At 57.5% G+C, this 57,671-nt stretch carries 50 protein-coding genes (2 of these 50 cut by a window edge); 21 read left to right on the top strand and 29 right to left on the bottom strand.

Annotated elements, in window-relative coordinates; all coding sequences use genetic code 11:
• Positions 1-1,108, top strand: partial view of a hypothetical protein gene (locus ACVDG4_RS17115; protein ID WP_447236000.1) — the 3' portion only. 17 nt of this gene lie to the left of the window's left edge; only the last 1,108 of its 1,125 coding nucleotides appear in the window; its start codon lies beyond the left edge, outside the window; the stop codon is at positions 1,106-1,108.
• Positions 1,109-1,134: 26 nt separating this feature from the next.
• Here the strand turns inward: ACVDG4_RS17115 and ACVDG4_RS17110 are convergent, their stop codons facing one another.
• The 7 genes from ACVDG4_RS17110 to ACVDG4_RS17080 all read right to left on the bottom strand — a co-directional run bounded on the left by ACVDG4_RS17110 (position 1,135) and on the right by ACVDG4_RS17080 (position 9,261).
• Complete coding sequence (locus ACVDG4_RS17110; protein ID WP_447235999.1) at positions 1,135-1,977, bottom strand: fumarylacetoacetate hydrolase family protein; 843 nt, start codon at positions 1,975-1,977, stop codon at positions 1,135-1,137.
• Between the two features lie 163 nt (positions 1,978-2,140).
• Positions 2,141-2,773, bottom strand: a complete 633-nt coding sequence (locus ACVDG4_RS17105; RefSeq protein ID WP_306147967.1) for a glutathione S-transferase family protein — start codon at positions 2,771-2,773, stop codon at positions 2,141-2,143.
• Positions 2,774-2,928: 155 nt separating this feature from the next.
• Positions 2,929-4,158, bottom strand: coding sequence for a M24 family metallopeptidase (locus tag ACVDG4_RS17100; RefSeq protein ID WP_447235998.1), 1,230 nt, complete (start codon positions 4,156-4,158; stop codon positions 2,929-2,931).
• 255 nt (positions 4,159-4,413) lie between these two features.
• Positions 4,414-5,268 carry an ABC transporter permease gene (locus ACVDG4_RS17095; protein ID WP_209172030.1) on the bottom strand — a complete coding sequence of 285 codons (855 nt, stop codon included), beginning with the start codon at positions 5,266-5,268 and terminating at the stop codon, positions 4,414-4,416.
• A 5-nt stretch (positions 5,269-5,273) separates the two neighbouring features.
• The gene (locus ACVDG4_RS17090) at positions 5,274-6,911 is read right to left on the bottom strand and encodes an ABC transporter permease (RefSeq protein WP_447235997.1); all 1,638 of its coding nucleotides are present in this window, start codon (positions 6,909-6,911) and stop codon (positions 5,274-5,276) included.
• A gap of 72 nt (positions 6,912-6,983) precedes the next feature.
• Complete coding sequence (locus ACVDG4_RS17085; RefSeq protein ID WP_133949395.1) at positions 6,984-8,084, bottom strand: extracellular solute-binding protein; 1,101 nt, start codon at positions 8,082-8,084, stop codon at positions 6,984-6,986.
• An 82-nt stretch (positions 8,085-8,166) separates the two neighbouring features.
• The gene (locus tag ACVDG4_RS17080; RefSeq protein WP_447235996.1) at positions 8,167-9,261 is read right to left on the bottom strand and encodes an ABC transporter ATP-binding protein; all 1,095 of its coding nucleotides are present in this window, start codon (positions 9,259-9,261) and stop codon (positions 8,167-8,169) included.
• 527 nt (positions 9,262-9,788) lie between these two features.
• Here ACVDG4_RS17080 and ACVDG4_RS17075 point away from each other — a divergent pair.
• From ACVDG4_RS17075 to ACVDG4_RS17065, 3 genes are all read left to right on the top strand, one after another.
• Positions 9,789-10,667, top strand: coding sequence for a substrate-binding domain-containing protein (locus tag ACVDG4_RS17075; protein WP_447235995.1), 879 nt, complete (start codon positions 9,789-9,791; stop codon positions 10,665-10,667).
• 19 nt (positions 10,668-10,686) lie between these two features.
• Positions 10,687-11,154, top strand: coding sequence for a tRNA (N6-threonylcarbamoyladenosine(37)-N6)-methyltransferase TrmO (gene tsaA, locus ACVDG4_RS17070; protein WP_447235994.1), 468 nt, complete (start codon positions 10,687-10,689; stop codon positions 11,152-11,154).
• Positions 11,155-11,242: 88 nt separating this feature from the next.
• On the top strand, positions 11,243-13,354 hold the full coding sequence (locus tag ACVDG4_RS17065) for a 3-hydroxyacyl-CoA dehydrogenase NAD-binding domain-containing protein (RefSeq protein ID WP_447235993.1): 2,112 nt from the start codon (positions 11,243-11,245) through the stop codon (positions 13,352-13,354).
• Between the two features lie 199 nt (positions 13,355-13,553).
• On the opposite strand, the gene ACVDG4_RS17060 is transcribed toward ACVDG4_RS17065, so the two are convergent.
• From ACVDG4_RS17060 to ACVDG4_RS17020, 9 genes are all read right to left on the bottom strand, one after another.
• Positions 13,554-14,342 carry an SDR family NAD(P)-dependent oxidoreductase gene (locus ACVDG4_RS17060; RefSeq protein WP_447235992.1) on the bottom strand — a complete coding sequence of 263 codons (789 nt, stop codon included), beginning with the start codon at positions 14,340-14,342 and terminating at the stop codon, positions 13,554-13,556.
• Positions 14,335-15,360 (bottom strand): phosphotransferase family protein, encoded by a 1,026-nt coding sequence (locus ACVDG4_RS17055; RefSeq protein WP_447235991.1) that lies wholly within the window; start codon positions 15,358-15,360, stop codon positions 14,335-14,337. The genes ACVDG4_RS17060 and ACVDG4_RS17055 overlap by 8 nt, the downstream gene beginning before the upstream one ends.
• Positions 15,361-15,370: 10 nt before the next feature.
• Positions 15,371-16,603, bottom strand: a complete 1,233-nt coding sequence (locus ACVDG4_RS17050) for an acyl-CoA dehydrogenase family protein (RefSeq protein WP_447235990.1) — start codon at positions 16,601-16,603, stop codon at positions 15,371-15,373.
• A gap of 10 nt (positions 16,604-16,613) precedes the next feature.
• Positions 16,614-17,600: an NAD(P)H-dependent flavin oxidoreductase gene (locus ACVDG4_RS17045; protein WP_447235989.1), complete on the bottom strand. Its 987-nt coding sequence runs from the start codon at positions 17,598-17,600 to the stop codon at positions 16,614-16,616.
• Positions 17,601-17,637: 37 nt separating this feature from the next.
• Positions 17,638-18,126 (bottom strand): MaoC family dehydratase, encoded by a 489-nt coding sequence (locus ACVDG4_RS17040; protein WP_306147955.1) that lies wholly within the window; start codon positions 18,124-18,126, stop codon positions 17,638-17,640.
• Entirely contained in the window at positions 18,123-18,944 is an 822-nt protein-coding gene (locus ACVDG4_RS17035; protein ID WP_447235988.1) for an SDR family oxidoreductase, read from the bottom strand. Before ACVDG4_RS17035 ends, ACVDG4_RS17040 begins: the two co-directional genes overlap by 4 nt.
• The gene (locus tag ACVDG4_RS17030; protein ID WP_447235987.1) at positions 18,941-20,566 is read right to left on the bottom strand and encodes a long-chain fatty acid--CoA ligase; all 1,626 of its coding nucleotides are present in this window, start codon (positions 20,564-20,566) and stop codon (positions 18,941-18,943) included. The genes ACVDG4_RS17035 and ACVDG4_RS17030 overlap by 4 nt, the downstream gene beginning before the upstream one ends.
• A gap of 306 nt (positions 20,567-20,872) precedes the next feature.
• On the bottom strand, positions 20,873-21,781 hold the full coding sequence (gene yegS, locus ACVDG4_RS17025; RefSeq protein ID WP_447235986.1) for a lipid kinase YegS: 909 nt from the start codon (positions 21,779-21,781) through the stop codon (positions 20,873-20,875).
• 28 nt (positions 21,782-21,809) lie between these two features.
• Complete coding sequence (locus tag ACVDG4_RS17020; RefSeq protein ID WP_447235985.1) at positions 21,810-22,733, bottom strand: LysR substrate-binding domain-containing protein; 924 nt, start codon at positions 22,731-22,733, stop codon at positions 21,810-21,812.
• Between the two features lie 167 nt (positions 22,734-22,900).
• On the opposite strand from ACVDG4_RS17020, the gene ACVDG4_RS17015 reads away from it, so the two are divergent.
• Both ACVDG4_RS17015 and ACVDG4_RS17010 read left to right on the top strand, forming a co-directional pair.
• Positions 22,901-24,118, top strand: coding sequence for an acyl-CoA dehydrogenase (locus tag ACVDG4_RS17015; RefSeq protein WP_133949421.1), 1,218 nt, complete (start codon positions 22,901-22,903; stop codon positions 24,116-24,118).
• A gap of 53 nt (positions 24,119-24,171) precedes the next feature.
• Positions 24,172-25,353 (top strand): NAD(P)/FAD-dependent oxidoreductase, encoded by a 1,182-nt coding sequence (locus tag ACVDG4_RS17010; protein WP_447235984.1) that lies wholly within the window; start codon positions 24,172-24,174, stop codon positions 25,351-25,353.
• A 27-nt stretch (positions 25,354-25,380) separates the two neighbouring features.
• Here the strand turns inward: ACVDG4_RS17010 and ACVDG4_RS17005 are convergent, their stop codons facing one another.
• Positions 25,381-26,322 carry an N-formylglutamate amidohydrolase gene (locus tag ACVDG4_RS17005; protein WP_447235983.1) on the bottom strand — a complete coding sequence of 314 codons (942 nt, stop codon included), beginning with the start codon at positions 26,320-26,322 and terminating at the stop codon, positions 25,381-25,383.
• A gap of 371 nt (positions 26,323-26,693) precedes the next feature.
• Here ACVDG4_RS17005 and ACVDG4_RS17000 point away from each other — a divergent pair, with 371 nt between their 5' ends.
• A complete protein-coding gene (locus ACVDG4_RS17000) occupies positions 26,694-27,872 on the top strand; it encodes a pyridoxal-phosphate-dependent aminotransferase family protein (RefSeq protein ID WP_447235982.1) in 1,179 nt (392 codons plus the stop codon).
• Between the two features lie 49 nt (positions 27,873-27,921).
• Here the strand turns inward: ACVDG4_RS17000 and pap are convergent, their stop codons facing one another.
• Positions 27,922-29,388: a polyphosphate:AMP phosphotransferase gene (pap, locus tag ACVDG4_RS16995; RefSeq protein WP_209171994.1), complete on the bottom strand. Its 1,467-nt coding sequence runs from the start codon at positions 29,386-29,388 to the stop codon at positions 27,922-27,924.
• A 216-nt stretch (positions 29,389-29,604) separates the two neighbouring features.
• On the opposite strand from pap, the gene ACVDG4_RS16990 reads away from it, so the two are divergent.
• Positions 29,605-31,638 carry a bifunctional DedA family/phosphatase PAP2 family protein gene (locus ACVDG4_RS16990; protein WP_447235981.1) on the top strand — a complete coding sequence of 678 codons (2,034 nt, stop codon included), beginning with the start codon at positions 29,605-29,607 and terminating at the stop codon, positions 31,636-31,638.
• Between the two features lies 1 nt (position 31,639).
• Here the strand turns inward: ACVDG4_RS16990 and ACVDG4_RS16985 are convergent, their stop codons facing one another.
• On the bottom strand, positions 31,640-32,689 hold the full coding sequence (locus ACVDG4_RS16985) for a DUF1176 domain-containing protein (protein ID WP_447235980.1): 1,050 nt from the start codon (positions 32,687-32,689) through the stop codon (positions 31,640-31,642).
• A gap of 159 nt (positions 32,690-32,848) precedes the next feature.
• On the opposite strand from ACVDG4_RS16985, the gene ACVDG4_RS16980 reads away from it, so the two are divergent.
• The 5 genes from ACVDG4_RS16980 to ACVDG4_RS16960 all read left to right on the top strand — a co-directional run bounded on the left by ACVDG4_RS16980 (position 32,849) and on the right by ACVDG4_RS16960 (position 38,257).
• Positions 32,849-33,277, top strand: coding sequence for a YeeE/YedE family protein (locus tag ACVDG4_RS16980; protein WP_447235979.1), 429 nt, complete (start codon positions 32,849-32,851; stop codon positions 33,275-33,277).
• Between the two features lie 2 nt (positions 33,278-33,279).
• Complete coding sequence (locus ACVDG4_RS16975) at positions 33,280-33,720, top strand: DUF6691 family protein (RefSeq protein ID WP_447235978.1); 441 nt, start codon at positions 33,280-33,282, stop codon at positions 33,718-33,720.
• Positions 33,721-33,758: 38 nt separating this feature from the next.
• A complete protein-coding gene (locus tag ACVDG4_RS16970; protein ID WP_447235977.1) occupies positions 33,759-34,652 on the top strand; it encodes an MBL fold metallo-hydrolase in 894 nt (297 codons plus the stop codon).
• Positions 34,653-34,677: 25 nt separating this feature from the next.
• Entirely contained in the window at positions 34,678-36,354 is a 1,677-nt protein-coding gene (locus ACVDG4_RS16965) for a bifunctional protein tyrosine phosphatase family protein/NAD(P)/FAD-dependent oxidoreductase (RefSeq protein ID WP_447235976.1), read from the top strand.
• A 118-nt stretch (positions 36,355-36,472) separates the two neighbouring features.
• Positions 36,473-38,257: a SulP family inorganic anion transporter gene (locus ACVDG4_RS16960; RefSeq protein WP_447235975.1), complete on the top strand. Its 1,785-nt coding sequence runs from the start codon at positions 36,473-36,475 to the stop codon at positions 38,255-38,257.
• Positions 38,258-38,282: 25 nt separating this feature from the next.
• Here ACVDG4_RS16960 and ACVDG4_RS16955 read toward each other — a convergent pair whose 3' ends face one another.
• Entirely contained in the window at positions 38,283-38,771 is a 489-nt protein-coding gene (locus tag ACVDG4_RS16955; RefSeq protein WP_166672709.1) for a hypothetical protein, read from the bottom strand.
• Between the two features lie 141 nt (positions 38,772-38,912).
• On the opposite strand from ACVDG4_RS16955, the gene ACVDG4_RS16950 reads away from it, so the two are divergent.
• The 3 genes from ACVDG4_RS16950 to ACVDG4_RS16940 all read left to right on the top strand — a co-directional run bounded on the left by ACVDG4_RS16950 (position 38,913) and on the right by ACVDG4_RS16940 (position 41,191).
• Entirely contained in the window at positions 38,913-39,422 is a 510-nt protein-coding gene (locus tag ACVDG4_RS16950) for an MmcB family DNA repair protein (RefSeq protein ID WP_428529287.1), read from the top strand.
• A 66-nt stretch (positions 39,423-39,488) separates the two neighbouring features.
• The gene (locus ACVDG4_RS16945) at positions 39,489-41,048 is read left to right on the top strand and encodes an FAD-binding domain-containing protein (RefSeq protein ID WP_447235974.1); all 1,560 of its coding nucleotides are present in this window, start codon (positions 39,489-39,491) and stop codon (positions 41,046-41,048) included.
• Entirely contained in the window at positions 41,045-41,191 is a 147-nt protein-coding gene (locus ACVDG4_RS16940; RefSeq protein ID WP_447235973.1) for a DUF2256 domain-containing protein, read from the top strand. The genes ACVDG4_RS16945 and ACVDG4_RS16940 overlap by 4 nt, the downstream gene beginning before the upstream one ends.
• A 93-nt stretch (positions 41,192-41,284) precedes the next feature.
• Here the strand turns inward: ACVDG4_RS16940 and xylA are convergent, their stop codons facing one another.
• The 5 genes from xylA to xylF form a co-directional block, all read right to left on the bottom strand.
• Positions 41,285-42,604: a xylose isomerase gene (gene xylA / locus ACVDG4_RS16935; RefSeq protein ID WP_447235972.1), complete on the bottom strand. Its 1,320-nt coding sequence runs from the start codon at positions 42,602-42,604 to the stop codon at positions 41,285-41,287.
• A gap of 12 nt (positions 42,605-42,616) precedes the next feature.
• A complete protein-coding gene (gene xylB / locus ACVDG4_RS16930) occupies positions 42,617-44,068 on the bottom strand; it encodes a xylulokinase (RefSeq protein WP_447235971.1) in 1,452 nt (483 codons plus the stop codon).
• Between the two features lie 143 nt (positions 44,069-44,211).
• Positions 44,212-44,979 carry an ATP-binding cassette domain-containing protein gene (locus tag ACVDG4_RS16925; RefSeq protein ID WP_008197073.1) on the bottom strand — a complete coding sequence of 256 codons (768 nt, stop codon included), beginning with the start codon at positions 44,977-44,979 and terminating at the stop codon, positions 44,212-44,214.
• Positions 44,980-45,002: 23 nt separating this feature from the next.
• Positions 45,003-46,292, bottom strand: coding sequence for a sugar ABC transporter permease (locus ACVDG4_RS16920; protein ID WP_447235970.1), 1,290 nt, complete (start codon positions 46,290-46,292; stop codon positions 45,003-45,005).
• A 128-nt stretch (positions 46,293-46,420) separates the two neighbouring features.
• Positions 46,421-47,452 carry a D-xylose ABC transporter substrate-binding protein gene (xylF, locus tag ACVDG4_RS16915; protein ID WP_055673696.1) on the bottom strand — a complete coding sequence of 344 codons (1,032 nt, stop codon included), beginning with the start codon at positions 47,450-47,452 and terminating at the stop codon, positions 46,421-46,423.
• Between the two features lie 268 nt (positions 47,453-47,720).
• Here xylF and ACVDG4_RS16910 point away from each other — a divergent pair, with 268 nt between their 5' ends.
• From ACVDG4_RS16910 to ACVDG4_RS16900, 3 genes are read left to right on the top strand one after another with little or no spacing between them, the layout of a single operon-like run.
• Complete coding sequence (locus ACVDG4_RS16910) at positions 47,721-48,962, top strand: ROK family protein (RefSeq protein ID WP_447235969.1); 1,242 nt, start codon at positions 47,721-47,723, stop codon at positions 48,960-48,962.
• The gene (locus tag ACVDG4_RS16905) at positions 48,959-50,383 is read left to right on the top strand and encodes a di-heme oxidoredictase family protein (RefSeq protein WP_447235968.1); all 1,425 of its coding nucleotides are present in this window, start codon (positions 48,959-48,961) and stop codon (positions 50,381-50,383) included. Before ACVDG4_RS16910 ends, ACVDG4_RS16905 begins: the two co-directional genes overlap by 4 nt.
• Positions 50,380-52,041 (top strand): CRTAC1 family protein, encoded by a 1,662-nt coding sequence (locus ACVDG4_RS16900; protein WP_447235967.1) that lies wholly within the window; start codon positions 50,380-50,382, stop codon positions 52,039-52,041. The genes ACVDG4_RS16905 and ACVDG4_RS16900 overlap by 4 nt, the downstream gene beginning before the upstream one ends.
• 7 nt (positions 52,042-52,048) lie before the next feature.
• On the opposite strand, the gene ACVDG4_RS16895 is transcribed toward ACVDG4_RS16900, so the two are convergent.
• Positions 52,049-52,594 (bottom strand): GNAT family N-acetyltransferase, encoded by a 546-nt coding sequence (locus tag ACVDG4_RS16895; protein WP_447235966.1) that lies wholly within the window; start codon positions 52,592-52,594, stop codon positions 52,049-52,051.
• A 302-nt stretch (positions 52,595-52,896) separates the two neighbouring features.
• Here ACVDG4_RS16895 and ACVDG4_RS16890 point away from each other — a divergent pair, with 302 nt between their 5' ends.
• Both ACVDG4_RS16890 and preA read left to right on the top strand, forming a co-directional pair.
• Positions 52,897-54,243 carry an NAD(P)-dependent oxidoreductase gene (locus ACVDG4_RS16890; RefSeq protein WP_447235965.1) on the top strand — a complete coding sequence of 449 codons (1,347 nt, stop codon included), beginning with the start codon at positions 52,897-52,899 and terminating at the stop codon, positions 54,241-54,243.
• 19 nt (positions 54,244-54,262) lie between these two features.
• On the top strand, positions 54,263-55,576 hold the full coding sequence (gene preA, locus ACVDG4_RS16885) for an NAD-dependent dihydropyrimidine dehydrogenase subunit PreA (protein ID WP_447235964.1): 1,314 nt from the start codon (positions 54,263-54,265) through the stop codon (positions 55,574-55,576).
• A 162-nt stretch (positions 55,577-55,738) separates the two neighbouring features.
• On the opposite strand, the gene ACVDG4_RS16880 is transcribed toward preA, so the two are convergent.
• The 3 genes in view from ACVDG4_RS16880 to ACVDG4_RS16870 are tightly spaced (each overlapping or abutting the next) and all read right to left on the bottom strand, a layout consistent with a single transcriptional unit that may run on beyond the window.
• Positions 55,739-56,614, bottom strand: coding sequence for a dimethyl sulfoxide reductase anchor subunit family protein (locus tag ACVDG4_RS16880; protein WP_447235963.1), 876 nt, complete (start codon positions 56,612-56,614; stop codon positions 55,739-55,741).
• The gene (locus tag ACVDG4_RS16875; RefSeq protein WP_447235962.1) at positions 56,614-57,360 is read right to left on the bottom strand and encodes a 4Fe-4S dicluster domain-containing protein; all 747 of its coding nucleotides are present in this window, start codon (positions 57,358-57,360) and stop codon (positions 56,614-56,616) included. The genes ACVDG4_RS16880 and ACVDG4_RS16875 overlap by 1 nt, the downstream gene beginning before the upstream one ends.
• Positions 57,357-57,671, bottom strand: partial view of a molybdopterin oxidoreductase family protein gene (locus tag ACVDG4_RS16870; protein ID WP_447236326.1) — the end only. 2,490 nt of this gene lie beyond the right edge of the window; only the last 315 of its 2,805 coding nucleotides appear in the window; the start codon falls outside the window, past its right edge; the stop codon is at positions 57,357-57,359. Before ACVDG4_RS16870 ends, ACVDG4_RS16875 begins: the two co-directional genes overlap by 4 nt.

Below are 57,671 nucleotides of genomic sequence, written 5' to 3'. Positions count from 1 at the left end.
GGTCCTAGCTATCGCCTTCGGTCTATTTGTGATTGCAATTGCTGCCGTTGCGATCATGTTCCTCCCCAGAGGACAAGAGCTCACGACAACCGGCTTTCCATCCCTGCCTAAAGACGGTGAGACACCAGCCGTGCAAAAGATCTTCATTTCCGGTCACAGCCTGACCGATCGTCCTATACCGGAAATGCTGGCAGCAATTGCCGAGAGTTCCGGACAACCGGTCACTTGGAACATGCAGCATATCGGCGGATCCTCGATCAAACAGCGCAGCCATGGATCGGACCACCAGTCGCCATGGTCCGGATACAGTGATGGTACGGATAAGGACGGTGCCCCTATCAATGTCCGGGACGAGCTTTCACCCAGTTCTGCAAATGAAACTGAGCCCTATGATGTACTCCTGATCACCGAACAGCACCGTCTGCTCGATTCTCTTTTGTGGCAGGAAACCCCTAGGTTTCTCCGCGCCTACCAGGATGTGTTTCATGCTCACAATCCGAACGGGCAAACCTATTTCTACGCGCCCTGGCTTGATGTTGCGAACCTTGAAGACCCATCTTCATGGATCGCTTATGAACGCGCTGCTTGGCCAATCTGGCAGTGCGCAATTGCAACCGTAAACGTAGGGCTCGCAAAGGACGGCCGGGAAGACAGGATCATGCTGGTCCCGGCTTCGCTGGCATTGGCCGACCTGGTGGACCAGCTGGTCTCAACACCAGGTGGACTAGCGGGTTTCAAGGACATGTCTGCGCAGGAAATCCTTGCCGCATTGTTCAGTGACCGTGTCCACCTGACACCTTTGGGCAACTCCTTCATGGCAGCGGTTGTTTACGGCACACTTTCGGGAAATCCCATACCGCAGACAGAATTTGCAAACCTGCCCCGCGACCAGGCAGCAACCCTTCAGGACGTTGCCAATCGGTTCATGACGGCATATCGCGCACAGATGCCAACCTTCGGCGAGAACTGCACGGAAAAGGTGCCGGCCTCCTTCAAGATCGCCTATCCGGCTTATACCGAAGAAATGTCGAGACAAGGTGGAACCGGCTTTTTAAGTGCCCGGCTCCAGCGTCTTAAAGAAACTCTGAGCTACTTCCGGAAGCTATAGACCGAGCCTGTGCAAACCAGGAAACGTCAGTCCGCAACGACTTCCTGCCGTTGGGAGCCGAGGCCCTGGATGCCGAGTTCCACAACGTCACCGGCTTTCAGATAGCGCGGCGGTTTCATGCCCATGCCGACACCCGGAGGGGTCCCTGTGGAAATGATGTCGCCCGGATGCAGCGTCATGAACCGGCTGAGGTAGGAGACAAGATACGCCACGGAATAGACCATCGTCCGGGTCGACCCGTTCTGAAGCTTTTCGCCATTCACGGTCAGCCACATGTTCAAATCTTGCGGGTCAGCGACATCGTCCCGTGTCACCAGCCACGGCCCGACCGGGCCAAAACTGTCGCAGGACTTGCCTTTAGTCCACTGGCCTGACCGCTCAATCTGATAGCTGCGTTCCGAGATATCATTGGCCACCGTATACCCGGCCACATGGTCCATGGCGTCCGCGTCATTGACATATTTCGCGGTTTTGCCGATCACCACGGCAAGTTCTGCTTCCCAGTCGGTCTTTTCGCTGCCTCGCGGCAATAAAGTGGGATCGTTCGGACCACAGATCGCACTGGTTGCCTTCATGAAGATGATCGGTTCCGGCGGCACATCCATACCGGCTTCTTCCGCGTGATCTGCATAATTCAAACCGATACAGATGAACTTGCCTGTTCCGGCAACACAAGGGCCAAGTCGCGTTCCAGGCGTGACTTCCGGCAGCTTTACTACATCAATGCCGCGAAGGGCCGAAAGACCGGCATCGGACAAAACCGCACCCTGGATATCCGGAACAATGCCCGTGAGATCGCGGATCTTGCCGTCCTTGTCCAGAAGGCCCGGTTTTTCGGCGCCTGGGGCCCCATGCCGCAACAACTTCATTCCTATAACTCCCGTCGCCCAACAGCCTATTTGGTTTGCCCAAGTGATTGCACGTTCAAGCGCAGCCGAAAAGTGCAGCAGTGCCAAAAAGGACCTGCATCCGGCACACAAAAAAGGCTCCAGGTTTCCCTGAAGCCTCGTTGAGTTTAAGCGCATTAGGAACTCAAGCGCCAGGAACCTTCATGGCGGAAAAGTCGATCATGATGTTCTCCTGATAGGCCTTCCGCTCGCAAAGCCGATCATAATAGGCTTTTAGTTGCGGCAGATCCGCACGATCGAAATCCAGCTCGTAGTACCGGTACAAAAGGCCGCCAACCTGGTAGTCGACGAGATTGAGTGCATCACCGCCGAAAAACGGACCTTTGATGTTTGCCTCGAAGATAGCCATCGCCTGCTTCAGAGCCGCTTCTGCCTGAGCAACCGCAGCCCCGTTGCGGTCTTCCGCAGTCACCCGGACCATCTGGATAAAGATCGTTGGGATCAACGGCACATAGATGTGCTGACGGGACATGTCGGCCCATTTTTCGATCTGCGCGGCCGCCATCGGGTCGCTCGGATGTCCGCCAAAGCGTCTCATCAGATAACGCAGGATGGTGACGGCTTCCGAAATCGCCTGACCATCTTCTTCCAGAACCGGCACAAGACCCAACGGGTTCATCCCCAAGAACTCTGGGGTGTCCGTGCCGCCAAACGGGCCCCCGACATCAAGGCGTTCATACTCGACACCCAGCTCGTCCAGGCACCAGATCACGGGCTGCACATTGGCCGAGGTCTTGCGGCCATGGATCTTGATCATTTTCAACTGTCTCCCAAACTGGATGTCGCTTTTTGTTGCGGCTGGATAATGCCCGGTCATGCGCATTGAGCCAATGGCTTCAAAATTCGAATTGCAGCACAATTCGTCCTGCATGGCCGCCGCTGGAACCCACGTTGTCCCAGCGGCTACCGCAACTATCGTTTCGGGATGATGTTATGCTCCGGACCAAACGGGAAGCCGGTGATGTTCTCCGCACCATCTTCCGTCACGATCAGGATGTCATGCTCACGATATCCACCCGCACCCGGCTCTCCTTCCGGGATCATGATCATTGGCTCCATGGAGACAACCATTCCGGGTTCCAGGACGGTATCGACGTCTTCCCGCAACTCAACCGAAGCCTCACGGCCATAGTAGTGGCTCAAGACCCCGAATGAGTGGCCATATCCGAAACTGCGATACTTCAAAAGATCGTGGCTGCGGTAGATGTCATTCAGCTCCGCCGCGATGTCACGGCAGCGCGCACCCGGCTTGATGAGCTTCAGGCCTTCACGGTGGACGTGACAGTTCACTTCCCAAAGCTTCAAATGGTCATCGGAAGCATGCTCGCAGAATAGCGTGCGCTCCAACGCCGTGTAGTAGCCAAAAATCATCGGGAAACAGTTCAGGCTCAAGATGTTGCCGGCTTCCACCACCTTGTTGGTCACCGGGTTATGTGCGCCGTCCGTGTTGATACCGGACTGGAACCAGGTCCACGTATCCATCAGCTCGACAAACGGGAAGGATTTTGCGATTTCGCGGATCATGGCATTGGTGGATGCGATCGCGATCTCGTGCTCAGTAACACCCGCTTGAACGGCATCGACGAGCGCCGCGCCGCCAACGTCACAGATACGGGCGCCTTCACGGATCAAGACGTGCTCTTCCGCGCTTTTGATGGTTCGCTGGGTCATTGCATCCGCTGCAATGTCGACCAGCTCGACCCCCGGCAAGGCTGCCTCAAGTTGCTTCAATAGATCCAGAGAGACGTGATCGAACTCGATGCCGACCCGCTTCATAGAGGCATTGGGCAAGCCGAGCAACGACTGTATGGCGTAGAAATAGTTGTCCCGGCGCCAGTCTGTGTAAATTACGGTGTCACCATGGGTCCGGCGCCATGGCTGGCCGCCGTCGATCCCGGCTGCAATCGTGGTTGCCCTGTCCTGAGTAACCAGGAACCCGTATTTCCGGCCGAAGTAGCAATACAGGAAGCCCGAGTAATAGCAGATGTTGTGATACGAGGTGAACAGACAGGCGTCGATCCCCCGGTCTGCCATCAAGGTCCTGAGCTGAGCCTGCCGGCGGTCCATCTCCTGCGGCGAAAATGGCGAGAACGCCTTTTCGCCATTGTTCATTTCATAAATCCGGATCATGTCGTCGCTCATCGCGTCCTCCTGTGTGTCTTCACCAATGAAGGCCTTGAAAAAAGAAAACGGGCCGGCTTCTGAAAAGAAGCCGCCCCGCCAGGCCCAAACCCAAATTGTCTTGCTGCCGGAACGGTTTTCCGTCCACCCGGTGACTGGCGTTCCGCCACCGGTCTTTTAGAAACAGCTCGGTTACTTCCTACTGCGCAAGCGTGCGCATGTCCTGTTCAAAACCGTCACGTCCTGCGCAAATCCGGACAGATGGCGCTAGGTCTCTTAGCCCGGCGTTAGGCCTCTCAAGCGTTCCGACCGGCGCCGCAACAGTTCCAGAACTGTCAGAAGCGCAATTGAAATCGCCACCATGAGCGAAGCGACCGCCAAAATCGTTGGTGAGATCTGTTCGCGCAAACCGGTGAACATTTGCCAGGGCAAAGTCTGCTGGCTGGCAGATCCGAGGAACAAGACCACCACCACTTCATCAAAGGACGTGATGAACGCAAACAAGGCTCCAGACACAACACCTGGAATGATAAGCGGCATCTGGACCTTAAAGAAGGTCGTAACCGGATCTGCCCCCATGCTTGCGGCTGCGCGGACGAGGCTTTTGTCAAACCCGACCAGCGTTGCCGTCACCGTGATGATCACAAACGGGGTGCCAAGAGCCGCGTGTGCCAGCACGACCCCCCAGTAGGTGCCTTGCAGACCGATCCGAGAATAGAAGAAGTACATGCCTGCAGCGGAGATGATCAACGGCACGATCATCGGCGAGATAAGCACCGCCATAATTGCCGACTTATACGGCACATGACTTTGAGACAGACCGATCGCTGCAAGCGTTCCCAGGAACGTTGCAAGGATTGTTGCGGCCGGGGCAATCATTACTGAATTGCGCAGGGCCTGCTGCCAGTCCGGGTTGGTGAAGAAGTCGTGGTAGTGCTTCAACGAATACCCGGCCGGATCAAGAGCCAGCATCTCTGGCGTGAACGTGAAGAAGTCCTGTGCATTGAAGCTCAACGGCACGATCACCATGATCGGAAAGATCAGGAAGAAGAAGATCAATCCGCAGATGACCCGGAAGCTGTAATGCCAGGTCCTTTGAAGCGGGGAGGCATATGGAGGTAAAGCGCTCATGTTCGTCACCCCAGCTTCACGTTGTCGATGCCTACGATACGATCATAGACCATAAAGAGGAGCAGCACCGCGACGAGCAACAAAGTGCCGAGTGCTGCGGCAAGACCCCAGTTCAACGAACTGGAAATGTGGAACGCAATCCGGTTGGAGATGAAGATACCGGATGTGCCGCCAACCAATTCTGGCGTGATGTAGTAACCGATCGATAGAATGAACACGAGAATCGCGCCAGCTCCGATGCCTGGGATTGATTGCGGAAAATAGACGCGCCAGAAGGCAGTCCAGTCATTCGCCCCAAGGCTCTTGGCCGCGCGCACATAGGATGGCGAAATTGTCTTCATCACCGAATAAAGCGGCAGAATCATAAAGGGCAGCAGGATGTGCGTCATGGCGATGATCGTGCCCGTCTGGTTGTTGATCATCACCAGCCTGTTCGCGTCCGCTATTATCCCTATCCAGACAAGGAAGTCATTGATCACTCCTTGCTGTTGCAGAAGCACTTTCCAAGCGGACGTCCGAACGAGAAGCGATGTCCAGAACGGCAACAACACCAAAATCAGAAGCAGGTTGGAGTACCTGAGTGGCAAGGCTGCCAGCAAGAACGCGATCGGATACCCCAATAGCAGGCACGACACCGTAATCATGATCGAAAGCAGCAACGTGCGATAGAACAGATAAAGGTAGATCCGTTCATCTTCCGGCTTCAACTCGACACCGGTTGGTGTCAACTGCGCATCAGCCGCAGACAGGAAATAGCCGGATGTAAATTTGGGGGCAAATGTCTTGATGACCGCCCAGTTTTCAGCACTTCCCCAGTCATCATCCGCGTCGATGAACAACTCTTTGATGCTGACTGTTTCAAAGTTTGGGGCGGCAGCTGCCGCTTGGCCAACGAGTGTCGCCGTTTCTCCGGAAAACGCAGATGCGGCGTCCGGGTTTGCGATCAGGTCCTGATATAGTGCCTTATAGACAGGGACCCAGGGATCTTCCTCCATAGGACTGTCGCTGTCTTCCGTCTGGATGAAGCGGGCGAATGCGCCGTAAAGATCTGCCGTTACCGGCAAGGCATTGCGGGCCGCATCCGACACCACAAAAGCCGGTTCCGGGCCAGATGGATTTGCTGCCCAGGTTTCTTGCGCTGAGATCCACTCAGGCGTTCCAAACATGGTCGCCCAGGTCACTGGCTCTTTCCAGGCTGCATTCAGGTCGATCAGCTGATCGGCGTAAACTTCTCCGAAATCGTCAACGCGCCGTCCAGTCCGCCTGAACATGGACGAAAGACCCGTCTGTTCATAGTTGAGGCGGGTTCCAAGCTGCGTATGACGCTTGTTTTCAACGGCAATAATCAGATCGTACAGGAGCGCCTTGTAGACGTCTTCGCCGGGTGCTTGTCCCGATGCCTCATCCCACTCCTCCAGCGCGACCACTGTCCGCGGCAGTGTCTCGGAAACGATCTCGTTTTCGACAGACCGGAACAACATATCGATGATCGGCGCGACGAAGGTGATCAGGACAAAGATCAAGAGGGGCGCGATCAATAGAAATGACCGCAGCTTTTCCCGCCGAAGCGCGCGCGCAAGCGCGGCTTTTAACGGTTTTCCGTCTTGCGTCGTCAACACCTGGTCAGAGGTGGTATCGCTCATGCAAACTGACTTCCGTGAAAAGAAAAGAAGAACGGACGGGGCGTACCCCGTCCGCAGGCCTCAAAAGGCCAATTATTGTGCGAGCCAGGCCTGGAACTTTGCGTCCAGGTCATCGCGGTAATCCGCCCACCACTCATAGTTATAGAGGAAGGTGTTTTTGGCGTTTTCCGGATCGGTCGGCATGTGCGGAGCCATGTCGATACCCAGCGATGCGTGCTGACCAACCAGCGGTGCGGACGACTTACGTGCCGGACCGTAGGAGATGTATTTTGCCTGGTCGGCGAGACGCTGTGTATCGGTCGCGAACTTCACGAAGTCCTTGACGCGCGCAAGGCGCTCTTCAGACAGACCGGTCGGGATGATCCAACCGTCAAGGTCGAACACCTGAGCGTCCCAGAGCATTTTCACCGGCTGCTTCTGCTCTTCGATCAGAGCAAAGAGACGGCCGTTGTAGGTAGAGCCGATGACGACTTCGCTGTCAGCCAGAAGCTGCGGGGTTTCCGCACCAGCAGACCACCAGACAACGTTGTCCTTGATGGAATCAAGCTTGGCGAATGCACGGTCCTGACCTTCTTCTGTTTCCAGAACGTCATAGACGTCTTCCTTGGCAACACCGTCACACAGGAGTGCCCACTCCATGTTGTTGATCGGACGCTTTTCGAGCGACCGCTTGCCCGGGAAAGCTTCGAGATCGAACACATCACAGATGTCGTCCGGCTCTTTGCCGCCCCAGTCGGCAACATCAGTGCGATAACCGAAGGTCGTGGAGTAAACGATCTGCGGGATGAAGCACTCGGAGACGAGAAGGTCGCCGAAGTCATCAGATGCAGAGGTGCCGTCCGGTGCCGCCGCAAGGTCGGTGTCCGGATCGATTTCCATTGCAAGGCCTTCGTCGCACAGACGGATGGCGTCAGATGCAACAACGTCAACGAGGTCCCAGGTGATGTTCCCGGCTTCGTTCATCGCGCGCAGCTTGGCAACAGCTTCTGCAGACGACTCGTCCCAAATAACATTCACTTCCGGATGCATTGCTACATAAGGATCAGCATAAGCAGCCTTTTGAGATGCTTGATAAGCACCGCCCCAGGATACCAGCGTCATGTCTTCCGCAGTTGCTGCGCCACCGGCCATAGCCAGGGCAGTTCCTGCAAGAACCAATGTCTTGAGCTTCATGTTTGGTAGCTCCCTCTTTTAGGATTGAACGGTTTTCTTCCGTCGATCTCGCTAGCGGCCGAACACCGGCCGCCCTGCGACTTTAGACAACAGCGTCGAGCGCTTTGCAGTCATTCAACGCCCAGCCCACAGGGACTGTTTCGCCGACATGCAGCTTGCGCTTCTCTCCGCGGTTGCGAACTTTTACAATGAACTCATCATTGCCAGCCACGTTCATGCGAACGCGGATGTGGTCACCCAGATAAATGAGTTCTTCGATCCGGCCATTGACAATATTGTCCATGCTGTCGTGGGTGTCGAACTCGACACGCTCAGGACGGAGCGACAATGTGGTCTTGTCGCCAACAGAGCTGACGTTCACACGGTCGGCTTTGAGTTGCGTTCCGTCACCAAGCTCCACACGGCACTCTTCGCCCTGGATATCGATGACCTTGCCATTGAGCTTGTTGTTCTCGCCAATGAACTGCGCCACGAAAGAGTTTTGCGGATCTTCGTAAAGATCGTCCGGCGTGGAGAGTTGCTGAATGACGCCATCATTGAACACGGCGACGCGGTCCGACATCGTCAACGCTTCGGTCTGGTCGTGCGTCACGTAAACAACAGTCACGCCGAGATTTTCATGGATGTGCTTGATCTCGTACTGCATCTGCTCGCGCAACTGCTTGTCGAGCGCGCCGAGCGGCTCATCCATCAAAACGAGTTCCGGGTCGAACACCAATGCACGGGCAACGGCCACACGCTGCTGCTGACCACCGGACAGCTGCGCCGGGCGCCGATTTCCGAAACTTCCAAGCTCCACCATGTCGAGCGCGCGCTGAACCTTTTCTTCCTGCTCCGCTTTGCTGACGTTTCGGACCTGAAGCGGAAAGGCAAAGTTTTCTGACACTGTCATGTGCGGGAACAAGGCGTAGTTCTGAAAGACCATACCGATCCCGCGCTTGTGCGGCGGGACATTGTTAATCGGCCGATCGTTAAGATAGATTTCGCCGTGAGTTGCCGGTTCGAATCCTGCCAGCATCATCAGGCAGGTGGTTTTGCCAGACCCGGACGGACCAAGCATGGTCAGAAATTCGCCCGGCGGGATATCCAGATTGAGATTTTTTACGACAAGGCTTTCGCCGTCATAGCTTTTTTGAACGCTGTCATACTTAACAGCAGCGCCCCGATTATTCGCCATTTTGTCCCCAAGTCTGGTTTGTTTGTTTTTATCAGCCTCAGCGATTTCCGACCGCACCCCTCCGTGCCGCCTGTCTTCGTTTCAGCTGTGAGCGGTAGCAAAACAAAAATCAAAGCCCTTTGAAAGGGGGGACATCAAAAAAAACTAATATTTTTTAATCACATGCTGATTGAATATTTTGCAGCGCGAAACAACTTCGGCAGAATTGCTGAGCCAAACAATGATCAAAAAACACCTATTGTCCAACTGCATTTCCAGCGATCTAGAACGCTCTAAGGATCCATTAGCGGCAGAAAGACCAAACGTTTATGAGCGCGTTCAAAACATACTAGATCGATTTAAATTTGCGGCAATGCACAACAACACTGCCTGCCCCTGTTCCGGCTGTGTGATCGTCCTTATTCAGGTGAACTGATGTTCAGCACGGTCAACCCAGCGGATCTCCAGCCTAGGCCTTTCGGCCGCTGACACCCCTGTGCAAGTCTTTGAAACTCCGCTAAGTTCAGCTTCCATACATGGGGATTGAAGTGCCACAAAGCGCCGGACAGCAACCTGACTATCTGACGACCCGCGAGGTCGCCGACCTGTTGCGGGTCAAGGAGCGCAAGGTCTATGATCTTGCAGCTGCTGATGAAATCCCGCACAGACGCATCACCGGCAAACTTCTGTTCCCGTCTTCCGAAATCCGCGCATGGATCGAAGGCTCCGGATCTCTTGTACCGGAAGACCGGCCTGCCGTGATCACCGGCTCGCATGACCCCCTGCTGGACTGGGCAATCAGGGACTCAGCCTGCGGCCTTGCCACCTTGTTCAATGGCAGCCGGGAAGGTCTTGACTGTTTTGCCGGCCACCGGGCCGCCCTGTCAGGGCTGCATATCCCCGAACAAACCGGCTGGAACGTTGCTTCTGTTTCCGAACTCGGGGTTACGGATGCGGTGCTCATCGGCTGGGCCATCCGCAAACGCGGGCTTTTGGTCTCAAGCGACGCGGCCCATGACATTCATTCGGTTGCCGATCTCAAAGGCAAGCCCGTTGTGCGCCGTCAACCGGGTGCCGGTGCAGCTGCTCTTTTTTCACGGCTTCTGGAAAAGGCCGGATTGAGCGAAGAAGATCTTCAGGCTTCGAGCGGATATGCCTACACCGAGAGTGAGGCGGCCGGGGCGGTTGCCAGCGGGGATGCGGACGCAGCACTTGGCGTTGAAGCCATGGCCAAACAGTACAAACTCGGATTTGTCCCGCTAACCGATGAACACTTTGATCTTTTTATCGACCGGAAGTCCTACTTCACTGATCCCGTTCAGCGGCTTTTGAACTTCACCCGGACGCAGCAGTTTCAGGACAAGGCCGCCAATATGGGCGGCTATGACCTCTCTCCGCTCGGCCGCGTCCGCTGGCTCTCTCCTTGAACGCAACAGACAGATCTTTATGACCGATATTCGCCCTCACGAAGTGTTCGTCCCGACTACGCCGCCCGAAGATGCCGAGCTGCGCTATATCGGGCGGATCCACACGCCTTGGCTCGAGCGCAAGGAGTGTCCGCGGCGCGGCGATCCTGATAACGGGCCGGATTGCCGGATCGAGGTGTTCGAGCCATGGGTCCCGGCGCTCAAAAACATTGAGACCTTCGACAGCATCGAGGTGCTGTACTGGCTTGATCGTGCCCGGCGGGATCTGGTGATCCAGAACCCGGCACATACCGGAGATGTTCGTGGTACCTTTGCGCTGCGCTCGCCCAACCGGCCCAACCCCATTGGCACCTCGCTGGTCAAACTGATCTCCGTCAACGGTCCGTTGCTGACCGTGCGCGGGCTTGACTGCCTCAACGGCACCCCTCTGATCGATCTGAAACCCGATCGGTGCGCCTTTACGGACAAACCGCGGTCCGGCGCGTAGTTCAAACGCGCTTACCCCGTTGGGTGGCTTGACAGACGTTCGTCAAGATTGCCAATGCTTGTCGCAACAATCATACGGGAGAAGCTCAATGGATACGCCGGTGCAATCCGCAGCCAGCAAAGTGAACGACGTAGTTTCCGTCGAAAAACACGGAAATGTCGCGCTTGTCGCGCTCAACAATCCTCCGGTCAACGCTGCTTCCCATGCCTTGCGTCAGGGCATCCATCAAGCTGTTTCAGACTTGCAGAAAGACCCCGGGATCAAGGCCATTGGCTTCTACGGCGAAGGCCGCACCTTCATTGCGGGCGCGGATATCCGTGAATTCGGAAAGCCGCCGCAGGACCCTTGGTTGCCGGACCTATGCAATTTCCTTGAAAATTCTGAAACGCCTATCGCTTGCATCATTCATGGTACGGCTCTGGGCGGCGGCCTGGAAGTTGCCATGAGCTGCCATGCGCGCATTGCAGTTCCCAGCGCCAAGGTCGGGCTCCCGGAAGTCACCCTTGGCATTCTGCCGGGCGCGGGCGGCACCCAGCGCGCACCGCGCCTTTCCGGCGTTGCTGCTTCTTTGGATATGATCACCAGTGGCAAGCCGATTTCGGCGCAAAAGGCGCTAGAGTCCGGGCTAGTCGATGCCGTCGAAGAGGGCGCGCCACGTGACCTTGCGCTCAAAGCGGCGCAGGCCCTTGCAGAAGGCACGTTGAGCCATCGCAAGACCGGCGACTTGGCGACGGTTGCCGATCCGGACGCCATAGAGGCCTACCGGCAGAAACTGCAAAAAACCCAACCGCTTTTGTTCTCACCGCACAAGTGCGTGGATGCGGTTGAAGCCAGCACACTGCCGCTGGCCGACGGCCTTCTAAAAGAGCGCAGCCTGTTCCAAGACTGCATGGAAAGCCCGCAGCGCGCCGGTCTGATCCATGCCTTCTTTGCCGAGCGGGCTGTGTCAAAAATCCCGGAAGCCAACGAAACACCCCGCCAGATTGCAAAAATCGGAGTGATCGGTGGTGGCACAATGGGTTCCGGTATTGCGACCGCGTGTCTCTTGGCCGGGTTCAATGTCACCTTGACCGAACGTGACCAGGGCGGGCTCGACCGAGGCCTCGCGACGATTGCCAAGAACCTTGAAGGTGCCGTCAAACGCGGCAAACTCGCGGCCGACAAACGCGATCAGATACTCTCCGGCAATCTGTCCTCCGCAGTCGAATTGGGTGCCTTGTCAGAAGCCGACCTCATCATTGAGGCCGTGTTCGAAGAGATGGATGTGAAGCGCAGCATCTTCACCGAGCTCGACAAGGTGGCAAAGCCGGGCGCGGTGCTTGCCTCCAACACCTCCTATCTCGACATCAATGAGATCGCCTCCGTCACCGGCCGTCCGCAGGACGTCATTGGCCTGCATTTCTTCTCGCCGGCCCATGTCATGCGGCTGCTGGAAGTGGTCGTCGCCGACAATACCGCGCCGGACGCAGTGGCGACCGGTTTTGCTCTTGCCAAAAAACTGAAAAAAGTCGCTGTCCGGGCCGGGGTCTGCGATGGCTTCATCGGCAACCGTATTCTCTCCTTCTACAAGAAGGCTGCGGATTACATGATGATGGACGGTGCTTCTCCAGAAGAAGTCGATACGGCCATGACCGATTTCGGGTTCGCTATGGGCCCTTATCAGGTTTACGACCTCGCCGGTCTCGATATCAGCTGGGCGACCAACAAGCGCCGCGCGGCCACCCGGCCAGCGGAAGAGCGCTACATCCCGATCCTCGACCGGATCTGCGAACAGGGCTGGTTTGGTCGCAAGACCGGCAAGGGCTTTTACATCTACGACGAGACTGGTGCCCGCCCGAACCCGGATGCCCTCAAAATCATTGATGAAGAACGGGCCAAAGCCGGGATCACACCTCGCAAGTTCACGGCAGAAGAGATCGTCAGCCGGTTCATGACCGCGATGATTTCCGAGGCAATCCGCGTTCTTGAAGACGGCATCGCGCTCCGGCCAATCGACATCGATGCGGTTTATCTCTTCGGCTACGGCTTCCCGCGATTCCGTGGCGGGCCGATGCACACAGCGGACCAGATCGGCGCGGCGGAGCTGGTCAAGCGCATCGAAGGCTTCGCCAACGAGGACAGCTACTATTGGCAGGTTCCGGCTCTCCTGCGCCAAATGGCCGAGACCGGTGGAACGTTTGCTGAAAGGAACAACGGCTGACGTCGAGTCTTCTGAACCGGCTGGAACTGACCTGTCATCGTAAACATTTGTCATCCCGGTCGAAGCGCAAGCTGAGACCCGGTATCCAATCGTTCGCAGAGCCGCCAGAAAATTGCTCGATATCTGCGGCGAGCTGAAATGAGAGTAGATCCCGGATCACGTCCGGGATGACCATCAAGGAAAAGCTGGTCTTAATAATTCACACCGCGGTCAAGCCGCCGTCGACCGAAATGGCCTGACCGTGGACGGCCGTGTTGTTCGGGTCTGCGAGCCACAGCACTGCCGAGATCACTTCTTCGGACCGGATGACACGGCCCATCGGGCTGCGTTTGGTAAAGGCCGAATCGATCTCGCTGGACGGCCTGTTCTGGCTTTCCGCCAAGGCTTCGGAAAAGGTCTGGTACATCGCGGTTTGCGCAAAGGACGGGCAGACCGCGTTGATCCTGACGCCGCTGCGCCCCGTCTCGTCGGCAGCCGAGCGGGTCAGTCCAACCACGGCGTGCTTTGAAGCAGCATAGGCCGACAACATGCCGGCCCCAACAAGCCCGGCGGCTGAGGCCATGTTGATGATGGCGCCGCGCCCGGCCTTGGCCATCACCGGGATCTGATATTTCATGCCCAAAAAGACACCGCGCACATTCACCGCAAACATCCGGTCGAGATCCTCGACTGCGAGCTGCGTCAACGGTTTGAGATCGTGACAAATACCGGCGTTGTTTAAGGCAACGTCAAGCGAGCCGAAGCGCTCCAGGATTTGGTCAATATGCGCTTTGGTCTGGTCTTCATTGCCGACATCATAGGCCTCGATCAGAACATCTGCGCCCGAATCCTGAAGCTCGGTGCAGATTCGTTCCAGCCCGCTTTCGTCGCGGTCCGACAGAGCCATCCGCGCACCAAGCGCTGCAAATTTGCGGGCAGCTTCGGCACCAAAGCCACCGGCAGCCCCGGTGATCATGACCGTTTGGCCTGTAAAACGCTGATCAGCCATGCTGGATAGCCTCCAGGCCGCCCTTTGCAAAACCCGGGACCGCCTTGCCGAGCCTCAGGCCCTGCTCCGGGTTCGAGGCGTTGCCGTCAAGCGCACGTTTTTTGACGCCTTGCAGGATCGCGCCCATGCGAAAGAAGCAGAACGCCAGATAAAAGCCGAAATCTGGAATGCCGGAGATGCCCATGCGCTTACAATAGGCTTCCACAAAAGCCTGGTCGTCAGGAATACCGAGCGTTTTGCGATCAACACCGGCAAGACCCCGGCCTTCTGCTCCCGGCGGACAGCGCCATTGCATGATGAGGGCTGCGAGATCCGCAAAGGGATGGCCGAGTGTCGACAGTTCCCAGTCGAGCACCGCGACACACTCCGGACTGTCTTTCGCGAACAGCATGTTGTCGATCCTGTAGTCGCCGTGCACCAACGTGCGCCGGCCATCGTCTTCCGGAATGTTCTGGTCAAGCCATGCAATCAGCTCGTCCATGTCCGCAATAGTCCCGGTTTCGCTCGCCCGGTACTGTTTGGTCCAGCGGTCAATCTGGCGGCGGTAGTAGTTCCCCGCCGGGCCATAATCGGCCAGGCCAGCAGCCTCCAGATCCACCGAATGAATTGCAGCAAGCACCCGGTTCATTTCGTCGTAGATTGCCGACCGGGTAGTAGTATCAACGTCCTGGATCCGGGGATCATCAAAGTTCCGCCCTTCGACCAGATCCATGATGTAAAAGGCCGAACCAATCACATCATCGTCCTCACACAAAACATGCATCCGGGCGACCGGAACATCCGTTGCTGCGAGGGCCTTTTGAACCCGGAACTCCCGGTCAACGGCGTGGGCGGATTTCAAAAGCACACCCGGCGGTTTTCGCCGCAACACATACGCGCCGGAGGGCGCGGAAAGTCGGAACGTCGGGTTTGACTGCCCCCGGTTGAACTTTTCTGCCGTCAACGGCCCTTTGAACCCCGGCAGGTTTTGCTCCAGCCAGGATGCCAGTCGCTCAAGATCCAGTGCCGCAGTGGTCATTAAACGAACCTCACCCGGCGTTGGTGTATTTGCGAAGCTCGACCCGGGCGACCTGACGCCGGTGGACCGCGTCCGGCCCGTCGGCAAAGCGCAGGGTTCTCAAATGCGCCCACATGCTGGCCAGCGGGAAGTCCTGGCTGATCCCGGCGGCCCCATGGACCTGCATCGCCTCGTCGACAACTTTCAGCGCCATCAGCGGTGCGATCACTTTGATCTTGCTGATCCAGGGCTGCGCTGCACGGGTGCCTTGCGTGTCCATCATCCAGGCTGCTTTCAGGCAGAGCAGGCGCGCCATCTCGATTTCCATGCGCGCATTGGCGATGATGTCGTGGTTGGCCCCGAGATCCGCGAGTTTTTTGCCAAACGCTTCCCGGCTCAGCGCCCGCTTGCACAGGAGTTCCAGGGCCCGCTCCGCCTGACCGATCGCCCGCATGCAGTGGTGGATCCGGCCTGGGCCGAGACGTCCTTGCGCGACTTCAAAGCCGCGCCCCTGACCCAGAACGAGATCGGCTTCCGGTACCCGCACGTTGGTGAAACGGATGTGCATATGGCCGTGCGGTGCATCATCGGTATTGAAAACATGCATCGGCCGCAGGACTTCCAGTCCATCCGCATCGGCCGGGATCAGGAACATGGAATGGCGGCTGTGCTTATGCGCGTCCGGGTCGGTGCGCGCCATCACGATGTAAAGCTTGCAGCGGCTGTCGCCGGCCCCGCTTGCCCACCATTTTTCACCGTTCAGCACCCATTCATCGCCGTCTTTCACGGCAGACAAAGCGATGTTGGTGGCATCCGAAGACGCTTCGTCCGGCTCTGTCATCAAGTAAGCGGAGCGGATATCGCCGTTCAGAAGCGGTTTCAGCCAGCCGTCTTTGTGTGCTTGCGTGCCATAGCGCTCCAGAACCTCCATGTTGCCGGTGTCCGGAGCATTGCAGTTGAAGACTTCCGCCGCGATGCCGACCTTGCCCATTTCCTCGGCAAGATAGGCGTATTCCACTGTGGTCAGGCCAAAGCCGCGCTCGCTGTCCGTCAGCCAGAAATTCCAGAGCCCGCGTTCCCTGGCCTTGGCCTTCAGCCCTTCCAGGATTTCGATCTGCCGGTCGGTGTGCAAGAACCGGTCACCGGAGGGATGTTTGCCGACTTCCTCATGGTATTCGGCATCCAGCGGCGCGATTTCGGTTTCCACCATGCGGCGCACCTGCTCGATCAGCGGGCGCACCCGGTCCGTAACTCCAAGATCCATAACCTATTCCTCAACAAATCTCGGCGCGCATCCGGGAGATGGCTGCCTTGTATTCCTGTTCCAAACGATTGACGACCTCGGCAGCCGGACCGACGGATTTCACCGCATTGATCCCTTGACCGGCACCCCAAATGTCCCGCCAGGCTTTCGGTAAATCATCACCATCCGGCAGGATCGACGGCTTCCAGTCCGTCGGTAGATTGTCCGGATCGAGGCCTTCCTTGGTGATTGATGACCTAAGGTATGTGGCCGGATGGCCGGTAAAAACAGCTGTCGTGATGACATCTTCCGCACTGCCTGCAACCATCATGTCCTTGTAGACATCCGCTGCATCCGCCTCATGTGTTGCAACGAACGGTGAGCCGACATAACCGAAGTCGGCGCCGAGGACTCGCGCGGCCAGCAGCGCCTCTCCGGTCGACACAGCGCCACCGGCAAGGATCGGGCCGTCGAACCACTCCCGGATTTCACGGATTAAGGCAAATGGCGATTGCGGTCCGCCATGCCCGCCAGCGCCTGCACACACGGCAATGAGACCGTCGGCACCCTTTTCGATCGCCTTTTTGGCGTAGGTGTTGTTGATCACGTCATGAAGCGCAATGCCGCCACAGGAATGAGCAGCTTCATTAACATCCACCCGCGCGCCCATCGAAGTAATCCAGATCGGAACCTTCCAGCGAACACAGATTTCCATGTCACGTTCCAGACGTTCATTGGTCTTGCGCACGATCTGGTTGACCGCAAACGGGGCTGCCGGATTGTCCGGATTGGCCTGGTTGTGACGGTCGAGTTCCTCGGTGATTTCCTGAAGCCAAGCTTCCAGCATGACCGGACCGCCATCTTCATCGCGTGCGTTGAGCGCCGGGAAACTTCCGATCACACCCGCCTTGCACTGGGCAATCACCAGCTTGGGGCAGGACACGATAAAGAGCGGCGCCGCGACGACCGGCAGCCGCAGATTTTGCAGAGCCTTTGGCAGCTCGCGTTTTTTAAGCATTTCGCCTCCCAACAAATGCCTCCCCAACTCGCACGGCTTAAAGTGCGCCAGTCTCCAGATAGAACCGGTTGAGCCAATCCGCCGACAGGGCCGGACGGCTCTCGCCCTCGATCTCCACGGTCGAGGCCCAGGTGATATCCAGTTCGCCAGGCTTTACCGCTCTGACGTCTTTCAAGACAAACCGGCCCCGGATGCGGGATCCGGACTTCACTGGGCTCAAGAACCGGACCCGGTCAAATCCATAATTGATCCCCATGGTCATACCCCTGATTTTGGGCTGCGCCTCGAGGCCCATGGCGGACAAAAGAGACAGGGTTAGAAAGCCATGCGCGATCGTTCCGCCAAAGGGTGTCCTGGCAGCAGCCGCCGGGTCGACATGAATGTATTGATGATCCCTGGTGACATCCGCGAAGGCATCGATCATGGCCTGATCGATGAGATGCCACGATGACACGCCGACGTCCTTGCCGACGAGACCGCTCAAGGCCTCGACAGGCAGGTCAGTGTCATCCAGATCCGGGATCAACTATAGGCCTCCTGAAACAGGTCCGGACCGGTTTCCACGTTGATGCCGCCGCTGACCGGAATAATCGCTCCAGTGATGTAGCCGCCGCCTGCCCCGCAGAGAAACTGCAGGATCGCTGCGATGTCTTCAGGTTTGCCAACACGGCCAAGTGGCACTTGCGCCCCCACCCGGCTGCGGGTGTCTTCGTCTGCAGTTGCAAAGGCCGTCATCTTGCTGACAAACGGTCCGGGAGCCAGAGCGTTGACGGTGATCCGCTTGTCCGCAAGTTCCTTAGCCAGGATCCGGGTCAAGTGATGGACAGCTGCCTTAGACGCGGCATAGCTGTAGGCCCGGTCGCCATGCGGGGTTTCGCCCATCACCGAACCGACATTGACCACCCGAGCTGGATCGTCATCCGATGCAGACGCTTCCAGCATCGGCAGCAGGCTTTGGGTCAGATGGAAGAGGCCGGTCACGTTCAAGCGCATCACCCGGTCCCAAGCTTCATAGGGGAATTGGCCGAGCGGCATGCCCCAACTGGTCCCGGCATTGTTCATCAGAATGTCGAGCTTATCGGTGCGCTTTCCAATTTCAGATGTGAGTGCCGCAATACCGTCCTCTGTCGCGACATCCCCGCCGAACCCTTCCACCTTGCCGGAATAGCCCAGCGCATTGAGATCCTCGGCTGCCCGAAGGCAAGCCTCCTCCTTGCGGCTGGCAATGAGGACCCGTGCGCCAGCTGCGCAGAGGCCCTCAGCGGCCATGCGGCCGATGCCGGTTGCCCCACCTGTGACAAGGGCTGTCTTGCCAGCGAGACTGAACAGTTTATCCGGGGTCATGCTGCGCCTTCTGCGAAGTTTTTGCGGAGGGTGAGTTTGGATACTTTGCCGGTCGCCGTCAGCGGGAGCGCATCGACATAAACGACGTCATCCGGCAACTGCCATTTGGCAAAATGCTCGCCCAGCATCTCAAGAAGTTCGTCCTTTGGCGGCGGCGCATCGTCGTCTTTCGATTGAATGATTAGGAGCGGGCGCTCGTCCCACTTTGGATGCGGCACGGCAATCACGGCGCAATTGGCAACGCCGGAATGGGACATGACGATGTTTTCCAGATCGAGCGAGCTGATCCATTCCCCGCCGGACTTGATAAGGTCCTTGGACCGGTCGGTGATAACCAGGAAACCGTCGGATGTAATCGCAGCGATATCCCCGGTGCAGAACCAGCCTTCTTCGTCAAACACCAGTTTTGAGGCTTCCGGATTCTCAAAATAGCCCGACGTAATCGAGTTTCCGCGCACATAGAGATGACCCGGCGTCTTGCCGTCATGCGGTAGGCGGTTGCCCTCATCGTCGACGATTTTGAGATCGACACCAAAAACCCGCCGCCCCTGGGATTGTTTCCGGTCAATCCGGTCCTTCATGCTCCAATCGTCCATGCGCGGCGGCAGATTGCCTTGCGTACCGAGCGGGCTCATTTCGGTCATGCCCCAGGCGTGGCAGACATTAACACCCTGCTTTTCAAACCCCTCGATCAGGGAGCGCGGCGCGGCAGACCCGCCGACGACGATATCGCCAAGGCCATCAGGCAGCCGGCCACGCTGGTTGATTTCATTCATGAGACCGAGCCAGACCGTCGGAACGCCCCAAGCGGAAAACACCTTCTCGCCCTCCATCAGATCGTAGAGGGATTTGCCGTCCAGCGCGCCGCCCGGGAAGATCATGCTGGCGCCGGACAGCGGCGCAGAATAGGGCAGCCCCCAGGCATTGACATGAAACAGTGGGACAACCGGCAGAATACGGCTGCCTTCCTGTAGAACCTTCGGGAGAGTTACGCACAAACTGTAGGCGTGCAGGACCGTGGACCGGTGGGAATACAAAGTCCCTTTTGGATTGCCCGTTGTGCCGGAGGTGTAGCAGAGGCCTGCGGCAGTCTCTTCCGGGAAATCCGGCCAATCCATGTGATCGGGCTGACCGCCCAGGATCTCTTCATAACAGAGAACACCCTCCAGTGATGTTTCCGGCATATGCGCCCGGTCGGTCATGATGACGACACGCAGATCGGCAGGCAGGTGTTCGCGCAGCTTCTCTATGATCGGGACAAAGGTGAGATCAACAAAAAGCAAACGGTCTTTCGCGTGATTGATGATGTAGATCATCTGCTCTGCGGAGAGCCGCGGGTTGATCGTATGGCAGACCGCCCCAATCCCGGAGATACCGTAATACAGCTCAAAATGGCGGTATCCGTTCCAGGCAAGGGTCGCGATGCGATCCCCGACTTCGATCCCCAGCCCCTGCAGGCCATGCGCCAGTTGGGCAATACGTTTAGCCGTTTCACCGTATGTGGTCCGGTGAATATCACCTTCGGTTCGTACGGAAACGATTTCGCTGTCCGGAAAGGTATCAGCAGCAAAAGTGATGAGGTCCGCAATTTTCAGCGGACGATGCATCATCTGTCCCTTCATGTGTTTCCTCCCAAAAACACCAAAGTTGATTTCATGCGATCATAGGCAGGTTTTTCAGACCAAGACAAACTTCTCATTGAGAAAAATGACCTTCCGCAACTGCAGCTTAGCTCTTTGCCGTATGTCCTCTTGTCTGGAGCACGCCCTTTGGAACTCTTGGCCTGACTTGCGCCCAATATCTACCCGAACGGCTGTCAATTACATCGACGCTTGATCGCCTCATATCCATCATTAAGGCCGATCATTCCGCGCCGCACTTCTACTAAGGACCGTATTGATTTTCACAGAAAGCCCGCTAACGGTTCGCTAGCGTATCATTTCAATTCGCGCCGGATGGGTCTCGATTTCCAGTTGGGAGGCGTGCAGCGGCTCGCCATCGAGGTTCACCTGGACCTGGTTATCTGCCTCGATCCTCAGCGACTTCACTTTGCGCATAATGGCAATTTCCGGAATACGTTCCGGGTCCCCCTCAAGCACGATGGACAGGAACTCTGTCACTCGGTTTCGATCCGGCATCGGCAGAATGGTGAGGTCAAGAAATCCGTCATCCAGTTCGGCTGTTGGGCATAACCTTATCCCGCCGCCGGCGCGGCGGCCATTACCGATGGCAAGCGCCATGAACGCGCCCTCCCACGAAAACCCATCGGTTTCGATCCGGCCTTCGCAGGCGGCAAGCTCTGAAAACCGGTTGATCCCGGTGAAGAGATAGGCGGCCCCGCCCAACAACTTCTTCAGGTTCGGATCCGTTTCCGCGGTCACCCTCGTCCCAAAGCCGCCGGTCGCCATGTTCACGAAGACACGGCCATTCACAGTTCCAATGTCCGTTGGCTTGGGTTTGCCTCTTGCGGCAAAGCGGAAGGATGAGACGATGTCCGATGGGTCCAGCCGGATGTGATGGGCGAAGTCGTTGGCGGTTCCGAGCGGCAAAACCGCGAACGCAAACGAGGGCTTTTCCTCCGCCTCAAGTCCATCGAGAACACCGTCCACCACAGCATGAATTGTTCCGTCGCCGCCGCCGCTCACCAGAACATCGATCTTCTTGTCCTGATGCTCTTTCAGAGCCTCGAGAGCAAACCGCTCGGTATCTCCGGCCTCATAAGTAACGCGCACCGAGACTTCGTGACCCATGTTCCGAACCGCATCCACAGCAGCACGGACATCGGCCCGGCCTGCAGATTTACCGTTTAGAATCAGACGCAAGTGACGTTTGCTCAAAGGACTCTCCAAATACAATCGGCCTGGATCATCCAGGCAACATCGTCTCCCGGTCGGTTCTCGCCGACCGGGCTTCCTCAGCCAGCCACTTGCGGAAGGCCGCAACGACTGGGCGCATGGTCCGGCCTTCCGGATAGACAAAGAAGTAAGCTGTTTCGTGCTCCGGCGGAACATCAAACAAACGCACCAGTCGGCCGGAAGCAAGCTCCTGCTCGATAAAGAAGCGGGGGATGAGCGCGGCGCCCGCGTGGTGGATCGCAGCTTCCGTAATCATGACAAACTGCTCGAACCTGGCACCTTGGAAAGCCGCATCCGTTTCCACACCGGCACTTTCAAACCAGTGCCGCCAGGCCAGTGGACGGGTCGCCAATTGCAAACGTGGCACCCGCGTCAAATCCTCCGGCACACGGATGTTATGCCGGTCCCGAAAAACGCGAGAGGCAACGGGGATGACTTCTTCGTCAAATAGTTGTTCGGCAATTGCCCCCGCCCAGACGGGATCCCCATGGTGGATGGCGCCATCGAAAGGCTCTTCGTCGAAATCGAAAGGCTGCAGCCGGACGCTCAAGTTCAGACCCGCGTCCGGATATCGGCGGATAAAGTCGGCAATACGCGGCGCCAGCCAACGAGTGCCGAATGTTGGCAAGACCGCAAGATTGAGTACATCTGCGCTGCCTGCAAACGACATTACCTGACGCGTGGCGAGCGTCATTTGTTCCAGAGCGCCCCGGATATCATGAAGGTATAGCCGCCCGGCATCAGTCAGAACGATCCGCTGACGTACGCGGCGGAACAACTCCACACCCAACCGGTCTTCGAGCTGACGCACCTGTTTGGAGACAGCGCCTTGGGTCAGGTGCAACTCTTCCGCTGCACGGGTAAAGCTGAGATGGCGGGCCGCACACTCAAACGCGATGAGGGTGTCCGCGGGCGGCACAAATGCCCGTTTCATACCTTGCGAACTTCCTAGTTCATTCCATTTGGTAATGAATGATGGAGGAGAATTCGCTTTTCCGCAAACATAAATCAGGCAACTCTGTCTGAAACAGAATGACATGCCTTGAATAAGGCGCCTTGAAACGATTGCGGCCAGCACCTGTTTGGCCCGGGAGATCTGTTATGAATGCACCGGCAAATGTGAAATCAGCCCCAGCTGGCGGCGGCGTTTTCGACTGGCAAGACCCATTCCGTCTTCGCGATCAGCTGAAAGAGGACGAGCAGCTGATCATGGACACGGCCCGCTCCTACGCTCAGGACAAGCTGCTGCCGCGGGTCATCGAGGCTTATCGCGAAGAAAAGACCGATCGCGAAATCTTCAACGAAATGGGTGAACTCGGCCTGCTGGGAGTTACCCTGCCGGAAGAATATGGCGGGGCAGGCGCCTCTTATGTTGCTTACGGTCTGGTTGCCCGGGAAGTTGAACGCGTTGACAGCGGCTACCGCTCCATGATGAGCGTTCAGTCCTCCCTGGTGATGTACCCGATCTACGCTTACGGATCTGAAGAGCAGCGGAACAAGTATCTGCCGAAACTCGCCAGCGGCGAATATGTCGGCTGTTTCGGACTTACAGAACCGGACGCAGGATCTGATCCGGCCGGTATGCGCACGCGCGCTGAAAAGATCGACGGCGGCTACAAGCTGACCGGCTCCAAGATGTGGATTTCCAACTCGCCGATCGCGGACGTTTTTGTTGTTTGGGCAAAGTCCGAAGCTCATGACGGCGCAATACGCGGCTTTGTCCTGGAAAAAGGCATGAAGGGTCTGAGCGCCCCGAAAGTTGGTGGCAAGCTGTCGCTGCGTGCATCCATCACCGGCGAGATCGTGATGGACAACGTGGAAGTTGGTGAAGATGCCCTGCTGCCGAATGTATCAGGTCTGAAGGGCCCGTTTGGCTGCCTTAACCGGGCCCGCTACGGCATTTCCTGGGGCGCGATGGGCGCCGCCGAAGACTGCTGGACTCGCGCACGCCAATATGGCCTCGACCGCGAGCAGTTCGGTCGTCCACTGGCACAAACCCAGCTCTTCCAGAAGAAACTCGCCGACATGCAAACCGAAATCGCTCTTGGCCTTCAGGCTGCGCTTCGCGTCGGACAGCTGTTCGATGCCGGTCAAATGGCTCCGGAAATGATTTCCATCGTCAAGCGCAACAACTGCGGCAAGGCCTTGGACATCGCCCGCCAGGCCCGCGACATGCATGGCGGCAACGGGATTTCCGAGGAATACCATGTCATGCGCCACGCCCAGAACCTGGAAACGGTCAACACTTATGAAGGCACGCATGATGTTCATGCGCTGATCCTTGGCCGTGCCCAGACCGGCTTGCAGGCATTTTTCTAAGAATTGACTTTTGAGGCGGGCCGTTTGGCCCGCTTCCTTCTTCTGGGGGCCATATGACGCACCAAACCGCGGATGTCGTAATCCTTGGCGGAGCCGTCATGGGCTCTTCCGTTGCCTGTCATCTTGCCCAGCGCGAGGACTTCTCAGGACGCATTATCGTCGTTGAGGCAGATCCCTCATATGAGATATGCGCCTCTGCGCGCTCGGCAGCTTCCATCCGCCAGCAATTCTCCAGCGCGATCAACATCGAGATCTCGCTCTATGGCATAAAGTATCTCCGGGAAATCGGTGCCCAACTCGCGGTGGATGGCAACCGCCCCGTGATTGACCTTCATGAAGGCGGGTATCTCTTTCTGGCAACGCCGGACAAGCAACACATCCTCCAGGAAAACCACCAACTGCAACAAGAGCTGGGCGCAGACATCGGATATTATGATGCAGACGGCCTTGTAGCGAAATTTCCATGGCTCAACACGAGTGATCTGGCTGCAGGGTGTCATGGCCTCACGGGAGAAGGCTGGTTCGACGGCTACGGCTTGATGCAGGCCTTCCGCAAGAAGGCCCGGTCTCTCGGCGTAGATTATTTTTCCCGAAAAGCGGCAATTGAGAGAGAGGGCGCTGGGTACTGGTCTGTGCGCCTCCCCGATGGGGCCACTGTCTCAACACCAATCGTGGTCAATTGCACCGGGGCCTCCGGCGGTGCGGACATTTGCCGCCAGGCCGGGATTGATGTGCCGATCGTTCCGAAAAAACGGTGCGTGTTCACGTTCGAATGCCGGGATGACCTTGCGAAATTCCCGCTTCTCATCGACCCGACCGGGACATATGTCCGCCCGGAAGGCACAGGCTATATCTGCGGATCCGCACCGCCCGAAGATCAAGATCCGGACGCGACTGACTTCGATGTCGATTACGGGCTCTTTGAAGAACACATCTGGCCCGTTCTCGCCAACCGCGTGCCCGCCTTTGAAGCGATCAAGCCCGGTGCTGCTTGGGCCGGCACCTACGATATGAACCTTTTTGATCACAATGCGTTTTTGGGCGGCGTTGCAGGCGTTGACGGGTTCTATATGGCGCTCGGTTTTTCCGGTCACGGGCTGCAGCAATCGCCTGCCGTCGGACGTGGCTTGTCAGAGCTGATTGCTACGGGCACTTATCAAACGCTGGATCTCACACCGCTGGCGTTCGATCGCCTGGCTGCCGATCGTCCGATTGTCGAGAAAAACGTCGTCTGAGATCTTCTCCCTGCGGACAACCAGCTTCTATTCGGCAACCTGGAGCATTGTGGGTGGCTGGCCAGGGCGTTCGCCTGCAGGCCCATGGGTGTCATTGGCTGCTTCGTCTTCCGTCGGAGGGCTCACAGTTGCCTCCTGTTCTTGAGCAGCCGACGGATGGCTTGGATAAGACTGATTGTTCTCCATTCGCGCCCAGTCAATGGCCCGTGAGAAAGTGTCCTCAAGCAAGCTCCCCAAGCGCTGCACCCGGCTCTTGTCTGGCTCGAAGGGCGGCGATTCGTGGCGCAAATAGGCTCGCTGGGCAATCAAAAGTGACAAGGCGTGAAGGCCGCGCTCCGGCCGGCCATAGGTCCGCGTCAAATGACCCCCTTTCAAAAGTTCATCGACACCGACCGTGTATCCCTGCTGGCTCTTGAAGGAGCCGACGACCAGGTTCAGCAAATCGGGATCGCAGGCCGTCCCTTCTGCACTGCCAACACTGATGACCGGCAGGCCTTTGTCCGTCACGCCCTTGATATGAGATCGCATGGATTGGCAATCGATTACGATCACCTTGCGGTGCATCCTGGACAGCCGGGACACCTGCTGCTGTACAGCTTTTTCGAATGGCCTTGCAAACAAAAGGACCCGTTGTTCGACTTCGGTTGCTCCCGGCTCCTCTCCATCCAAATAGATGCGCTTGCCGTCGAGGGTGGTCACCGGACAAAGCGCAGTCTTCGGGTCTTCAGAAGCGCTCAGAGGAGTTTCCAAATCGCGATCAAGGTCAATGACATACCGGGAGATGGTTGAGCGGATGATTGTTGCATTGAGATCGGAGGATAACCGCAGGACGTCCTCAAGACGCCAGGACAGGTCCGTCTGCAACCGACCAGTCGCATTCAGCCGTTTTCCGATCACTGCCGGCACATCTGTACCGGTATGCGGCAAACACAAAACAAGAGGGCTGGCCCCCTCTTCGACCACAATCATACTGCACCGCCCAGTTGACGATCTTGTCCAGCGACCAGCTTGTATAATTTCCTTTACGGAAACAAGACAGATTCCGAAGAAACAAACCCTGAATTTGTCTTACGAAGCAATCACAGCCCTTCCGGCGATTGAACATTGGCACCTGCGCGACCGAAATAGCCACAAAAGGCTCGACTTTCATCTCCTTCATTCATCATTTGGCTCTTTTTTGCCCCCGACTTGCATCTATGCTTCCATTGGAGCAAGAAACATGCACTCTTGACCGATGGCCTCTGGCGCGCAATTGTGAAGACTGACCCGCCCGGCCCGTCCGGCCGCACTCATTTCAGCTCATTCGGGGCTAAGCCCCTGCATTTAAAAAGGATGCCGCCATGCCGCTGCGATATGGCAAGGAGTTTTTGATGATTCCGGGACCAACCAATGTCCCTGAAGAAGTTTTGAGGGCCATGCATCGGCCAGCGATCGACATCTATGAAGGCCCCTTGCTGGAAACCACGGACGCTTGCCTTTCCGGCCTGAAACAGCTTTTCCGGACAGAAGGCAAGACGTACATTTACGCGGCCAACGGACATGGCGCCTGGGATGCCGCCCTCACCAACACACTCAACCGCGGTGACAAGATCCTGGCGCTTCATTCCGGTTTGTTTGCAGCCGGTTGGGGAGAGGCGTCAAAACTCCTGGATCTGAATGTCGAGGTTCTTCCCGGGACTTGGCGCACAGCGGTCGATCCGGCCAAACTCGAGGCGCGTCTGAGGGAGGATACCGAACACGAGATCAAGGCAATCCTCGTTGTTCAGGTTGATACAGCCTCCGGGGTCTGGAATGACATTCAGGCTCTGCGAAGAGCCATTGATGCCGCCAAGCACCCTGCCCTTTTCATGGTCGACACCATCGCATCGCTCGGATGTATTCCCTTCGAAATGGATGAATGGGGGATCGACGTCGCCTTGACCGGTTCTCAGAAAGGATTGATGTCACCGCCAGGCCTTTCCTTTGTCGCCGCCGGGCCAAAGGCAGACAAGGCGCACGAAACCGCAAATCTTCGAACCAACTATTTTGACTGGACGTTCCGGCAAGGCCCTGTTCACTACCAAAAATACTGTGGCACGCCGCCGGAGCATCTGCTGTTCGGGTTCCGGAAAGCGCTCGATCTTGTGTTCGACGAGGGTCTTGAGCAGGTTTGGAACCGTCATAAACTCTTGGCGGATGCGACCAGGGCGGCCGTAAGCCAGTGGGCCAAAGGCGGTGTTCTGGAATTCAACATCGAAGATCCGCGCCACCGCTCCGACAGTGTCACGGTGGTTCGGCTCAAGGATACGGATCCCGAGCCACTGCGCGACTTCACCAAGGAAGTTTGCGGCGTCACCATCGGAGGGACAATCGGAGAGCTTTCCAATGAAGGCATCCGGATTGCCCATATGGGTCACGTGAACGCTGTCATGACGCTCGGTACGCTGTCCGCGATCGAGCTCGGTCTTGCGAAGCTTGACATCCCTCATGAAAAGGGCGGCGTTCAGGCCGCGATCGACACTCTGGCCGGGGCTCTTTAGAGCGCCCCGCAACAATCCAGGCTCGGGCTCCAAACGGGCCCGGCCAAGATTACAGGACTTCGTCCAAACGGTCGCAGATGGTCTTCAAAACCTTGACCCGCGCGTGTTTTTTGTTTTCTGCGGAAACCAACGTCCACGGTGCATAGTGGGTTGAAGTTCGGTCGACCATATCGCCGGCGGCAATGGCGTACTGGTCCCATTTAAGACGGTTGCGCCAATCCTCGTCAGTGATCTTGTGCTGCTTGTACACGGTTTCCTCGCGGGCCTTGAACCGCCGGAGCTGTTCTTCTTCCGAAATGGCCAGCCAGAATTTGCACACAGTGTATCCGAAGTCCGTGAGCTCCTGCTCGAACTCGTTGATCTCGTTGTAAGCGCGCAGCCAGTCATCGTGACCGGCAAAACCCTCGACACGCTCTACAAGAACCCGCTCGTACCAAGACCGGTCAAAAATGGCGAAATGTCCTTTTCGCGGTACGCGGCGCCAAAACCGCCAAAGATAAGGGCGTGCCTTTTCTTCATCGGTTGGCGCCGAAATCGAATGCACCTTATAGATCCGTGGGTCTAGCGGCCGGATCAAACGCCGGATGGCGCCGCCTTTGCCAGCCGCATCATTTCCTTGGAAAACGAGGACAACACCGGTCTTTGACATCGACTTGCGGTCTGAGAGTTCGGAGAGCCGGTCCTGGTACTTTTTTCTGAGTTCTTCGTATTCGGTCTTCTCCAGTGTCTCGGTCAAATCGATCGCGTCGACCGCGGTTTCCCGCTTCAGCCCTCCCACCACAGGCGGCGCTGCGACCGAGGTGGGCTCGCCATCTTCAAGCTTGAGCTGCATAGATCTTGCGACTGTCTGCCCAAGAGCCACGTCGCGGTACTCCGGATCTTGCGAGGGGATCACAAACCAGGGGGCAAACCCCATACTGGTTTCCAGGATAATCTTCTCACCGGTTTCACTGGCTTTCTTATGGTGCTTCAAGGCCGCCCAGTCTGCCAGGACATGCCGGCCAGCATTTTTCTTTTCGATCTTCTTCAAACGTTCCTTTTGAACATCCTTGGGAAGGACAAACCAAAACTTGAGGATGAGAACGTCTTCGTTCGCTAGCATCTCCTCAAAACGCCGGATCCGAACCAAACCCTTCTCGAAAGCATCCTCGTCGATCTTTTTGTAAATGCGGTCGCGCAACAGGGACTGATACCAGCTACCGAAAACAATCGCGGTTTCGCCCTTGGCCGGCAAATCCCGCCAATAACGCCACAAGGGCGGGCGCAACCGGGCCTCATCCATGGGTTCGCCATAAGCATTGCACACGAGATGCCGTGCATCCATCCAGCCATAAAGCCGGGCAACCGCCTCGCCCTTGCCCGCCCCATCAAGGCCATCAACCAGGATGAGTGTGGAAAATTGCTGCTTCTCAATCACCGGAAGCTGCGCCGCCAACAGCGCCTCCCGAAGTTCCGGTTCAAGTTTCTTGAAGGACTTTTTGGTCATTTTTTGCGGCATGCGGGCAGATTCGAACATTGCGTCCTCCGGTCACGAACCATGAAGCCGCATTGTGAAACAGCAAACCTGAAAAAACCACACCATCGATGGAGACGGGCATAATGCGCCAAGGGAAACTGCATTTTCCCTGTTGGAGGATGCGATCAGCACATATATGAAACCCTGCCTGCATCCGAATATCACGGAGCCGGGTTATAACAGTGCCAGCACCTTCTTAGAGACCGCCGGATTTCCGTGACAGACTTCCTTGATCCCATCCTGCATTTCATCGCCGAGAACCCATCGCTTGCCGGGTTGATCTGCTTTTTGGCAGCCATGGGCGAGGCATTGTTCCTGATCGGATTGTTTGTTCCAACCACTGTTGTTTTGGTGGGTGCCGGCACCCTTGTTGGCCTGGGCAAGCTTGATCTGATGCCGCTGCTCATCTGGACAACGCTTGGCGCAACCGCAGGAGATGCGATCTCCTATTGGATTGGCTGGGCTTTCAAAGACAAGATCAAAAGCATGTGGCCGCTGAACAAGTACCGCAACGTGGTCGAAAGCGGCGAGGAGTTCTTTAAACAACATGGCGGCAAGAGCGTCTTTATCGGCCGCTTCGTTCCAGGTGTGAAATCCGTGGTTCCGGGCATCGCCGGCATGGCCGGTATGAATTTCACCCGGTTTTCGGTGGTCAACTTCACCTCTGCCATTGCATGGAGCGTGGCGCACATCGCGCCGGGCGTCATTGCCGGGTCCGCGCTTCATGCGATCGGTCAGATCAGCGGCCGCCTTGCGCTGGTTCTCGGCGCGCTTCTGCTGGTGATCTTCCTGGCGGTTATGCTGGGCCGGTGGTTGATCCTCATTATTCTGCCCCTGTTTCCAAACGCGCATTCGGCCATCGCACGCTGGTTTGCCCGGCGGCCTGACCGGATCTCGCAATGGATTGGACGCAACTTCGATCCAGCTCATCCCCGCTCTGCGGGAATGCTGGCCTCGACGGTGCTTATCCTCATCACGATGCCGGCCTTCTTCTGGCTGATTGGTGAAGTCGCTCCAAACGAACCGATGGTTCGCGCGGACCTTGCCATTCTGAACCTCTTTGACAGCCTCAGAACGCCCGTCGGCGACAAGATCATGGTCTTCATGACCACACTGGGGGACGGCATCGTCGTGACTGCGATTGCACTTGCCGTGGCATCCTATCTGTTCTTCCGAAAGGCCTGGCGCCGCGGCATCGGGTTTGTCATCGCGATTGCCGGCACGGCCATTTTCGTGCCGTTGCTGAAATTGATGCTGCACCGCTCCCGGCCCATGGAGCTTTACACAGGAGCCGACTCTTTCAGCTTTCCGAGCGGCCATGCCACGCTCAACACCGTTCTATTCGGTATCTGTGCAGTCCTGATTGCCCATGACCGCAGCCGCTGGGTGAAGGCGGGTATTTTCACAGTCACTGTCGCCTATGTCATCACCATCGGGTTCTCGCGGATCTATCTTGGTGCGCACTGGATGTCGGATGTGTTGGCCGGGCTCTTGTTCGGCACGGCCATCGTGTCCGCCTTCGCCTTCGTTTTCGGCCCGATCCACAACGAGAAAATCGGGCGTTTGACCCTCACAGCGATCGTTTGCGGGATGCTTGCCGGGTTCGGTGGCTGGCATGTGGCCCGCTCCTTCGATGCTGGTCTGGTCACTTACGCGCCGCAAATCCACAAAGAAATCATCCAGGCGAGCGACTGGAGAGGCGGAACCTGGCAAAGCCTACCGGCACACCGGATCGGAATTGACGGGGAAACCGAAGAACCGCTCGTCATTCAATACGCCGGTCCGCTTGAAGCTTTTGCTGACATTGCTTCGAAAGACGGCTGGGTGCATCCGCCAAAGTGGTCACTGTCGACAGCAGGCGGCTTTGTGGAAGGCGAAACCCCGCCAGATTCTCTTCCGATACTGCCGCGCAGCCAGAATGGCCGCCAACCGGACCTGATCCTGATCCGCAACGATGCCGATGGCGCGGAGGGCGGTCGCTGGGTCATGCGTTTATGGCCCAGCCGGTATGAAGTCCTCGAAGGCGGGACGCTGGAACCCCTTTATCTTGGCAGCGTCGTCCACGAAGACATTCTGAGGCCCATGGGTGAGTTCTCTGGCCCTAAAATGGACCGGGAGCTTCCCGGTGTTGAAGTCAATCCGGCCCGTCTCATACCAGGTGCCGAGACCCGGCAGCGCGCAAACCTCTCGCATGTTGTGCTGGCGCGCCTGCCCGAACCGCCCGGCCTTTCAACTCCTGTTGCAGACTGAGTTATTGCGCCCGGTAGGCCAAAGGCCAGGTGTTGGGTTCAGGCGCACTCCCGTCACAGTCGATCTTCTCCCGATACTCGAGAAGTTCCAACTCAAGGACTTCGCCCGGCCCATCGATCAGGCGAAACACCTGATAGACGCCACAGTCGCCCGCGCCCCGGCTAAATTCGGTGGTTTCAATGTGGCCGGACGATCCCAGCACCTTGGCATTCATCGCTGAATAGTTCTGATTGCCCTCCAACCCCGGGGGATTTGGTAAGGTCAACAATTCGCCCCAGTCTTGCGGCGGGTTCTGAGTTACTGCAAAGACACCGGAACCCTGATAGGCACCTTGAAAGCAAGGGATTTGCCACATCAGATAATAATCGTTGATCACATAACGCGCGCCCGACCAGGCAAACTGGCCATCGATGTCGCAGGCATCGCTCGCGTAATCGCGCATTTGCTGGCGCAATACGGCCGGGATTTCGGACATATCTGCCAAGTACCGCTCGTAACCGATCGGTATACCTGCAGGCAAGTCCGGGCTGGCTGAGGCCGTCTGTGGTTGCGATGCGTTTTTCGGGCAACCGCTGACCCCTTTGGCGTTCGCCGTGAAAGGCAGTTTGCCCTTCTGGATGACAGTTACCTTGGCCTTGTCAAAATAAAAGGCGTCATTTCGGAACGTGACGTCGAGAAGTTCGATCTGGACTTTTATTTCCCGATCATCGCTTGCAAACAGATATTGAGTGCCATGGCCTTCGATGGGTTCGCCGCCATAGACGAGCTCGTTTACGCTGTAGAACTTGTCTCCGATCTCCACCAATCCCGGTCCGGTAAAACCATCGCTCTCCTGGTTTGCATGGAAAAGATACGCATATTTGTCTGTCTCAGGGTCGCGGTTCTGCTGCCAGAACGACAAATGACACGGAGAAATTCCACCGACAATTTCGTCTTTGCCGAAAAGCTTCAATGGCAGTTTGTAGGCATCCTCATCTGCATAGGCTTGCAACGATTGAAGACACGCGAACGTGGAAAACACCAATACAGCCAACAAGTTTTGCGTTTTCATAGCCCCTCCGACGCTCAGGTTTCATCTGACCATGCCGGATTTTCCAGCCTTTGACCAGCACGCGCTTTCCCTTAGGAAACTCTGGGCAGTCACTTAATTCACCGCTTGCATCTTTTGTCTTATATTCATATATTCGAAAATAACGTAATGAGGATCCCCATGACCGAATTCACACCCATACTCAGCTTCTCAGGCGGCCTGCTGATCGGACTTGCCGCCGTCGCCTTGATGGCTGTCCATGGCCGCATTGCCGGGATCAATGGCATTGTCGGCGGGCTGCTGAGCCTGAACATCAATTCCGACTGGGCGTGGCGCGCAGCCTTTATCGCCGGCATGGTCACAAGCCCGCTGGTTCTGTTTGGCGCTACCGGGCAACTGCCAGAAATCAGCATCCCATCTTCGCCTGCGCTTTTGCTTGCCGGAGGGTTCTTAACCGGTGTCGGGACCACGCTCGGCTCGGGCTGCACCAGCGGACATGGCGTTTGCGGGATGTCCCGCCTGTCCGCCCGTTCTATCGTTGCGACCATGACCTTCATGGCAACCGGCGCCGTGACCGTTTTCCTCATCCGTCACGTGTTTGGAGGTTAATCATGATCCGGCTTCTTTCAGCATTCGCGATTGGCCTTGTTTTCGGGACAGGTATTTTGATTTCCGGAATGGGCAATCCGGCCAAGGTCCTAAATTTCTTTGATGTTGCGGGCACTTGGGATCCAAGTCTGGCCTTCGTTATGGGCGGTGCCCTAACGGTTGCCGCAATTGGATACCGGCTCGCTTTCCGCATGAACTCTCCGGTCCTGGCCGCCGAGTTTTCGCTGCCGACAAAAACAGATCTGGATATAAAACTGATCGGCGGATCGGCTATCTTCGGCATAGGTTGGGGCATGAGCGGCTTCTGCCCAGGCGGACTGGTTCCGGTCCTCGGTCTTGGGCTGAGCGGTCCATTGCTGACAGGTGCAGCGATTGTCGCAGGGATTTTGGTGGCGCGCTGGATCACAACACTGGGTTCACGCCCCAGTCCGGCCCAAGCCTGAGAATAGAACTGGCGAAGCCAGACAACGGGAGACACACAATGAGTTCCTCGAACTATCCGGTCGATATGGCCATTGTTCCAGAGGTCAAAGCGTTTTTTGATCCGGCCACAAACACGATCAGCTATGTGGTCAAGGATCCGGCGTCAAAAGCCTGCGCGGTCGTCGACAGTGTGATGGACATCGACTACGCGGCCGGCCGCATCACATACGACCATGCCGATGAAATCATCACCTACATTCAGGATAAAGACCTGGATCTTGAATGGCTGATTGAAACGCATGTTCATGCCGATCACCTGTCCGGCGCGCCGTACATTCAGGAAAAGCTGGGCGGCAAGCTCGGCATCGGTGAACAGATTACAGTTGTTCAGGAAACCTTCGGCAAGGTTTTCAACGAGGGCACCGAATTCCAGCGTGACGGCAGCCAGTTCGATCGCCTGTTCAAGGATGGCGACACGTATCAGATCGGCGAAATGACCGCCTTTGCCATGTATACACCGGGCCACACACCGGCCTGCATGGTGCATGTCATGGGCGATGCGGCGTTTGCGGGCGACACCTTGTTCATGCCGGATGGCGGATCTGCGCGCGCAGACTTTCCGGGCGGGGACGCCGGTACACTCTATGATTCCATCCAGAAGGTTCTCGCCCTTCCGGACGATATGCGCCTGTTCATGTGCCACGATTACGGCCCGAACGGCCGAGACATCGCATGGGAAACCACGGTGGGCGATGAAAAAGCGCACAACATTCACGTCGGCGGCGGCAAGACACGGGAAGAGTTCGTCCGTTTCCGGACCGAGCGTGACGCCCAGCTGGATATGCCGAAGCTCATCATTCCGTCCCTTCAAGTGAACATGCGCGCCGGAAAATTGCCGCCCGCTGATGAGAGCGGAAAAACATTCCTGAAAGTGCCGGTTAACGGGCTCTGATTGACAAAAACGGGAGGCGGCAGCCATGCAGGTGGCATCCATAGACAAGCAGATTTCGGTTTGCCCGCAGATCATGCCGGAGGACGTGCCGGACATTGCACAGCAAGGGTTCCGGTCAATCATCTGCAACCGGCCGGATGGAGAAGCCGCCGACCAGCCGACATTTGAGGAAATCGAGGCTGCGGCCAAGAAATTCGGCCTTGAAGTCCGGTACCAGCCGATTACGGCCGGCAAGGTACAGGATGAAGATGCCGATGCCTTTGGCGCGCATCTTGCCTTGCTGCCGAAACCGGTTCTTGCCTACTGCCGGACCGGGACCCGCTCGGCAACGCTTTGGTCTCTGTCTCAGGCCAATACCTTGCCGGTCGCTGGTATTCTGACAAAAACCAAAGCCGCTGGTTACGACATGGCAGGTGTTGTCCGCCGGATCGCAAATGGCGGTCGGACACCGACGGAAACTGCGGAAGATGCCCGTTTTGATGTCGTCATCGTCGGCGGAGGAGCTGCAGGGATATCGGTTGCGTCCAGCCTGCTGTCCCGGGACGATGATCTCGATATCGCCGTGATCGACCCGGCCGATGTGCATTACTACCAGCCGGGCTGGACCATGGTCGGTGGCGGCATTTTTGATGCCTCCGACACGGCTAAAACCATGGCTTCGCTGATCCCCGCAGGCGTTCACTGGCTGAAATCTGCCGTGGCAGCATTTGAACCGAAGGACAACGCTGTCATTCTGGATGGTTGCCGCGTGGTGAAATACGACCGGCTTGTGGTCTGCCCGGGGTTGAAACTGGATTGGCACGGCATTGAAGGTCTCGTCGACACGCTCGGCAAAAACGGCGTGACATCCAACTACCGGTATGACCTTGCGCCCTACACCTGGAAATTGGTGCAGGAGATGAAGTCAGGCCGGGCCGTGTTCACCCAGCCGCCAATGCCGATCAAGTGTGCGGGCGCCCCTCAAAAGGCGATGTATCTTTCGGGGGACCACTGGACCAAATCAAGGCGCATCGACAACATCGACATCCAGTTCATGAATGCTGGCGGGGTCCTCTTTGGCGTAAAGGACTATGTCCCCGCCCTGATGGACTATGTAGAGCGCTACGATGCGACACTTAATTTCTTCCACAATCTGATCTCGATCGACGGTCCGGCCAGGAAAGCCCGGTTTGAGATCAAAGAACCTGGGACGGATCCGCTGCAAGTCGATGTTGAATTCGACATGATCCATGTGACGCCACCGCAGACGGCGCCGGACTTTGTTCGCGTCTCGCCGCTGGCCGATGCTGCCGGCTGGGTCGACGTGGATCAGGCAACATTACGTCACAAGACCTATGACAACATCTGGTCGCTTGGCGATGTGATGAACGCGCCCAATGCGAAGACCGCGGCAGCAGCGCGCAAGCAGGCACCGGTGGTGGCGGAAAACATTATCTCGGACATCAAAGGTCACAGCGCAACGGCGCAATACGACGGCTATGGCTCCTGTCCGCTCACCGTTGAGCGCGGAAAGATAGTTCTTGCAGAATTCGGCTATGGCGGAACGCTGTTGCCGAGCTTCCCGCGTTGGCTGGTGGACGGGACCAAGCCAACGCGGACCGCGTGGCTTTTGAAGGAACGGATTCTCCCTCCAATTTATTGGCGCGCCATGCTGCGCGGTAAGGAGTGGATGGCCAGACCGGAAAAAGTCACGGCAGCCTAACCAAAAAGGCTTGCCCCTAATTCTCTTTCGAGCCGGGAAACCGGCTCGATTTCTTTATGCAGTCTTCCCGGCGATGTGGCATGACCACGCCAGAGTTCTTGACACCATCAGGCAAAACATGAGCGGATTGAAGCGTTACTTCCCCATCCTCGAATGGGGCAAAACCTACGACAAGACGACGGCAACCAGCGACACGATCGCTGCGGTCATTGTCACCATCATGCTCATTCCACAATCGCTTGCCTACGCCTTGCTGGCAGGATTGCCTCCGGAAGTCGGTCTTTATGCGTCGATCGCACCGCTGGTGGCCTATGCCGTATTCGGCACCAGCCGGGCACTCGCCGTTGGCCCCGTTGCCGTTGTTTCCCTGATGACAGCGTCTGCCGTCGGTCAATTCGCGGCTCAAGGGACCCCCGAATATCTCGGCGCTGCGATTGCCCTTGCCTTCATCTCCGGATTGATGCTCGTCATTATGGGGCTGTTCCGGCTCGGGTTCCTGGCAAACCTTTTGAGTCACCCGGTGATCTCCGGTTTCATCACTGCATCAGGGCTTTTGATTGCCTCCAGCCAGTTGAAACATATCCTGGGCGTTCCCGCCCACGGTCATACACTTTACGAGATCCTGCTTTCGATCGCAGCACATCTCGATGAAGTGAACTGGATCACACTTGTCATTGGCGCTGGCGCGACCGCGTTCCTGTTCTGGGTGCGCAAAGGTCTGAAAAGACTGCTGCTCGGCCTTGGTTTCAAACCGTTTTTCGCCGATATCCTGACCAAGGCCGGTCCCGTCGCGGCTGTCGCTGTGACGACACTCGCCTCGGCATTATTCTCCCTTGGCGACAAGGGCGTCCGGATCGTCGGTGATATCCCATCCGGCCTGCCCATGCCGCAATTGCCCAGTTTCGACAGCGAGTTGTGGCTGGCGCTGGCGGGCCCAGCGCTTTTGATATCCGTGATCGGCTTTGTGGAATCCGTGTCCGTCGCACAGACCCTCGCGGCCAAGAAACGCCAAAGGATCGAACCGGATCAGGAACTCATTGGTCTTGGAACATCGAACATCGCCTCAGCGCTGTCCGGCGGTTATCCGGTCACCGGAGGATTCGCGCGGTCTGTGGTCAACTTCGATGCAGGCGCGGCCACGCCGGCGGCCGGCGCCTATACCGCCGTCGGCATTGCGCTCGCCACGCTTTTCTTGACGCCGCTCCTCACCCATCTTCCGCAGGCGACACTGGCCGCAACGATCATTGTTGCCGTGCTGTCGCTGGTCGATTTCGGTGCAATAAAGCGGACATTCGCCTACTCGAAAAGCGATTTTACAGCGATGGCCGCAACCATCCTGATCACGCTGTTTTTCGGCGTGGAACAGGGCGTTGTCGCCGGGGTCGGACTGTCCATCGCGCTTTATCTTTACCGCAACAGCCGACCGCATATGGCCATTGTTGGCGTGGTGCCCGGCACAGAGCATTTCCGGAATATCGATCGGCACGAGGTCGTGACCGGAGAGCGGGTCCTAACCTTACGGGTCGATGAAAGCCTGTTCTTTGCCAACAGCCGGTTCCTGGAAGACAAAATCTACGCTCTTGTCGCGGACCGGCCGAACATCGAGCACGTCGTGCTGATGTGCCCGGCGGTGAATGAAATTGACGCCAGCGCTCTCGAAAGTCTGGAAGAAATCAATCACCGGCTGTTCGATTCCGGCGTTTCCTTTCACCTTTCTGAGGTCAAGGGGCCTGTGATGGACCGGCTGAAACGGACGGATTTCCTTGATCATCTAACGGGCCAAGTGTTTCTCAGCCAATATGATGCGCTGGTCACACTGGATCCTCTGACGACGCATATTTCAGAATCACGCACTCCAAAGAAAGCCGCCCGGTCCGATGTTTGGGCCGGACCGGAAATCTGAACCAAGTTTCTTCGATTTTGGCCGATCAGTTGTCGTTATTTTGGGCCGACTGAAGGACGGGCTGAATGGCTTCACAGAACCGGAAATGCACCGGAGCCCGCTCGCCCTCCTGCACGATGAGGCCATTGGTGCCACGCGGCTGTACGGTCACGAGCTCGATCGCCTCACCGCCGTCATTCAAGAGGCAATTGATCGCCGCCCGCTGGGTGAATTGCTTGTCCTTTTCAGCACCATAGACCTGACAAATGCGGCTTGGCGTTTCCAAAAGCCCGCGATAAATCGCGATGGCAGCGCCGGGGTCATTGCGGTCGATCCGGGGTGCCGGACAATTGCTTAAATCACGCACCCAGATGCCTTGCGCGAAATCTGCAAATCTCAGGTCCAGGGTCTTGCCCTTAAGCAGCGGTGCAGAGCGTGGAACAGACCTTTTGAGATCGCCCTTGCCAGCCATGGCCGGAGCGGCTGCCACAGCTGCGGCCGCACAAAAACACGCAGCGATCACCCAACGGTTCATAACCACTTCCCCTCCTAAAGAGCTGTTCCTCCGTCCGCGCAGCTCCCTTCGTAAGCATGATGGAGACAGTTTTCGTTTGCCACGTCAACTTCTGCGATTCCGCTGCTTGCATTTTTCGAACATAAATGGAACAAAAGTGGAATGAAAACCGATATTCGTTCAGAAGGCAGCCGAATAGAGCTCGATGATCCGCTCGCGGACGGGCGGCAATCGGAAACAGCACTGAAGGTATGGCGCGGCGCGGCGCGGCTGATGCGGCAACGCAAGTTTGCCTGCGCTGCGGAAGTCACGTTGGCTTCCGCACGCCGGGCGGACCTTTTGGCCCTTGGCCCGAAACACGAACTTTGGATTATCGAAGTGAAATCGTCGGTGGCCGACTTTCGCGCCGACCACAAATGGCCGGACTATCGTCAACACTGCGACCGGTTCTTCTTCGCTACCCATCCAGATGTTCCGTTGGATATTTTTCCTGAAGAAGCTGGTCTTATCGTCTCTGATGGATACGGCGCAGAGATCTTGCGCGATGCACCCGAACACAAGGTTGCTGCTGCAACTCGAAAAGCCGTCACGTTGCGTTTTGCCCAGCATACGGCACACAGGCTGCACGCTCTTGTCGATCCGGAGGTCCGCCACCTGAACGACGGACTTTAGGCTAGCCCTACAAATCCAGCATTCTGTTGCCACGTATAACTCCGGAAACAAATCACCTGGGTACTCGTGTTAGAACCAATCCACATCGCCTGGTTCAAGAAAGATCTGCGTGTTTTCGATCACGCGCCGCTGAAGCGTGCGAGCCTGCAGGGCCCTGTTCTGCCGCTTTACGTTATAGAGCCGGACCTGTGGCGCCTACCGGACATGTCGGCCCGCCACTATGCATTTTTGTCTGAATCGTTGCAGGAGCTGAACCAGGAGCTTTCGCGCCTTGGACAGCCCTTGATACTTCGCACCGGCTCGGTGACAGATGTGCTGACGTCCCTTTCCCAGCGCTATCGGATCGCCGGTCTCTGGTCCCACGAAGAAACTGGCAACGGCTGGACGTTTCAACGGGATAGGGAGGTTGCTGCGTGGTGCCGGGCCAATGCTGTCCCCTGGACAGAGTGCCGCCAGACAGGCGTTATCCGGCGGTTGAAGTCGCGCAATGGCTGGGCCGGGCTATGGGACCGGTTTATGGCGGAGCAACCGATTGACCCACCCGCACTCAAACCCCTTTCCGACTTGTCTTCAGATCCGCTGCCCAACGCCGCTGACCTCAAACTTGCCGCGGATCCCTGCCCGGATCGGCAGATTGGGGGACGCGTGGCAGCTATGGAAACTCTGGAAAGCTTCTTGTTCACCCGCGGAAAACCCTACCGTGCGGCCATGGCAACACCGGTGAAGGCATTTGAAGCCTGCTCGCGCATGTCGCCTTACCTCACCTTCGGAACAGTCTCCATGCGGGAAGTGGCGCAGGCGACATGGGCGCGGCAAGCAGAGATAAAGCAGGCGGAATTCAAAGGCCGCAGCACATGGCAGGGGGCAATGCGCTCCTTTTCAGGCCGTTTGCACTGGCACTGCCATTTCATGCAGAAGCTTGAGGACGAGCCGCGCCTCGAATTTAAAAACCTGCATCGCGCCTATGACGGCTTGCGGCCTTCAACGCCCGATACGGAGAGGCTTCAAGCCTGGCAACGCGGTGAGACCGGGCTTCCCTTTGTCGATGCCTGCATGCGCGCGCTGACCGCGACCGGTTGGATGAACTTCCGGATGCGCGCCATGCTGACGGCGGTTGCGAGCTATCACCTCTGGCTCGACTGGCGCCAACCCGGCCTGCATCTGGCACGCCTCTTCACCGACTATGAACCAGGCATTCACTGGTCCCAGATCCAGATGCAGTCGGGCACCACCGGAATCAACACAATTCGGATCTACAATCCGGTGAAACAAGGCAAGGATCAGGATCCTGACGGCGTGTTCGTCAAACGCTGGGTCCCGGAACTCAAAGACATCGATCCGGCCCATATTCATGAACCCTGGAAAGCGGAGAACGCCGGCAAGGTCCTCGGAAAGACCTATCCGTTCCCCGTTGTCGATTATCTGTCGGCTGCCAAGGAGGCGCGGGACAAGGTCTGGGCCGTGCGCAAGGGACAAGCATTTCGATCGGAAGCCTCCGGGATCCAGACCAAGCATGGCAGCCGCAAGAGCGGGATACCAATGCGCGGGCAGGAAAAACCCCGCCGCCGCACCCGGAAATCCGCCGCCCATCCGGATCAGGCCGATCTTTTTGGGGACGCGACATGAAAATGCGCCGCAAAGGCGATCTGCCACAGAAAATCTGCGCGGCCTGCGGGCGGCCGTTTGCCTGGCGCAAGAAATGGGCGCGGGATTGGGACGAGGTCAAGTATTGTTCCGAGCGCTGCAAGCTCGACCGGAAGAAAGTGTGACACTCATTCCCGGAACGCTTTCCCGGCCCTGAGCCCGGATCATGGCGGGTTGGGTCCCGGCTCAAGGCCGGGACCCAAACGTCGTCTGGAAATTCAGACAAAAAGGTTTGCAAGGCTTTCCAGATATTCCTGTTTTCCGGACACCGGTTGCGGCTCAAGATCCTGTGCGTGTACCCGTTCGGCAAGCGCTTCAAGAGAGCTCCCGCCCTTCAGAACTTCCTGGTTCTCCGACTTCTTCCAGCCCGCATAGCGATCCTCGACAAAACCTTTCATTCGGCCATCTTCGATCATGGCAGCCGCCGCCTTGAGGCCACGCGCAATAGCGTCCGCCGAGCCCACATGTGCCTGAATCAGATCAACCGGGTCGAGGGATTGGCGCCGCAACTTGGCGTCAAAATTTGTACCGCCGGTCGTGAAGCCACCCGCCATCAAGATCTCATAATAGGCCAGTGCCAGCTCAGGCACATTCATTCCGAAATGATCGGTGTCCCAACCGCACTGGTAATCGTTCCGGTTCATGTCAACGGACCCGAAAATACCAAGTGAGCGGGCCATATGCAGCTCGTGCTCGAACGAATGGCCGGCAAGGATTGCGTGGCCCTGTTCGATATTCATCTTGACCTCATGTTCAAGGCCGTAAGCTTTCAGGAAGCCGTAAACGGTTGCAACATCATAGTCGTACTGGTGCTTGGAGGGCTCTTGCGGTTTGGGTTCGATCAGGATCGCGCCCTTGAAACCGATCTTGTGCTTGTATTCGACCACCATGTTGAGGAACCGGCCGAGCTGGTCCAGTTCCTGTTTGATATTCGTGTTCAAAAGGGTCTCATACCCCTCGCGCCCGCCCCATAGAACATAGTTCGCCCCGCCCAGGCGTTGGGTGACATCCATGGCGTTTTTGACCTGGGCTGCCGCATAGGCAAAGACATCCGGGTTCGGATTGGTCGCAGCGCCGGACATGTACCGGCGGTTGGAGAACATGTTGGCCGTTCCCCAAAGCAACTTCACCCCGGTCTCGGCCATCTTCGTTTCAAAGATGTCGGCAATCGCATTCACGTTGGCATTGCTTTCCGCCAGCGTCTTGCCTTCGGGCGCAATGTCGCGGTCATGGAAGGTAAAGAAAGGCATTCCGAGGATCTGAAACATCTCAAAGGCCACGTCGGCTTTGAGCCCTGCCTGTTCCATCGGGTCGCCGCCCGCTGCCATCCAGGTGCGGTTGAAGGTCTCGCCACCAAAAGGATCAGAACCCGGCCAGCAGAAATTGTGCCAGTAACACACCGCCAGCCGCAGGTGATCTTCCATCCGTTTTCCAAAGACGACTTCGTCCTTGTTATAGTGGCGGTAGGTCAATGGATCGCGGCTATCGGGGCCAGTGAATTGGATCGGCTGCAGATCGCCGAAAAATCCAGTGCTCATGAAAGTATCTCCTTAAAAACCGGCCTGCTTGAATGCCGGATACAGTTTTTGCCAGCGCTGATAAGCATCGGCGTAAGCGGGAATAAGGGTTGGGTTGGGGTCAATGGTTGTTCGAAGTGCGGGTTTGCTGAAAACACCCTCTGTGGAACCAAGGGCCCCAGCCTGACCGAGCCTGGCAGCGCCAAGAGAGGCCCCGAAATCGCCGTCGATTGGGACATCGATCGGAACTTCCAGGAGGCTGGCGATGATCTCCAGCCAGACCTCAGATCTGGACCCGCCGCCAACAGCCAGCAAACGGTCAACTTTCGTGCCGGCAGAGGTCAACGCAAGGAGGCAGTCTTTCAAGGCGAAGGCCACCCCATCCAGAACGGCATGGGTCAGCTCAGTATCGCCCGTTTCATGGGAAATCCCGGCGAACCCGGCCCGGATCGCCACATCATTGTGAGGCGTCCGCTCGCCCCCGAGGTACGGAAGGAAAGAAACATTTGACGGCCCGGCTGCGCCCCCAAGCGCAGCCGTCAATTCCCCTGGAGCCTTCTTCAGCCGGCTTGCCAGCCAGTTGAGACTGTCGGTCGCCGACAGGATCACGCCCATCTGATGCCAGGTGTTTGGCACGGCATGACAAAAGGCATGGACAGCATTTTCCACATTGGGCGAGAAGCGATCATTGGTGACAAAAAGCACCCCGGACGTGCCAAGCGAGACAAACCCGGAACCCGGCTCCACCGCTCCGACCCCGCAGGCGGATGCGGCGTTGTCGCCACCGCCGCCGGCAACAACCGGAGCCTTGTCAAATCCCCAGCGGGCGCACAGATCTGACGTCACTTCACCTGAGACGTCAGACCCTTCCACGAGGTGCGGCATATTCTGGCGGGTCAAACCTGTGGCCGCCAAAAGCTCGTCGCTCCAGTCGCGCTTTGCCACATCCATCCAGAGCGTTCCGGCGCTGTCGGACATGTCCCCGGCATAGATCCCGGTGAGTTTAAAACGCACATAGTCCTTGGGCAGCAGAACCATGGCCGTCTTTGCAAAGACTTCCGGCTCGTTCTCACGCACCCACAGCAACTTTGGGGCCGTGAAACCCGGCATCACCCGATTGCCGCCAAGGCTCAGGAACTTCGGTTCTACCGCTTCAAGATCCGCGCATTGTTTTGCGGACCGGCCATCATTCCACAAGATGCAGGGGCGCAATGGCTTGCCATCCGCGTCCAGCAAAGTTGCCCCATGCATGTGACCGGACAATCCGATGCCTTTCACTGCGGCCATCTTTGAGGGCACTTGCTGCTTCAAACTGTCGAGGACCGTTTCGCAGGCGGTCCACCAGCTCTCCGGATCCTGCTCGGACCAACCCGGGTGCGGACGCTGCACCGTCAACTCCGCCGTTGCAGAGGCTACAAGCGCCTGGTTTTCATCCAGCAAAATCGCTTTGACCGAACTGGTACCAATATCAAGGCCAATAAACATGAGGTGCGTTCCTCATTTTGGTTTCAAAAGAATGCCGAAACCTCAACCTTGAGGCCCGGCATTGGCAAATCGTCCGAACTGACCCAAACAATGATTGCGGTCAATTCGAGGGATGGCCCGCACCATGGCGCGGGCCAAAAAGTCTATCCGACGACCGTGTCGTCAACAATCGCGCCAGGTCCGGGAGTTGCGCCTGGAGGACATTTGCCCAGGATGATCATGCCGAGGACATCATCATCCGTGACATCCCCGGTCTTTGCCGTTCCGACCAGCTGGCCGTTCTTCATGACGGCAATCCGGTCACATAGCTGGAAGACATCGTGGATGTCGTGGCTAATCAAGAAGATACCGAGTCCCTGCTTCTTCAGCTCTTGAATGAGCTCAGCCACCATCTGGGTTTCATGCACCCCGAGCGCGGCTGTCGGCTCATCCATGATCAGGATCTTCGCGTTGAAGTAAACGGCCCGGGCAATCGCAACGGACTGACGCTGACCACCAGACAAGGCTTTCACCGGCGCATGGAACTTTTTGAAGTTCGGGTTGAGACGGCCCATGATCTTGCGGGTTTCCGCCTCCATGGCATCGTCGTCGACGAACCCGAGCGGCGACGTCAGCTCCCGGCCTAGAAATAGGTTCGACGCGGCATCGAGGTTGTCTGCCAGCGCAAGCGTCTGGTAGATGGTCTCAATGTTTTGAGCCCGCGCATCACGCGGCGAATGAATATGCACTTCATTGCCATTGATGCGGATCTCACCGCTGTCGGCCTTGTAGGCCCCGGACAGGATTTTGATCAGCGTCGACTTGCCGGCACCATTGTGGCCAAGAAGACCGACCACTTCGCCGGGAAAAAGGTCAACAGAGACATGGTCCACTGCGCGCACCCCGCCAAAGGAGATGCACATGTCTTTCATTTCTACGAGAGGGGCGGTCATTATTACTCTCCCGTGCGCTTGCGGTAGATGATGTCGACCAGAACGGCGAGCACAAGCACCGTACCGACAACAATATTCTGGAGCGGGGCATCCACCCCAACCATCGCCATGCCCGATTGCAATGACTGCATGATCAGAGCACCGAGAATTGCGCCGTAGATCGTACCGACACCACCGGCCAGCGCCGTTCCGCCGATAACCGCGGCTGCAATGACGCGGAGTTCGTCAAGCGTGCCGATATCATTGGTCGAGAACCCGAGGCGGGCTGCGGCGACAGCTGCGGCCAGGGCACTGAGGCCGCCCATGATGGCAAACACCTTGACCGTCAAGAACCGTGTGTTGATGCCGGAAAGTTCCGCTGCATCCGGATTGCCGCCGGTCGCGAAGATGTAGCGGCCGAGCCGTGTGCGCCGAGCAACAACGGTCATGACCACAGCCACAATAATGAGAAGGACGACGGAATACGGAATGCCATAGCCCATGGTCAGGCCTTCCGGCAGTGTCTCGCCAGATGCCTCAAACATACGGCGCAAGCGGGCTTTCGGGATGTCGTATGCGTTCAGGATCGCAACAAACCCGAGAATAGCCGCGGTAGTGATTACGCCCATGGTGACTTCCGCCCAGACCGGTTTGACCGGGAACCCATGCGAGGACTTGCGGCGGCGCGAAGCGATCTGAAGCCAAAGAGCGGCAGCAACAGCCAGTATGCCGAAGATCCAAGACCCGGTTTCGCCCATCGTCCCGCCGATGCCACCAATCATCGTGAAAGTGTCGTCGAGCGGCCCGATCGTTTGACCGGAGGTGATGAACCAGGCAACGTTCCGCCAGACGAGAAGCCCGCCAAGGGTGACAATAAAGGCAGGAATTCCAAGATAGCCGATCATCCAACCCTGGAAACCGCCGATGATCACTCCGACGACAACACCGGACAGGATGGCCAGCACCCATATTACCGGGTGTCCGAGCCCCATGAATTGCGGCAGGATATCCGTCTGGACCACTGCCATCACAGCTGCAACAGTGGCGAGCACTGAGCCAACCGACAAATCGATGTGGCGTGTGACGATGACGAAGACCATGCCTGTTGCCATGATCGCAACGGATACGGTCTGGATTGTCAGGTTGAAGATGTTGCGCGGGGTCAGGAACCGGCCTTCGGTGAACACATTGAACACCAGGCACAGGACGATGAACGCGCCAATCATGCCCAAAAGGCGCGTATCCAGCTGCAACGCGGTAAAGAAGTTTCGTGCCGTCGGGCTCTTAGAGCCGGACAGTGCCGTATCGGACATTGCGGTTACTCCTGCTTGGAGACCATTTGCTTTTTCAAAAGCCGGGTGGCCAGCCCATGGGGACTGACCTCTCCGGCGCCCCGATCATGCGGTCCGGGCTCAGAGCCCGGACCGTTTCGTTGTTGTTCTTAGTTACAAGGCGCCGGGCCGTTTTCGACGCCCTGGCACAGATCGTCCTTGGAGATCCAGCCGGCATCAACAACAGCAGTCAGATTGTCCTTGGTGATCGGCATCGGAGCCAGGAACTTCGCGGTCAATTCGGTACCACCTGGTGAAGTCCAGCTGCTTGCGCCGTCCACCGAAGACATCTCACCGCCGTTGGCGAGCGCAACGGCGATTTCACCGGCGGCCTTGCCAAGATCCCGTGCATCTTTCCAGACGGACACGGTCTGCGTACCGCGGGCAACGCGGTTCAGGGCAGCATGATCGCCATCCTGACCGGAAACCGGGGTGCCTTCCATGCCTTGTGCAGTCAGTGCAGCAACTGCACCACCCGCAGTCCCGTCGTTGGACGCAACAACTGCATCAACGTTGTTGTCGTTGGCGGTCAGGATCTGCTCCATGTTGCGCTGAGCGTTCGCCGGCAACCAGCCATCAGTGTAGGCTTCACCAACAATCTTGATGTCGCCGCTGTCGATTGCTGCCTGAAGAACTTCCTGCTGACCACCGCGCAGGAAGTCTGCGTTCGGATCGGTCGGGGAGCCCTTGATCATCACATAGTTGCCCTTCGGCTGTACAGCCAGAACGGCAGCAGCCTGCATACGGCCAACTTCAACGTTGTCGAAGGTCAGGTAAAATGCCCGCGGATCCTCAATCAAACGGTCGTAACCGACAACCGGAATGCCTTCGTCCGCCGCAGCCTGAACAGCCGGGCCGATTGCCTGCGCGTCCTGGGCGAGGATGATCAAAGCGTTTGCGCCCTGTGCGATCAGCGCTTCAACGTCGGAGAGCTGCTTGGCAGAAGAACTTTGAGCGTCGGCGGAGATGTATTTCGCGCCCGCAGCGTCCAGAGCGGACTTGATCGCAGCTTCATCAGTTTTCCAGCGTTCTTCTTGGAAGTTGGACCAGCTAACACCAACCACGATGTCTTCAGCGTGGGCAGCGGTCAGAGCAGTTGCGGACACAAGGGCGCCCGCCAGCAATGTGGTGAACTTGCGCATCGTTATCATTCCTCCCATCGGTGCCGCATGATGTCGAAGCGCAGCACCTGAAACACGTTTGTTTGTGGCCGGACCGGATCCGGTAAAAAATGGGACAGCCTTATTGTTATTTTTTTTGGACCCCGAAAAAAAGTTGCTCTAAAGCGCGGCTCCTGTCAACATGGTTTTGCGAAACTTTGACTTCGAAGAGAGGACTTCGAAGAAAAAATCGCCAAAAAGCCCGGAAAACGCGGCGTAAGAAAATGATTTGGGAGCGAGCGCAAACATCATGACACGCAAGGCGGACCGGGATCAGATCCGGCGGCAGAATAGAAGCATTGTTCTACAGGCACTTCGGCGAAATGGTCCAACAGCCCGGATTGATCTGGGTAAAATAACGCGGCTGAGCCCAGCCACCGTCACGGCAATCACCTCCGATCTGCTCGATCAGAAACTGATCATCAGCGCGGAGAGCGATGAACCGAAATCGCATCAGGCCCGTGGGCGTCCGCGAACGCTTTTGCGGCTCAATCCGGAAGCCGCCTACACGGTCTGTATCCGCCTCTCCGTGAACACGATGGATCTCTCGCTCGTTGATTTTGCCGGCACAATCGCAGCGAGCTTGAGAACGCAGTACGACAGCGCCACCGCCGATGCAGACAGTTTTCCTCCGGTCCTGATTGCTGCCATCCGCCAATTCATTGCAGATGCTGGCATCTCCGAGGCGCAAGTCCAGGAAATTGGTGTGGCAGCACAAGGCGTTGTGGAAACCGAAGCGGGCCTGGTCGCCTGGAGTCCGGCGTTTTCGGGCCGCAAGATACCGGTGGTCGCCCCCTTGCATCAGGCCTTTGGCGCAGACTGCTATATTTCCAACGATACCAATATGATCACCGAGGCCCTGCACTGGTCGGATCCGGAGCGGTACAGCGGGACGTTCACGGTGATCATGCTCGATTATGGCGTTGGTATGGGCCTCTACCTCGACAACCATCTCTTTTCCGGTGCCAGCGGCACAGCTGCGGAATTCGGACATGCCAATCACATTCCGGACGGCGCTTTGTGCCGGTGTGGCAAGAAAGGGTGCTTGGAAGCCTATCTTTCCGATTATGCGCTGGTGCGATCCGCGTCACAACTGCCTGAAGACACAGACCCGGCCGATATTAAGGCGGGCGTCGAAGGTCTTGAAAAACTGATTGAAACTGCGGACGCGGGTGATGAAAACGCCCGTAAGGCATTTCACCAGGCCGGCCGCGTTCTCGGATACGGGCTCGCCAGAGTGATTGCCCTGATCGACCCGAAACGCATCGTGCTGACAGGCGCTGCGATGCGGGCCTACACGTTCATGGAAAAAGGCGTGTGGGAAGGCTTGAAAGATGCGCTTGTCGAGGACTTGCGCAACAACTTCACACTTGATGTGATGCCTTGGAACGAAGACTTCATCAGGACAGGTCTGGTGGCCCAATCGATGGAACGGCTCGATATGGATTTCTTGGGAGCGCAAGTGAAAGCGCCGAGGCGGGAAGCTTCATGACCAGGCGCAATTCTCTCCTGATCGGCATTGCGGCTCTGGCGGCTTTCCCCGCACACGGGCTCGCTGATGAAACGCTGCCCCCGTGGAGCGAACGAACCATCCTGGAAGATGTGGATCTCAACGCTCTGGCGAAGTCCGGAAAAGATCCAATACCTGTGCTGCAGCCGCTTGGCGAAACGCTTTTCGAAGCAAAGTTCACCAGCCTCGATGGAGCCGGCCGGCCGGATGCCACCGGTGCCATCGTGCCAACGAAAGTCCGGCGGCAGTCTCATTTGACTTTTCAGCGGCTGGCTGGTCCGGACGCCAACGCTTGCGCGTCTTGTCACAATGAACCGGTCATGGGCGGTGCAGGATCCTTTGCCGTCAATGTCTTCGTGTCCGAAGGTTTTGAAAGTGCAGACTTCGACACGATCGACCCGCAGTTCTCGAACGAGCGCAACACCAACGCCTTGCAGGGCGCGGGCCTGATCGAGTTGCTCGCCCGGGAAATGACGACGGATCTGCGCGCCCAGCGCAGCGCAGTCCTTCAAGACGCCAGGACAACCGGATCCACAGCAACAGTGGATCTAGAGACTAAAGGAATTTCGTTTGGGCGCCTCACCGCACATCCGGACGGAATTCTCGATGTGTCTGAATTGGACGGAATTGACGACGATCTGACTCTTCGGCCCTTCGGTCAAAAAGGTGTCTTTGCATCACTGCGCCAATTCACAGTCAACGCGATGAATGATCATCACGGCATTCAGGCCGATGAACGGTTCGGTGCCCGCTGGACCGGGACAGATGATTTCGATGCAGACGGGTTCGCGCAAGAATTTAGCGATGGGCAAATCTCGGCGCTCGTTGCCTGGCAGGCAATCCTGCCACCGCCTGGCAGAAAACAGGACATGCCGGAAATCTGGGAAAAAGCCGCTGCACGCGGTGAACTGATCTTTGACGAGATCGGCTGCACCTCCTGCCATGTCCCGGCCCTGCCACTCGACAGTCTTGTCTTTCAAGATCCGGGTCCATTCGACACAGCAGGCACCTTGCGTCAAAGCGATGTGGACCAGCCGCTCGCGCTCGATCTTGCAACACTGGAGTGGGTGAAAACCCTGCCAAGGGATGACAGCGGGCGCGTTCTGGTCCCGCTCTTCGGCGACCTGAAACGCCACAAGATCGCTGACCCGGCCAATGACACACTCGGCAACGAGCTCCTGGCGCAACGGTTCGTGGCACGGGATGTCTTCATCACGGCGGAACTCTGGGGGATCGGAAGCACGGCCCCTTATGGGCATCGCGGCGACCTGACGACCTTGAACGAGGTGATCCTTGCCCATGGCGGGGATGCTGCCGACAGCCGCAAGGCCTATGCCAGTCTCGATGAGGGTGGCCGCCAGTCCATCATCGCCTTCCTGCGCAGTCTGGAGATCACCCAATGATTTTTAGACGGTCCGGACTTCTAGTCTGCATAGCAGGCGTTTGCACGGGTCTGACAAATTCGGCCTTGGCAAACGGTCAGACCTCGCTCGCCCCCATCCCCTCTTTTGTAGAAGAAGCCGCAAAAGCTGGCATTACGCATACCTACGACGGGGCATGGGAGTATTTCGTCGGCGGCGGGGTTGCAATTTTTGACTGCAACGGCGATCGCCGTCCCGACATGTTTCTGGCGGGCGGCAAAAACCCGGCCAAGCTTTACCGCAACCAAAGCCTCACGGGCGGAAAACTCAACTTCGAATCGGTTTCGGACTATGGCCCAAACGACAAGCAGCTCTCCAAGGTGCTCGGCGCCTACCCGCTGGATGTCGATAACGATGACATCCTTGATCTTGTTCTCTTGAGACTGGGTGAAAACCTGATCCTGAAAGGCACGGGCGACTGCACCTTCGACGTTGCCAACCGCGCGCTCGGCTTCGACGGCGGACGGGAATGGACAACAGCCTTTTCCGCAACCTTTGAGGATGGCAACGCCTACCCGACCCTAGCCTTTGGGAACTATGTCGATCGCTCGGCGCCCGGCTCGCCCTGGGGGACATGCCACGACAACTTTCTCTTCCGGCCGGAAGTATCTGTGGACGGACGCGTCAGCTACCCGGAGCCGATCCGCTTGTCACCCGGATATTGCAGCCTCTCGATCTTGTTTACAGACTGGAACCGCTCGGGCGAGCCGTCCCTGCGCATCTCCAATGACCGGCATTACTATCGCGGCGGCCAGGAACAGCTCTGGGCTGTTCCGCCGGGCAGGCCGCCACGCCCTTACCGCAAGACGGACGGTTGGCAGCATTTGAAAATCTGGGGAATGGGCATCGCCTCCATCGATCTCAATGTGGATGGCTTCCCGGAATATGCGCTGACCAGCATGGGCGACACCAAGCTTCAACAACTGGATGATGAGGCGGACGAAACCGTGCCCGTCTACCAGGACATCGCCTTTGATCTTGGTGTGACAGCGCACCGACCCTACACCGGCGATGATCTGAAGCCTTCGACCGGCTGGCATTCGGAGTTCCAGGACGTTAACAATGACGGGCTCTGGGATCTCTTTATCGCCAAGGGCAATGTCGAGGCGATGCCCGACTTTGCCGCGTTCGACCCGGACAACCTCCTGCTGGGCCAGTGGAGCGGCAAGTTCTCCGAGACCGGAAAAGTCTCCGGCATCGCGCTCGACCGGCGTGGCCGGGGAGCGGGTCTTGCAGATTTCAACTCCGACGGTCTTTTGGATCTCGTGGTGGTGAACCGGTCCGCGCCGGTCAGCCTGTTCCGCAATGCCGGGGCTGGCTCCACAGATAAACCTCGCCCGCTCGGCAACTGGCTCTCAATTGACGTCCGCCAGCCCGGCACGGCGAATATCCGCGCCGTCGGCGCAAAAATCAGCGTCAAGACGGGCAATCGAACCATCGTTAAAGACATAGAAGTCGGTGCGGGGCATGCCTCCGGACAACTCGGGTTTGTTCATTTTGGCCTCGGCGTTGCCGAACGGGCAAACGTGCGAATCAAATGGCCGGACGGCGATTGGAGCCACAGTTACCGCGTTTTCGCGAACTCCCACGTCATCATAGACCGGGGCGCGGAAAGGGCACGCTTCTGGTATCCGGAGTGAACCTCGTTTAGCGGGCCGGGCGGCGCCGTCGGTAGAGTATACGGTTCATGCTCTCAACATGGCGCTCCGGCTGAAACCCGACCTTATGCAACAGTTTCTGGGATGCTACATTTTCCGGGTGCGCAAACGCCGACACCAGAGGCAATTCAATCTTGATGTCGGCGACCTCAAGCGCTGCCAACGAGAGTTCCGCGCCGTATCCGTGGCCCCAAGCTTTGGGATGAAAGAAAAACGCGAGCTCTGGCCCCCATCCTGGGTCGAACGGATCATCATACAGTCCACCCCAACCGATAATTTCCGGCTCTCCCTTTACCCGAATTGTCCAAGGAGCAAATCCGTCCCGCCGGCGGCGCCACTCATGGACCGCAATCCGCCGTCGGCATGACGCCAGATTCTTGTCAATTTGGGTGAACTGCATTGCCCACGGATCCCCAAGAAAACCGTGGAGCTCAGGCACCTCAGAAAGTCTGGGTCTCGTGAGCAGCAATCGGTCAGTCTCGACATTCCCGCTCAAGGGTATTTTCCTCTCACCAAGACACCACCTGACCGCCATACGGCGTGTTTTTTCGATCCGCAAAGCTGCCGGAAATCGACATATCTGATTGAAAACATTCCAGCCGAACCGGCTTGTTTGGCACTATTCTGCCCTATGGCGCAAATTTAATCACGCCCAAAATATAAACTAAACCACTGATGTTTCAGTAATATTATTGCTGAGTCTTTTCCTCCAGTTTTTAATTGTTCTAAAAATATTTGACTAACTGTTCAAATTTTTGCCCAATACCTCAACGAGCAGCCTCAAAAGAACGAAGGATGCCGTTCCCAAAAACGATCGCCAACCTTCCGGAGATCTTCATGACCCAGACCAAAGCCGGCCCCGATATTGCCGCCGGACGCTTGCCTCAGGACGCATACGCTGAAAACTTCAGCGATCTGCATCCGCTGCTGGAACCGCACGAGGCACAGGTCGAGGCAGACCGGTGCTACTTCTGTTACGACGCACCTTGCATGCAAGCGTGCCCGACCAGCATCGACATTCCGCAATTCATCCGCCAGATCTCAACGGGCAATCCGACCGGATCGGCGAAGACCATCTTTGACCAGAACATTCTGGGCGGTATGTGCGCCCGGGTTTGCCCAACGGAAACCCTGTGCGAACAGGTGTGTGTACGCGAAGTCGCAGAAGGCAAGCCGGTTCAGATCGGTCAGCTCCAGCGCTATGCTACTGATCACTACATGGCCGAAAATGAAACGCAGCCGTATCAACGGGCGGACAGCACTGGCAAAAAAATTGCCGTGGTCGGCGCCGGCCCGGCTGGTCTCGCCTGTGCACACCGTCTTGCCATGCACGGTCATGATGTGACCCTGTTCGACGCGCGCGAAAAGGCAGGCGGCCTGAACGAATTTGGAATTGCATCCTACAAATCAGTCGACAACTTTGCGGCCCGTGAAGTCGAGTTTGTTCTTTCGATCGGCGGCATCGAGCTCAAGACCGGCACGCGCCTGGGCGAAAATCTGAACCTCGCCGATCTGCGCGCGTCCTATGATGCCGTGTTCCTCGGCATTGGCCTTGGCGGCGTGAACGCGCTTGGCCTCGACGGCGAGGACAAAGGCGGCTCTCTGGATGCTGTCGACTACATCGCCAATCTGCGGCAGGCCGATGATCTCGGAAAACTTCCTGTTGGCCGGCGGGTGGTCGTTATTGGCGGCGGCATGACCGCGGTCGATATTGCGGTTCAGACCAAGCTGCTTGGTGCCGATGATGTCACCATTGCCTATCGGCGCGGTCAGGATCGCATGAACGCATCCGAATATGAGCAACACCTTGCGCAGACCAATGGCGTCAAGATCATGACTTGGGCACAGCCCAAGGCACTTGTGGCTGCAAACGGCTCGGTCACGGGGATTGAACTGGAACGGACACGGGATCAAGATGGATCCCTGACCGGAACCGGTGAAACCGTGACGCTCGAAGCTGATATGGTCTTCAAGGCCATCGGCCAGACTCTGGTCGACACGGATCTCGGTGGCGCCCTGACCCTCGAAAAAGGCCGGATTGTGGTGGACGCGGACCGCAAGACCAGCCTCGATGATGTGTGGGCGGGCGGCGACTGCGTTGCTGGCGGTGAAGACCTTACGGTCGCGGCCGTCGAAGACGGCAAGATCGCCGCGGAAGCCATCAACGCCGCGCTGAGCGCCTGAACGGCCGAGGGAGAGACACATGGCTGATCTGACGACAAATTTTATCGGCATCAAGTCGCCGAACCCGTTCTGGCTGGCCTCTGCGCCGCCGACGGACAAGGAATACAACGTTGTCCGCGCCTTCAAGGCGGGCTGGGGCGGCGTTGTCTGGAAAACGCTTGGCGATGGCGACCCGGTCGTCAACGTCAACGGGCCGCGCTACGGCGCCATTCACGGCAAGGACCGGCAACTGATCGGGCTCAACAACATCGAGCTGATCACCGACCGCCCACTGGAGGTCAACCTTCAGGAGATCAAGCAGGTCAAACGTGATTGGCCGGACCGTGCGCTGGTCGTGTCGCTGATGGTTCCTTGCGAAGAGCAGAACTGGATCGATATCCTCAAGGCAGTTGAAGACACCGAGGCAGACGGTGTGGAACTCAACTTCGGCTGTCCGCACGGCATGAGCGAACGCGGCATGGGATCCGCTGTCGGTCAGGTGCCGGAATATATCGAGATGGTCACGCGGTGGGTGAAAAAGCACTCCCGCATGCCCTGTATCGTCAAGCTGACGCCGAACATCACCGACATCCGTAAACCGGCGCAGGCCGCAAAAGCGGGCGGTGCGGACGCGGTTTCCCTGATCAACACGATCAACTCCATCGTTAGCGTCGATCTGGATGCCATGTCTCCGGCCCCCATGGTCGACGGCAAGGGCGCCCACGGCGGTTATTGCGGCCCGGCTGTGAAACCGATTGCGCTCAACATGGTGGCCGAAATCGCCCGGGATCCGGAAACGCATGGCCTGCCGATCTCCGGCATTGGCGGCGTGACCACCTGGCGCGATGCGGCAGAGTTCATGGCGCTTGGTGCCGGGTCCGTGCAGGTCTGTACCGCCGCTATGACCTACGGCTTCAAGGTGGTTGAGGACATGATTGAAGGCCTCAGCGACTGGATGGATGAAAAAGGCTATACATCGGTTGATCAGGTTGTCGGCCGGGCGGTTCCGAACGCCTCCGACTGGCAGCATCTGAACCTCAACTACATCGCCAAGGCGAAGATCGACCAGGATCTCTGCATCCAGTGCGGCCGTTGCCACATTGCCTGTGAGGACACGTCCCACCAGGCAATCACCAACATGGTGGATGGCGCACGCAAGTTCGAGGTGATCGACGAGGAATGCGTCGGCTGTAACCTTTGCGTCAACGTTTGCCCGGTTGAGAACTGCATCACCATGGAGCAGATGGCCCCCGGTACCATTGATCCCCGTACCAACAAGGTGGTCGAGGAGAAATACGCCAACTGGACAACCCATCCGAACAACCCGATGGCGGTCACGGAAGCAGCGGAATAATCGGTTACATTGGAAACAAAACCTCCCCTTCGTCATCCTCGGCCTTGTGCCGAGGATCCAGAACTCAGGATGAAAAGTGGATGGTCGGAACAAGTCCGACCATGACGACAGAGAAGGATAGTAGTTTTAACCGCAGGCAAGGCTTCCTTGCCTGCGTTTTTGTTACCGCTTGCCGTAATAAAGCCCGACGACATGTTCCGCTTCGGCGAAGAACAACCAGCGCGAGGCAAACGTTCCGATCAGGAAGGCAATTCCTGCAAGGGCGACAACCGGCAGGCTGGCAGGCAACAGGGCGATCAGCACGATCGGAAGTACGCAATTGAGTACGAATGCGATGATCCGCAGCTTCTGCGCATGCTTTCGGCCGACCGTGAACACCATTTCCTTCAACAGGTAATTCGTGCCGGTATGAGGCGGCTCAAACAGGCGCACCTTGCCGCTCTCGCCAAGTCCGGTCGCGGTTTCCATTGTGTGTCCGCGCTCGGAAAAACGGCGGTCTCCGAAGATCCAATAGAGGCTCTGAACCAACCCGGCAATTGCGAGCAGTAGAACGGCGCCAAACCCCTGTCCGGCGAGGATAGCGCCACCCGCCAAGGATAGGGACACAAGATGCAAAGGTGTCAGCCAATGGTTCCAGCGCGGCACGGTGGCGAGCTGCGCATAGATCATCGCGGTGGCATACACTGTTGCCACACAAAGCAATGCACCTGTCACGCCAATCGGCGCCAGTGTTATGTCGAAGAAAACGGCTGCAAAGCCGTGGATCCCCATGAAGACAAGCGCAAGCACGGACAGCCAGGCCTCACGCGACAGCCAGCTTGATCGCCACTGGGTGAAGGCCAGAAGACTGCGCTGCGGATTGCCAAGGTGAAAGGTTGCCGAAAGCAGCCCGCCGACAGCGAGCGCAAAGCCGATCAGATAAGCGAAAAACGCTGTCCAGCCGGTAGCCGCCGGAAGACCAAGACCCAGCCAGGCAAGGAATCCGAATCCGAGCCCGGACAACACCGTGAAAATGATGACTGAGGGAGCAGGATGCATCAGAGCGCCTCCAATGCTTTGTCGAGCCAGCGCAAAAAGCCCTTTGGCGTTTCGGCAACTGGCTGCATCGTGTCCGAATCGGCCGATACTTCCGCGAGCTTATCCTTCGGTCGCGGGGGAAGATACTTGTTCACCGGCTTGGTTCCCTGTTCTGGCATCAAATCGAACCCACCGCGCTCGGCCACAAGGCGGGACACATCGCTGTCCGGATCGCCGAGATCCCCGAAATGCCGGGCGCCAGCGGGACAGGTTCTGACACAGGCCGGCACCCGGTCGACTTCTTCCAGATTCTCATTGTAGATCCGATCAACGCAGAGGGTGCATTTCTTCATGACTCCTTCTGCCTGATCGAGTTCCCGGGCTCCATAAGGACACGCCCAAGCGCACAAGCCACAGCCAATGCAGGCGTCTTCATTAACGAGCACAATGCCATCTTCCCGGCGTTTGTAGCTGGCGCCTGTCGGGCACACGGTGACGCACGGCGCATCATCGCAATGGAGGCACGACTTCGGAAAATGGATCGTCTGGGCCGGCCCGTTCTCCGGCTGAACCTCGAAGGAATGGATGCGGTTCAGGAACGACCCGACAGGATCCTTGCCATAGGCGTCCATATCACTCAGAGGCGCGCCATAGTTCTCCGTATTCCAGCCCTTACAGGCGGTCACACAGGCATGGCACCCGACGCAGGTATCGAGGTCGATAACGAGCCCAAGCTTCTTGTCTGTTGTTTCCGGCAACTGGGTCATGAGCGCACCTGCTGTCGAACGGTATTCGGGCCTGTTCCAACCGGGGACTTGATGGGATCAAAAGCCGGTTGGCTTTCCGGGGGCGGCTCCGCACGCTCGATCCGTACCCGCAGATCGAACCAGGCAGCTTGTCCGGTAATCGGATCGGAGTTTGACCACCTGAGGCCATCGCCTTTCGGCGGCAACAGCTCGTGGATCAGATGATTGAGCAAGAAGCCTCTGGTTGCCTCCGGCGCATCCCCTTCCAGCGCCCAAGCGCCTTTTCGTTTGCCGATGGCGTTCCATGTCCACACGGTGTTTTCATTGAGCGC

Source organism: Roseibium sp. MB-4, assembly GCF_053005265.1.
The sequence above is the reverse complement of the archived record's forward strand: the minus strand, read 5'-3'. Positions and strand labels throughout refer to the sequence as shown.

Bases quoted from the DNA above. Each gene is read 5' to 3' on its own strand.
- ACVDG4_RS17110 (WP_447235999.1), bottom strand. From the start codon at position 1,977: ATGAAGTTGTTGCGGCATGGGGCCCCAGGCGCCGAAAAACCGGGCCTT.
- ACVDG4_RS17105 (WP_306147967.1), bottom strand. From the start codon at position 2,773: ATGATCAAGATCCATGGCCGCAAGACCTCGGCCAATGTGCAGCCCGTG.
- ACVDG4_RS17100 (WP_447235998.1), bottom strand. From the start codon at position 4,158: ATGAGCGACGACATGATCCGGATTTATGAAATGAACAATGGCGAAAAG.
- ACVDG4_RS17095 (WP_209172030.1), bottom strand. From the start codon at position 5,268: ATGAGCGCTTTACCTCCATATGCCTCCCCGCTTCAAAGGACCTGGCAT.
- ACVDG4_RS17090 (WP_447235997.1), bottom strand. From the start codon at position 6,911: ATGAGCGATACCACCTCTGACCAGGTGTTGACGACGCAAGACGGAAAA.
- ACVDG4_RS17085 (WP_133949395.1), bottom strand. From the start codon at position 8,084: ATGAAGCTCAAGACATTGGTTCTTGCAGGAACTGCCCTGGCTATGGCC.
- ACVDG4_RS17080 (WP_447235996.1), bottom strand. From the start codon at position 9,261: ATGGCGAATAATCGGGGCGCTGCTGTTAAGTATGACAGCGTTCAAAAA.
- tsaA (WP_447235994.1), top strand. From the start codon at position 10,687: ATGACCGATATTCGCCCTCACGAAGTGTTCGTCCCGACTACGCCGCCC.
- ACVDG4_RS17065 (WP_447235993.1), top strand. From the start codon at position 11,243: ATGGATACGCCGGTGCAATCCGCAGCCAGCAAAGTGAACGACGTAGTT.
- ACVDG4_RS17060 (WP_447235992.1), bottom strand. From the start codon at position 14,342: ATGGCTGATCAGCGTTTTACAGGCCAAACGGTCATGATCACCGGGGCT.
- ACVDG4_RS17055 (WP_447235991.1), bottom strand. From the start codon at position 15,360: ATGACCACTGCGGCACTGGATCTTGAGCGACTGGCATCCTGGCTGGAG.
- ACVDG4_RS17050 (WP_447235990.1), bottom strand. From the start codon at position 16,603: ATGGATCTTGGAGTTACGGACCGGGTGCGCCCGCTGATCGAGCAGGTG.
- ACVDG4_RS17045 (WP_447235989.1), bottom strand. From the start codon at position 17,600: ATGCTTAAAAAACGCGAGCTGCCAAAGGCTCTGCAAAATCTGCGGCTG.
- ACVDG4_RS17035 (WP_447235988.1), bottom strand. From the start codon at position 18,944: ATGACCCCGGATAAACTGTTCAGTCTCGCTGGCAAGACAGCCCTTGTC.
- ACVDG4_RS17030 (WP_447235987.1), bottom strand. From the start codon at position 20,566: ATGAAGGGACAGATGATGCATCGTCCGCTGAAAATTGCGGACCTCATC.
- ACVDG4_RS17020 (WP_447235985.1), bottom strand. From the start codon at position 22,733: ATGAAACGGGCATTTGTGCCGCCCGCGGACACCCTCATCGCGTTTGAG.
- ACVDG4_RS17015 (WP_133949421.1), top strand. From the start codon at position 22,901: ATGAATGCACCGGCAAATGTGAAATCAGCCCCAGCTGGCGGCGGCGTT.
- ACVDG4_RS17010 (WP_447235984.1), top strand. From the start codon at position 24,172: ATGACGCACCAAACCGCGGATGTCGTAATCCTTGGCGGAGCCGTCATG.
- ACVDG4_RS17005 (WP_447235983.1), bottom strand. From the start codon at position 26,322: ATGATTGTGGTCGAAGAGGGGGCCAGCCCTCTTGTTTTGTGTTTGCCG.
- ACVDG4_RS17000 (WP_447235982.1), top strand. From the start codon at position 26,694: ATGCCGCTGCGATATGGCAAGGAGTTTTTGATGATTCCGGGACCAACC.
- pap (WP_209171994.1), bottom strand. From the start codon at position 29,388: ATGTTCGAATCTGCCCGCATGCCGCAAAAAATGACCAAAAAGTCCTTC.
- ACVDG4_RS16985 (WP_447235980.1), bottom strand. From the start codon at position 32,689: ATGAAAACGCAAAACTTGTTGGCTGTATTGGTGTTTTCCACGTTCGCG.
- ACVDG4_RS16980 (WP_447235979.1), top strand. From the start codon at position 32,849: ATGACCGAATTCACACCCATACTCAGCTTCTCAGGCGGCCTGCTGATC.
- ACVDG4_RS16975 (WP_447235978.1), top strand. From the start codon at position 33,280: ATGATCCGGCTTCTTTCAGCATTCGCGATTGGCCTTGTTTTCGGGACA.
- ACVDG4_RS16970 (WP_447235977.1), top strand. From the start codon at position 33,759: ATGAGTTCCTCGAACTATCCGGTCGATATGGCCATTGTTCCAGAGGTC.
- ACVDG4_RS16965 (WP_447235976.1), top strand. From the start codon at position 34,678: ATGCAGGTGGCATCCATAGACAAGCAGATTTCGGTTTGCCCGCAGATC.
- ACVDG4_RS16960 (WP_447235975.1), top strand. From the start codon at position 36,473: ATGAGCGGATTGAAGCGTTACTTCCCCATCCTCGAATGGGGCAAAACC.
- ACVDG4_RS16955 (WP_166672709.1), bottom strand. From the start codon at position 38,771: ATGAACCGTTGGGTGATCGCTGCGTGTTTTTGTGCGGCCGCAGCTGTG.
- ACVDG4_RS16950 (WP_428529287.1), top strand. From the start codon at position 38,913: ATGAAAACCGATATTCGTTCAGAAGGCAGCCGAATAGAGCTCGATGAT.
- ACVDG4_RS16940 (WP_447235973.1), top strand. From the start codon at position 41,045: ATGAAAATGCGCCGCAAAGGCGATCTGCCACAGAAAATCTGCGCGGCC.
- xylA (WP_447235972.1), bottom strand. From the start codon at position 42,604: ATGAGCACTGGATTTTTCGGCGATCTGCAGCCGATCCAATTCACTGGC.
- xylB (WP_447235971.1), bottom strand. From the start codon at position 44,068: ATGTTTATTGGCCTTGATATTGGTACCAGTTCGGTCAAAGCGATTTTG.
- ACVDG4_RS16925 (WP_008197073.1), bottom strand. From the start codon at position 44,979: ATGAAAGACATGTGCATCTCCTTTGGCGGGGTGCGCGCAGTGGACCAT.
- ACVDG4_RS16920 (WP_447235970.1), bottom strand. From the start codon at position 46,292: ATGTCCGATACGGCACTGTCCGGCTCTAAGAGCCCGACGGCACGAAAC.
- xylF (WP_055673696.1), bottom strand. From the start codon at position 47,452: ATGCGCAAGTTCACCACATTGCTGGCGGGCGCCCTTGTGTCCGCAACT.
- ACVDG4_RS16910 (WP_447235969.1), top strand. From the start codon at position 47,721: ATGACACGCAAGGCGGACCGGGATCAGATCCGGCGGCAGAATAGAAGC.
- ACVDG4_RS16905 (WP_447235968.1), top strand. From the start codon at position 48,959: ATGACCAGGCGCAATTCTCTCCTGATCGGCATTGCGGCTCTGGCGGCT.
- ACVDG4_RS16900 (WP_447235967.1), top strand. From the start codon at position 50,380: ATGATTTTTAGACGGTCCGGACTTCTAGTCTGCATAGCAGGCGTTTGC.
- ACVDG4_RS16895 (WP_447235966.1), bottom strand. From the start codon at position 52,594: ATGGCGGTCAGGTGGTGTCTTGGTGAGAGGAAAATACCCTTGAGCGGG.
- ACVDG4_RS16890 (WP_447235965.1), top strand. From the start codon at position 52,897: ATGACCCAGACCAAAGCCGGCCCCGATATTGCCGCCGGACGCTTGCCT.
- preA (WP_447235964.1), top strand. From the start codon at position 54,263: ATGGCTGATCTGACGACAAATTTTATCGGCATCAAGTCGCCGAACCCG.
- ACVDG4_RS16880 (WP_447235963.1), bottom strand. From the start codon at position 56,614: ATGCATCCTGCTCCCTCAGTCATCATTTTCACGGTGTTGTCCGGGCTC.
- ACVDG4_RS16875 (WP_447235962.1), bottom strand. From the start codon at position 57,360: ATGACCCAGTTGCCGGAAACAACAGACAAGAAGCTTGGGCTCGTTATC.